59 protein-coding genes, 1 other RNA gene and 1 pseudogene (1 of these 61 cut by a window edge) are annotated in these 53,371 nt (G+C 65.0%); 25 read left to right on the top strand and 36 right to left on the bottom strand.

The features are described 5' to 3' along the window. The 5 genes from KTQ37_RS10960 to KTQ37_RS10940 form a co-directional block, all read right to left on the bottom strand. Positions 1–658, bottom strand: the 5' portion of a protein-coding gene (locus KTQ37_RS10960; protein WP_218630640.1) for a cytochrome c1. It extends 134 nt beyond the left edge of the window; the window shows 658 of its 792 coding nt (coding positions 1–658); its start codon is at positions 656–658; the stop codon falls past the left edge of the window. A gap of 15 nt (positions 659–673) precedes the next feature. After that, on the bottom strand, positions 674–1,987 hold the full coding sequence (gene petB / locus KTQ37_RS10955) for a cytochrome b (RefSeq protein WP_218630557.1): 1,314 nt from the start codon (positions 1,985–1,987) through the stop codon (positions 674–676). A gap of 12 nt (positions 1,988–1,999) precedes the next feature. Next, positions 2,000–2,557: a ubiquinol-cytochrome c reductase iron-sulfur subunit gene (petA, locus tag KTQ37_RS10950; RefSeq protein ID WP_218630556.1), complete on the bottom strand. Its 558-nt coding sequence runs from the start codon at positions 2,555–2,557 to the stop codon at positions 2,000–2,002. Positions 2,558–2,817: 260 nt separating this feature from the next. Next, positions 2,818–3,537, bottom strand: a complete 720-nt coding sequence (locus tag KTQ37_RS10945; protein WP_218630555.1) for a response regulator — start codon at positions 3,535–3,537, stop codon at positions 2,818–2,820. Then, the gene (locus KTQ37_RS10940) at positions 3,537–4,037 is read right to left on the bottom strand and encodes a MarR family winged helix-turn-helix transcriptional regulator (protein ID WP_218630554.1); all 501 of its coding nucleotides are present in this window, start codon (positions 4,035–4,037) and stop codon (positions 3,537–3,539) included. Before KTQ37_RS10940 ends, KTQ37_RS10945 begins: the two co-directional genes overlap by 1 nt. A 153-nt stretch (positions 4,038–4,190) precedes the next feature. Here KTQ37_RS10940 and KTQ37_RS10935 point away from each other — a divergent pair, with 153 nt between their 5' ends. Continuing rightward, positions 4,191–5,060, top strand: coding sequence for a branched-chain amino acid aminotransferase (locus KTQ37_RS10935; RefSeq protein WP_218630553.1), 870 nt, complete (start codon positions 4,191–4,193; stop codon positions 5,058–5,060). A gap of 77 nt (positions 5,061–5,137) precedes the next feature. Here KTQ37_RS10935 and KTQ37_RS10930 read toward each other — a convergent pair whose 3' ends face one another. The 12 genes from KTQ37_RS10930 to KTQ37_RS10875 all read right to left on the bottom strand — a co-directional run bounded on the left by KTQ37_RS10930 (position 5,138) and on the right by KTQ37_RS10875 (position 14,123). Beyond that, positions 5,138–5,329 (bottom strand): hypothetical protein, encoded by a 192-nt coding sequence (locus KTQ37_RS10930; RefSeq protein WP_218630552.1) that lies wholly within the window; start codon positions 5,327–5,329, stop codon positions 5,138–5,140. A gap of 82 nt (positions 5,330–5,411) precedes the next feature. Continuing rightward, entirely contained in the window at positions 5,412–6,371 is a 960-nt protein-coding gene (locus KTQ37_RS10925) for a DMT family transporter (RefSeq protein WP_218630551.1), read from the bottom strand. 72 nt (positions 6,372–6,443) lie between these two features. Then, positions 6,444–7,484, bottom strand: a complete 1,041-nt coding sequence (queG, locus tag KTQ37_RS10920) for a tRNA epoxyqueuosine(34) reductase QueG (RefSeq protein ID WP_218630550.1) — start codon at positions 7,482–7,484, stop codon at positions 6,444–6,446. A 64-nt stretch (positions 7,485–7,548) separates the two neighbouring features. Then, on the bottom strand, positions 7,549–8,214 hold the full coding sequence (gene fzlA, locus KTQ37_RS10915; RefSeq protein ID WP_218630549.1) for an FtsZ-binding protein FzlA: 666 nt from the start codon (positions 8,212–8,214) through the stop codon (positions 7,549–7,551). Between the two features lie 55 nt (positions 8,215–8,269). Further along, entirely contained in the window at positions 8,270–8,629 is a 360-nt protein-coding gene (locus KTQ37_RS10910; RefSeq protein ID WP_218630548.1) for a TfoX/Sxy family protein, read from the bottom strand. Further along, the gene (recR, locus tag KTQ37_RS10905) at positions 8,629–9,228 is read right to left on the bottom strand and encodes a recombination mediator RecR (protein WP_218630547.1); all 600 of its coding nucleotides are present in this window, start codon (positions 9,226–9,228) and stop codon (positions 8,629–8,631) included. The genes KTQ37_RS10910 and recR overlap by 1 nt, the downstream gene beginning before the upstream one ends. A 1-nt stretch (position 9,229) precedes the next feature. Next, positions 9,230–9,574 (bottom strand): YbaB/EbfC family nucleoid-associated protein, encoded by a 345-nt coding sequence (locus KTQ37_RS10900; RefSeq protein WP_218630546.1) that lies wholly within the window; start codon positions 9,572–9,574, stop codon positions 9,230–9,232. A gap of 10 nt (positions 9,575–9,584) precedes the next feature. Beyond that, entirely contained in the window at positions 9,585–11,354 is a 1,770-nt protein-coding gene (locus tag KTQ37_RS10895) for a DNA polymerase III subunit gamma/tau (protein WP_218630545.1), read from the bottom strand. 67 nt (positions 11,355–11,421) lie between these two features. Further along, an RNA gene (gene ffs / locus KTQ37_RS10890) (signal recognition particle sRNA small type) lies at positions 11,422–11,520 on the bottom strand. 202 nt (positions 11,521–11,722) lie between these two features. Beyond that, entirely contained in the window at positions 11,723–12,370 is a 648-nt protein-coding gene (locus KTQ37_RS10885) for an HAD family hydrolase (protein WP_218630544.1), read from the bottom strand. Further along, positions 12,367–12,930, bottom strand: coding sequence for a 16S rRNA (guanine(966)-N(2))-methyltransferase RsmD (gene rsmD, locus KTQ37_RS10880; RefSeq protein ID WP_218630543.1), 564 nt, complete (start codon positions 12,928–12,930; stop codon positions 12,367–12,369). Before rsmD ends, KTQ37_RS10885 begins: the two co-directional genes overlap by 4 nt. Then, on the bottom strand, positions 12,927–14,123 hold the full coding sequence (locus KTQ37_RS10875) for an NAD(P)/FAD-dependent oxidoreductase (protein WP_218630542.1): 1,197 nt from the start codon (positions 14,121–14,123) through the stop codon (positions 12,927–12,929). The genes rsmD and KTQ37_RS10875 overlap by 4 nt, the downstream gene beginning before the upstream one ends. A 76-nt stretch (positions 14,124–14,199) precedes the next feature. Here KTQ37_RS10875 and KTQ37_RS10870 point away from each other — a divergent pair, with 76 nt between their 5' ends. After that, on the top strand, positions 14,200–14,688 hold the full coding sequence (locus tag KTQ37_RS10870; RefSeq protein ID WP_218630541.1) for a peroxiredoxin: 489 nt from the start codon (positions 14,200–14,202) through the stop codon (positions 14,686–14,688). Positions 14,689–14,760: 72 nt separating this feature from the next. Here the strand turns inward: KTQ37_RS10870 and KTQ37_RS10865 are convergent, their stop codons facing one another. From KTQ37_RS10865 to smc, 6 genes are all read right to left on the bottom strand, one after another. Next, entirely contained in the window at positions 14,761–15,120 is a 360-nt protein-coding gene (locus KTQ37_RS10865) for a 4a-hydroxytetrahydrobiopterin dehydratase (RefSeq protein WP_218630540.1), read from the bottom strand. A gap of 54 nt (positions 15,121–15,174) precedes the next feature. Beyond that, complete coding sequence (locus tag KTQ37_RS10860) at positions 15,175–16,335, bottom strand: GNAT family N-acetyltransferase (RefSeq protein ID WP_218630539.1); 1,161 nt, start codon at positions 16,333–16,335, stop codon at positions 15,175–15,177. A 41-nt stretch (positions 16,336–16,376) separates the two neighbouring features. Next, positions 16,377–17,138: a glycerophosphodiester phosphodiesterase family protein gene (locus KTQ37_RS10855; RefSeq protein WP_218630538.1), complete on the bottom strand. Its 762-nt coding sequence runs from the start codon at positions 17,136–17,138 to the stop codon at positions 16,377–16,379. Next, positions 17,135–17,593, bottom strand: coding sequence for a RidA family protein (locus KTQ37_RS10850; RefSeq protein WP_218630537.1), 459 nt, complete (start codon positions 17,591–17,593; stop codon positions 17,135–17,137). Before KTQ37_RS10850 ends, KTQ37_RS10855 begins: the two co-directional genes overlap by 4 nt. A 53-nt stretch (positions 17,594–17,646) precedes the next feature. Beyond that, positions 17,647–18,159 carry a hypothetical protein gene (locus tag KTQ37_RS10845; protein WP_218630536.1) on the bottom strand — a complete coding sequence of 171 codons (513 nt, stop codon included), beginning with the start codon at positions 18,157–18,159 and terminating at the stop codon, positions 17,647–17,649. Positions 18,160–18,246: 87 nt separating this feature from the next. Beyond that, positions 18,247–21,705: a chromosome segregation protein SMC gene (gene smc, locus KTQ37_RS10840; protein WP_218630535.1), complete on the bottom strand. Its 3,459-nt coding sequence runs from the start codon at positions 21,703–21,705 to the stop codon at positions 18,247–18,249. Positions 21,706–21,886: 181 nt separating this feature from the next. On the opposite strand from smc, the gene KTQ37_RS10835 reads away from it, so the two are divergent. Then, positions 21,887–22,243 carry a CidA/LrgA family protein gene (locus tag KTQ37_RS10835; protein ID WP_218630534.1) on the top strand — a complete coding sequence of 119 codons (357 nt, stop codon included), beginning with the start codon at positions 21,887–21,889 and terminating at the stop codon, positions 22,241–22,243. Continuing rightward, positions 22,236–22,952, top strand: coding sequence for an LrgB family protein (locus KTQ37_RS10830; protein ID WP_218630533.1), 717 nt, complete (start codon positions 22,236–22,238; stop codon positions 22,950–22,952). The genes KTQ37_RS10835 and KTQ37_RS10830 overlap by 8 nt, the downstream gene beginning before the upstream one ends. Here the strand turns inward: KTQ37_RS10830 and KTQ37_RS10825 are convergent. From KTQ37_RS10825 to KTQ37_RS10800, 6 genes are read right to left on the bottom strand one after another with little or no spacing between them, the layout of a single operon-like run. Then, complete coding sequence (locus KTQ37_RS10825) at positions 22,949–23,596, bottom strand: trimeric intracellular cation channel family protein (protein ID WP_218630532.1); 648 nt, start codon at positions 23,594–23,596, stop codon at positions 22,949–22,951. The genes KTQ37_RS10830 and KTQ37_RS10825 overlap by 4 nt on opposite strands. Continuing rightward, positions 23,593–24,051 (bottom strand): ribonuclease HI, encoded by a 459-nt coding sequence (rnhA, locus tag KTQ37_RS10820; RefSeq protein ID WP_218630531.1) that lies wholly within the window; start codon positions 24,049–24,051, stop codon positions 23,593–23,595. The genes KTQ37_RS10825 and rnhA overlap by 4 nt, the downstream gene beginning before the upstream one ends. 3 nt (positions 24,052–24,054) lie before the next feature. Continuing rightward, on the bottom strand, positions 24,055–24,657 hold the full coding sequence (locus tag KTQ37_RS10815) for a LysE family translocator (protein WP_218630530.1): 603 nt from the start codon (positions 24,655–24,657) through the stop codon (positions 24,055–24,057). After that, entirely contained in the window at positions 24,654–25,607 is a 954-nt protein-coding gene (ispH, locus tag KTQ37_RS10810) for a 4-hydroxy-3-methylbut-2-enyl diphosphate reductase (protein WP_218630529.1), read from the bottom strand. Before ispH ends, KTQ37_RS10815 begins: the two co-directional genes overlap by 4 nt. A gap of 54 nt (positions 25,608–25,661) precedes the next feature. Continuing rightward, positions 25,662–26,105: a YqaA family protein gene (locus KTQ37_RS10805; protein ID WP_218630528.1), complete on the bottom strand. Its 444-nt coding sequence runs from the start codon at positions 26,103–26,105 to the stop codon at positions 25,662–25,664. Positions 26,106–26,156: 51 nt separating this feature from the next. Then, complete coding sequence (locus tag KTQ37_RS10800) at positions 26,157–26,720, bottom strand: LabA-like NYN domain-containing protein (protein WP_218630527.1); 564 nt, start codon at positions 26,718–26,720, stop codon at positions 26,157–26,159. Positions 26,721–26,815: 95 nt separating this feature from the next. Here KTQ37_RS10800 and folK point away from each other — a divergent pair, with 95 nt between their 5' ends. From folK to recO, 11 genes are all read left to right on the top strand, one after another. Next, a complete protein-coding gene (gene folK, locus KTQ37_RS10795) occupies positions 26,816–27,475 on the top strand; it encodes a 2-amino-4-hydroxy-6-hydroxymethyldihydropteridine diphosphokinase (RefSeq protein WP_328799725.1) in 660 nt (219 codons plus the stop codon). Positions 27,476–27,515: 40 nt separating this feature from the next. Continuing rightward, entirely contained in the window at positions 27,516–27,869 is a 354-nt protein-coding gene (rpoZ, locus tag KTQ37_RS10790; protein WP_218630526.1) for a DNA-directed RNA polymerase subunit omega, read from the top strand. 39 nt (positions 27,870–27,908) lie between these two features. Continuing rightward, on the top strand, positions 27,909–30,026 hold the full coding sequence (locus KTQ37_RS10785) for a RelA/SpoT family protein (RefSeq protein ID WP_218630525.1): 2,118 nt from the start codon (positions 27,909–27,911) through the stop codon (positions 30,024–30,026). Between the two features lie 29 nt (positions 30,027–30,055). Next, on the top strand, positions 30,056–30,739 hold the full coding sequence (locus tag KTQ37_RS10780) for a DUF2062 domain-containing protein (RefSeq protein ID WP_218630524.1): 684 nt from the start codon (positions 30,056–30,058) through the stop codon (positions 30,737–30,739). 92 nt (positions 30,740–30,831) lie between these two features. After that, entirely contained in the window at positions 30,832–31,578 is a 747-nt protein-coding gene (locus KTQ37_RS10775) for a pyridoxine 5'-phosphate synthase (RefSeq protein WP_218630523.1), read from the top strand. A gap of 4 nt (positions 31,579–31,582) precedes the next feature. After that, complete coding sequence (gene acpS / locus KTQ37_RS10770; RefSeq protein WP_218630522.1) at positions 31,583–31,984, top strand: holo-ACP synthase; 402 nt, start codon at positions 31,583–31,585, stop codon at positions 31,982–31,984. A 57-nt stretch (positions 31,985–32,041) separates the two neighbouring features. After that, a complete protein-coding gene (gene lepB, locus KTQ37_RS10765) occupies positions 32,042–32,824 on the top strand; it encodes a signal peptidase I (protein ID WP_218630521.1) in 783 nt (260 codons plus the stop codon). After that, complete coding sequence (rnc, locus tag KTQ37_RS10760; protein ID WP_218630520.1) at positions 32,821–33,510, top strand: ribonuclease III; 690 nt, start codon at positions 32,821–32,823, stop codon at positions 33,508–33,510. Before lepB ends, rnc begins: the two co-directional genes overlap by 4 nt. Before the next feature lie 148 nt (positions 33,511–33,658). Beyond that, positions 33,659–34,564, top strand: a complete 906-nt coding sequence (gene era, locus KTQ37_RS10755; RefSeq protein WP_218630519.1) for a GTPase Era — start codon at positions 33,659–33,661, stop codon at positions 34,562–34,564. Between the two features lies 1 nt (position 34,565). Continuing rightward, entirely contained in the window at positions 34,566–34,901 is a 336-nt protein-coding gene (locus tag KTQ37_RS10750) for a DUF1491 family protein (RefSeq protein WP_218630518.1), read from the top strand. Positions 34,902–34,982: 81 nt separating this feature from the next. Continuing rightward, positions 34,983–35,705, top strand: coding sequence for a DNA repair protein RecO (recO, locus tag KTQ37_RS10745; protein WP_218630517.1), 723 nt, complete (start codon positions 34,983–34,985; stop codon positions 35,703–35,705). On the opposite strand, the gene KTQ37_RS10740 is transcribed toward recO, so the two are convergent. The 3 genes from KTQ37_RS10740 to KTQ37_RS10730 form a co-directional block, all read right to left on the bottom strand. Beyond that, positions 35,696–36,199, bottom strand: a complete 504-nt coding sequence (locus KTQ37_RS10740) for a GNAT family N-acetyltransferase (protein ID WP_218630516.1) — start codon at positions 36,197–36,199, stop codon at positions 35,696–35,698. The genes recO and KTQ37_RS10740 overlap by 10 nt on opposite strands. 95 nt (positions 36,200–36,294) lie before the next feature. After that, positions 36,295–37,956 (bottom strand): acyl-CoA dehydrogenase family protein, encoded by a 1,662-nt coding sequence (locus KTQ37_RS10735; RefSeq protein WP_218630515.1) that lies wholly within the window; start codon positions 37,954–37,956, stop codon positions 36,295–36,297. A gap of 114 nt (positions 37,957–38,070) precedes the next feature. Next, positions 38,071–39,063, bottom strand: coding sequence for a Hint domain-containing protein (locus KTQ37_RS10730; protein WP_218630514.1), 993 nt, complete (start codon positions 39,061–39,063; stop codon positions 38,071–38,073). Between the two features lie 311 nt (positions 39,064–39,374). Between KTQ37_RS10730 and dapE the strand changes: the two genes are divergently transcribed. The 3 genes from dapE (at position 39,375) to rnr (ending at position 43,276) form a co-directional block, all read left to right on the top strand. Next, positions 39,375–40,514: a succinyl-diaminopimelate desuccinylase gene (gene dapE / locus KTQ37_RS10725; protein ID WP_218630513.1), complete on the top strand. Its 1,140-nt coding sequence runs from the start codon at positions 39,375–39,377 to the stop codon at positions 40,512–40,514. Beyond that, the gene (locus KTQ37_RS10720) at positions 40,511–40,924 is read left to right on the top strand and encodes a GNAT family N-acetyltransferase (RefSeq protein WP_218630512.1); all 414 of its coding nucleotides are present in this window, start codon (positions 40,511–40,513) and stop codon (positions 40,922–40,924) included. Before dapE ends, KTQ37_RS10720 begins: the two co-directional genes overlap by 4 nt. A gap of 87 nt (positions 40,925–41,011) precedes the next feature. Next, positions 41,012–43,276 (top strand): ribonuclease R, encoded by a 2,265-nt coding sequence (gene rnr / locus KTQ37_RS10715; RefSeq protein WP_218630511.1) that lies wholly within the window; start codon positions 41,012–41,014, stop codon positions 43,274–43,276. Here rnr and KTQ37_RS10710 read toward each other — a convergent pair. Next, positions 43,273–44,802 (bottom strand): phospholipase D-like domain-containing protein, encoded by a 1,530-nt coding sequence (locus KTQ37_RS10710; RefSeq protein WP_218630510.1) that lies wholly within the window; start codon positions 44,800–44,802, stop codon positions 43,273–43,275. The genes rnr and KTQ37_RS10710 overlap by 4 nt on opposite strands. Positions 44,803–44,889: 87 nt before the next feature. Then, on the bottom strand, positions 44,890–46,488 hold the full coding sequence (locus KTQ37_RS10705) for a phosphoenolpyruvate carboxykinase (RefSeq protein WP_218630509.1): 1,599 nt from the start codon (positions 46,486–46,488) through the stop codon (positions 44,890–44,892). A gap of 337 nt (positions 46,489–46,825) precedes the next feature. Between KTQ37_RS10705 and KTQ37_RS10700 the strand changes: the two genes are divergently transcribed. From KTQ37_RS10700 to KTQ37_RS10675, 6 genes are read left to right on the top strand one after another with little or no spacing between them, the layout of a single operon-like run. Continuing rightward, positions 46,826–47,527, top strand: coding sequence for a response regulator transcription factor (locus tag KTQ37_RS10700; RefSeq protein WP_218630638.1), 702 nt, complete (start codon positions 46,826–46,828; stop codon positions 47,525–47,527). Further along, a complete protein-coding gene (locus KTQ37_RS10695; protein WP_218630508.1) occupies positions 47,524–49,251 on the top strand; it encodes a sensor N-terminal transmembrane domain-containing protein in 1,728 nt (575 codons plus the stop codon). The genes KTQ37_RS10700 and KTQ37_RS10695 overlap by 4 nt, the downstream gene beginning before the upstream one ends. Positions 49,252–49,265: 14 nt before the next feature. Then, positions 49,266–49,697, top strand: coding sequence for an HPr kinase/phosphorylase (locus KTQ37_RS10690; protein ID WP_218630507.1), 432 nt, complete (start codon positions 49,266–49,268; stop codon positions 49,695–49,697). Beyond that, on the top strand, positions 49,694–50,614 hold the full coding sequence (rapZ, locus tag KTQ37_RS10685; protein WP_328799718.1) for an RNase adapter RapZ: 921 nt from the start codon (positions 49,694–49,696) through the stop codon (positions 50,612–50,614). The genes KTQ37_RS10690 and rapZ overlap by 4 nt, the downstream gene beginning before the upstream one ends. Continuing rightward, on the top strand, positions 50,611–51,012 hold the full coding sequence (locus KTQ37_RS10680; protein ID WP_218630505.1) for a PTS sugar transporter subunit IIA: 402 nt from the start codon (positions 50,611–50,613) through the stop codon (positions 51,010–51,012). Before rapZ ends, KTQ37_RS10680 begins: the two co-directional genes overlap by 4 nt. Continuing rightward, positions 51,012–51,281, top strand: coding sequence for an HPr family phosphocarrier protein (locus KTQ37_RS10675; protein WP_218630504.1), 270 nt, complete (start codon positions 51,012–51,014; stop codon positions 51,279–51,281). The genes KTQ37_RS10680 and KTQ37_RS10675 overlap by 1 nt, the downstream gene beginning before the upstream one ends. 66 nt (positions 51,282–51,347) lie before the next feature. Here KTQ37_RS10675 and KTQ37_RS10670 read toward each other — a convergent pair whose 3' ends face one another. Further along, positions 51,348–52,223 carry a 3-hydroxybutyryl-CoA dehydrogenase gene (locus tag KTQ37_RS10670; RefSeq protein ID WP_218630503.1) on the bottom strand — a complete coding sequence of 292 codons (876 nt, stop codon included), beginning with the start codon at positions 52,221–52,223 and terminating at the stop codon, positions 51,348–51,350. Positions 52,224–52,387: 164 nt separating this feature from the next. On the opposite strand from KTQ37_RS10670, the gene KTQ37_RS10665 reads away from it, so the two are divergent. Then, the gene (locus tag KTQ37_RS10665; protein ID WP_218630502.1) at positions 52,388–53,209 is read left to right on the top strand and encodes a DUF6473 family protein; all 822 of its coding nucleotides are present in this window, start codon (positions 52,388–52,390) and stop codon (positions 53,207–53,209) included. Positions 53,210–53,261: 52 nt separating this feature from the next. On the opposite strand, the pseudogene KTQ37_RS10660 reads toward KTQ37_RS10665, so the two are convergent. Beyond that, positions 53,262–53,371: pseudogene (locus KTQ37_RS10660) on the bottom strand (electron transfer flavoprotein subunit alpha/FixB family protein); the annotation flags it as partial.

Below are 53,371 nucleotides of genomic sequence, written 5' to 3'. Positions count from 1 at the left end.
ACATCAGGAAGGCCGAAACGTCCTCGGCCATCTGCTCGACAGTCGCCGGGGTGCCGTCTTCATACTCGACCAGATCTTCCGAGAGCGGCGGGCTCATCGCGATCCAGCCACCCGGGAATGCGTGGTTCTCATAGAAGAACGAACCCGCTTCCTCTTTTTCCTCGCCGCTGAAGCCGGTGAGGATGGCGCTGATATACTCGGGGCCACCGATGCCGCGGACAAGCTGGTTGATGCCGGTGCCGTAGGGGCCGTGGAAGCCCGCACGAGCCTTCGCCATGAGCGACAGGTCCGGTCCCATGCCCTCGCCCTGGCGGGTCGGGAACATGTCGGTTTCCTTGCGCGGACGCGGCTCGCCGGTGTCCTTGTCGATGGCCTCGTCGAGTTCGGCCGCGAAGGCACGCACCCAGTCGGGGTTCATCTGCGGGCCGCCCTCATCCGCAAGCGAGCGGATCGGGACGAACTTGAGCCCGTGACAGCCGGCGCAGACCTCACGGTAGACCTGGAAGCCACGGCGCAGCTGCTGCTGGTCGTAGCGTCCGAAGGGCCCTTCGAACGAGAAGGCGATATCTTCGATATGCCCCTCGCTGCCCGCGGCAAAGGCCGAACCGGCGCCAAGCACGAGCGCGGAAACGGCAGAGATCAGAAGTTTTTTCATGATTTCAGGTCCTGTTTCTTACTCGGCCGGGTTGCCGTAGTGGTTGTTGAAGTCTTCTTCGACCGTGGCCGGCATCGGCAGCGGCTTTTCGATGATGCCCAGAAGCGGCAGGATCACGAAGAAGTAGGCGAACCAGTAGGTCGCGCCGATCAGCGAGATGTAGGGGTAGATCCCGTCGGTCGGCATCGCGCCAACCCACATCAGCACGACGAAGTCGATCGCCAGCAGCCAGAACCACCACTTGAACATCGGACGGAACTGACCCGAGCGGACTTTCGAGGTGTCCAGCCACGGAGCCAGGGCCATCGCGATGATCGCGCCGAACATCGCGATAACGCCGAAGAACTTCGCGTCAACGATGCCGAAGGTGATCTTGTTGACCAGGATCACCGCCCAGACGTCGGCCGTGAAGGCCCGCAGGATCGCGTAGAACGGCAGGAAGTACCATTCGGGCACGATATGCGCCGGGGTCGAGAGCGGGTTCGCCTCGATGTAGTTGTCCGGGTGGCCGAGGTAGTTCGGCATGAAGCCGACGACCGCGAAGAAGATGGTCACGACGAGCGCGAGCGCGACGAGATCCTTCACCACGAAGTAGGGCCAGAAGGGCAGGGTGTCTTTCTGGGCTTCGGCTTTCGAGCCGCGACGCACCTCGACACCGGCCGGGTTGTTGTTGCCCGTGGTGTGGAAGGCCCAGATGTGAACGGCGACGAGGGCCGCGATCACGAAGGGCAGCAGGTAGTGCAGCGAGAAGAAGCGGTTGAGCGTGGCGTTGTCCACGGCCGGTCCGCCAAGCAGCCAGTCCTGGATCGCGGGGCCAACGCCCGGAATCGCGCCGAAAAGACCGGTGATAACGGTGGCGCCCCAGAACGACATCTGGCCCCACGGCAGCACGTAGCCCATGAAGGCGGTGCCCATCATCATCAGATAGATCACCATGCCGACGATCCAGGTCACTTCGCGCGGGGCCTTGTACGAACCGTAGTAGAGGCCGCGGAAGATGTGGATGTAGACGGCAAGGAAGAACAGCGAGGCGCCGTTGGCGTGCATGTAACGGATGGCGTAGCCGCCGTTCACGTCACGCATGATATGTTCGACCGAGGCGAAGGCCAGGTCGACATGGGGGGTGTAGTGCATCACCAGGACGATGCCGGTGACGATCTGAAGCCCGAGGCAGAAGGCCAGGACGATGCCCCAGATCCACCACCAGTTCAGGTTCTTCGGCGTCGGGATCATGATGGTGTCGTAAATCAGCGACACGATCGGCAGACGCGAATGCAGCCACTTCTCGATGCCCGTCTTGGGCTCGTAATGGTCGTGCGGAATTCCAGCCATTTAGCTTCTCCCTCAGCCCAGCAGGATCGTGGATTCATCGGTGAACTGGGCCACCGGAATATCGAGGTTGCGCGGCGCGGGGCCCTTGCGGATGCGGCCGGCGGTATCGTAGTGCGAGCCGTGGCAGGGGCAGAACCAGCCGCCGAATTCGCCAGCGTCGCCAAGCGGGACGCAGCCCAGGTGGGTGCAAACGCCCATCATCACCAGCCATTCGCCAGCGTCGTCGAGGGTGCGGTTCTCATCCGAGGCGTCAGCGCCCGGCTTGTTCGCATTCTCGGCCGACTGGTCGATGAGGGTGGTGACATCGACGGCGCGTCCGGCGTCGATTTCATCCGAGGTGCGGCGGCGGATGAACACCGGCTTGCCGCGCCATTTGACGGTCAGCTGGGTGCCGGGCTCGATGCCCGAGATATCGACGTAAATCGAGGCGAGCGCCTTGACGTCAGCCGATGCGTTCATCTGGTTCACAAGCGGCCAGACGGCCGCGCCCGCAACCACGGCGCCGGTGCCGGCGGTCGCGTAGTAGAGGAAATCCCTCCGGGTGCCTGCGTGATCTTCTGCGTGGGACACGTATCTTCTCCCTTCCCGGGCCTGAAAATCAGGCCGATACGACTTGCCGGGCCGCACTAAGTGCCGCCGAACATGGGGGGTTCTTTAGCAATCACAAACCTGTCAGTCCAGCAGACATTCACGTGCAGACGTGGCCAATTGCCGCGATGCAACAGTAGCTTGGGTGTTTTGCCGCAAATGGCGCGTATGTTTTGCGCAAACATTGCGAAAGCCCATGGCGCAAGGCGCTGAGGCCGCCAGTTCCCAGTTGCCGGTGCGACTCAGTCCGGGGCGAGCATGTATCCCAGCCCGCGAACCGTCTGCAGATAGCGCGGCTCGCGCGGGTCCGGCTCGATCTTGCGGCGCAGGCGGGTGATCTGGACGTCGACGGCGCGGTCGCCTGCGCCCTCGTCCGAACTGCCAGCCCGATCGCGGCCCAACTCGTCGATCAGTTCGGCGCGGCTGACGACCTCGCCGGAATGCGCGGCGAAGATGCGCATCAGCGCGACCTCGGTTGCCGTCAGGCGTACCGGCGCTTCGCCCTGCCACAATTCGCCCCGGTCCTGATCGTAGCGCAGCGGCCCGAGGCTGATGTATTTCGGTCCGGTCTGAATCTCGGTCGGGACGCGCCGCAGGATCGCGTTGATGCGCAGCAGCAGTTCTTTCGGCTCGAAGGGTTTTGCAAGATAGTCGTCGGCCCCGGCCTCAAGCCCCTCGATCCGCTCACGGGTCTCGCCGCGTGCGGTCAGCAGCAGAACCGGCGTGGCCACCTTGCGGGCGCGCAGGTCGCGCGTCAGGCTTAGCCCGTCCTCGCCCGGCATCATCACATCAAGCACGATCAGGTTGAATTCCAGCCCCGCCAGCAGCCGCCGGGCATGGGCGGCATCGCGCGCGGCGGTGACCAGAAAGCCGTTGCGAGCAAGGAATTTGTGCAAGAGCCCCCGGATGCGTTCGTCATCATCCACGATCAGCAGATGCGGAGAATTTGCCGTTCCGCCCATCAAGTGCCGTCCTTCATCATCTGGTAGTGTCGGCGCATCTCGAAATCCATCATCGCCTCAAGCACCTGGCGGAAGCCCGCGACGGCCTGCGGCCCGGCGGCGCGATAGGCCGCACGCATCCGCTCGCGCTGCGCGCCCGAGAGTTCGCGCTCCAGCGCCTCTCCCTTTTCGGTCAGGAACAGATGCCGCTCGCGCTTGTCCTTGCGGCCCACGCGGCTTTCGACCAGCCCATCCTCGATCAGCGTGCGCAGCACCCGGTTGAGCGACTGCTTGGTCACGCCCAGAACCGACAGGAGGGTCGTCACCGTCAGGCCGGGCTGACGGTTGATGAAGTGAATGGCACGGTGATGGGCGCGCCCATAGGCGTATTTCTCGAGGATTCGGTCCGGGTCGGCGGTGAAGCCGCGATAGGCGAAGAACATCGCCTCGATCCCCTTGCGCAACTGCTCGTCCGTCAGGAACAGCAGGGTCTCGCCTCCCTGCGTGCCGCTGTCTGCCATTGATCACCCTCTCTTTTCGGTGACTTTATGTCAGCGATGTTGACTTTCCAAGAATCAATTGCTACCGAAGCCCACAATTTGCGCAATATTATGTCCGAAGCGGACATTTTCTGCGCAATATTCGAAAAACCGGGTGATCCGAAGGAGGATAAAATGGCCGGGGCTTATGATGATCGCGATGGCTGGATCTGGATGGACGGTCAGATGGTGGAGTGGCGTAACGCCAAGGTCCACGTCCTGACCCACGCGCTGCACTATGCCTCATCCGTTTTCGAGGGCGAGCGCTGCTACAACGGCAAGATCTTCAAGAGCGTGGAACATTCCGAGCGTCTGCACCGCTCGGCCAACCTGCTCGATATGGAGATCCCCTACTCGGTCGAGGAAATCGAGAAGGCCAAGTACGACATGCTGGCCGCCAATGGCTGGAAAGACGCCTATGTGCGCGCGGTTGCCTGGCGCGGCGCGGGCGACGACATGGGTGTCTCGGCCAAGCGCAACCCGGTCCGTCTGGCTGTGGCCGGCTGGGAGTGGGGCAACTATTACGGCGACGCCAAGATGAAGGGCGCCAAGCTCGACATCTCGAAATGGCGCCGTCCCGACCCCAAGACGATCCCGTCCGAGGCCAAGGCCGCCGGTCTTTACATGATCTGCACCATGTCCAAGCACGCCGCCGAGGCCAAGGGCTGCTCGGACGCGCTGATGATGGATTATCGCGGCTATGTGGCCGAGGCGACCGGCGCGAACGTCTTCTTCGTGAAGAATGGCGAGGTGCATACGCCCAAGCCCGATTGCTTCCTCAATGGCCTCACCCGTCAGACCGTGATCCAGATGCTCAAGGAAAAGGGCGTCACCGTGCACGAGCGTCACATCGAGCCGGTGGAACTGGCCGGGTTCGAGCAGTGCTGGCTGACCGGCACCGCCGCCGAGGTCACTCCGGTGGGCCAGATCGGCGACTTCCACTTCGAAGTGGGTGCGCTGACCCGCGATATCTCGGAAAGCTATGAGCGTCTCGTGCGCGCCTGATGCACGAGAGCAGAAATGGAAAGGCGCGCCCCGGGGCGCGCCTTTTGCATTTCGGTCTCGCGAAGCTCGGAACGGGCTCAGACTGCGTCCTTCTGCTCGCGGTCGATGCGCAGGAACTCCTGAACCTTGCGCGGGCTGCGATCTGCCGCCCGCTGGTTCAGCTCTGCCACCGCGGGATGGATACCTTTCTTGCGTTCGATATCCACGAATTGCTCGGTCCGGGTGCCTTCGGCCTTCGGGGCAGCGTGGTCGGTAATATGACGGGTCATCTTGGCCTCCTCAGCTTGCTCAGTGAGGAACCCTAGCACAACTCAGCCGATTCTGCGACCGGACCGGCTGCCGCATCCGGACCTAGCCCTGTGGGGTCATTACCTTGCGCTGCGCCGCGCGCTTCAGGCCCAGTTGCCGCTCGCGCCAGATGATCATCACGCCCGCCAGGATGATCAGCGTGGCACCTGCCAACATCACCAGAGTCGGCACCTCGTCGAAGACGAAATAGCCGATCAGCAGTGCGAAGATCATCGAGGCATAGTCGAAGGGCGCCACGATCGAGGCATCCGCGTAGCGGTAGCTGGAGGTGAGCAGAATCTGCCCCACGCCACCCAGCAGACCCGTTGCGACCAGCAGCGCGGCCTCGGTGGGCGTCGGCATGACCCAGCCGAAGGGAATGGTGATCAGCGACAGCAGGGTCGAGGTGATCGAGAACCAGAAGACGATGGCCGAGGTCCGCTCGGTCGCGACAAGCTTGCGGATGAAGACCTGCGCCAGCGCGGCACATAATGCCCCCATCAGCACCAGCATCGCGCCAAGCGCCTCGCGGTGGCCAGACTCGCCCACCGCGCCAAGCCGGGGCGAGAGCACCATCAGCACGCCCGCCAGCCCAAGCGCAACGGCGGACAGGCGGAAGGCGCGCACCTCCTCTCCCAGGAACATCGCGGCGAAGATCACGACAAGCAGAGGGCTCGCATAGCCGATCGCGGTGACCTCGGGCAGCGGCAGCAGCACCAGACCGGCAAAGCCGAAGCCCATCGCCGAGGTGCCGACAACCCCGCGCCAGACATGACCCATCGGATTGGTGACACGCAGCCCCTGACCCAGTTCCCGCCGCCAGGCCAGCCAGCCTAGGATCACCGGAATCGCGAAGGCCGAACGGAAGAACACCGTTTCACCCGCCGGGATGGCGCCCCCGGTGGCCTTGATCAGCGCCGACATGACGATGAACACCAGCACCGAGACCAGCTTGAACAGGATGCCGGTCAGGGGCGAGTTCTGCAGGCTTGAAGCCGCCGGTATCGGGGTGCTCGGTTTCATGCAGCGACGGTAGCCCGGTTGTTTGCGAAGAAAAGCGGAAAGGCTGTATCCCTTACAATTCTGCGCGCCGGATCAGGGTGCCAGCCTCTCGGCTGCCCAACGAGCAGCATCCGCCACCGCCTCATCGGGGTCGTCCCGTAGCGCCAGTGCCAAGGGCCGCAGCGCTTCGTTCGCCGAGTTGCCGATCGCATAAAGCACGTTGCGCACCATCCGGTCGCGCCCGATCCGCTTGATGGGCGAGCCTGCGAATCGCGCACGGAAGGCGGCATCGTCCAGCACGACCAGTTCGGCGAGTGTCGGGGCGCCGATCCGGTTCTCATAGCCGATCTCGCGCGCTTGGGCGGCAAACTTGTTCCAGGGGCAGGCGGCCAGACAATCGTCGCAACCGTAGATCCGGTTGCCCAGATGCGGACGCAAGTCGGGATCGACGGGTCCCTTGTGCTCGATCGTCAGGTAGGAAATGCAGCGCCGTGCATCCAGGCGGTAGGGCGCCGGAAAGGCCCCAGTCGGGCAGGCGTCGAGACAGGCACGGCAATTCCCGCAATGGCTGACCTCGGGTTCATCGGGCGCCAGCTCCAGCGTCGTGAAAATCGCCCCCAGAAAGAACCAACTGCCCAGATCGCGCGCCAGCAGGTTCGTGTGCTTGCCCTGCCACCCAAGCCCCGAGGCCTGCCCAAGCGGCTTTTCCATCACCGGCGCGGTATCGACGAAAACCTTGATCTCGCCCTGAATTCCACGCCGCGTCGCTTCCTCAAGCAGCCAGCGCCCGACGCGCTTCAGCCGCTTCTTGACCAGATCGTGGTAATCCTTGCCCCGTGCATAAACGCTGATCGCCCCATGGTCCCGGTGCGCCACCGCCGCCATCGGATCCTCGTCGGGCGTATAGACCTCGGCCAGCATCACGACGGAACGCGCCTCGGGCCAAAGCGCCGCCGGGTCGCCGCGCCAGCCCATGCGCTCGGCCATCCAGCCCATCTGCCCGTGCATCCCGGCGTCAACGAAAGCCTCCAGCCGCCCCGCGATTTCGGGAACCGCATCGGGACGAGTCACGCGCAGCTTCGAAAACCCTTCCTCAAGGGCTTTCCTACTCAGCGCGGCTTTCAGATCCGTCACGGGGCCTTCCCTTCAATGTGGCGAAAATATCCCGGGGGTCCGGGGGCAGCGCCCCCGGTCGCGCTCAGAAATCCAGCTCGGCATATTGCGGCGAGGGCGGCATTCCCGGCAATTGATCGGCCAGCAAGGACCGGAAGGCCGGGCGCGACTTGATCTTGGCATACCAGTCCTTGACGGTCTCCGAGCGGTTCCAGTCCACGTCCGAGATATAGTCCAGACAGCTCAGATGCGCGGCCGCCGCGAAATCCGCCAGCGTCATGTTGTCCCCCGCCAGCCAGCGCCGCTGATCCAAGAGCCACCCCATGTAATCGAGGTGATACTTGATCGCGCCAAGCCCTTCCTTGACGGTCTTGCTGTCGGGATAACCCTTCTTCATGATCTTTTTCCAGACCCGCTCGCCCATCACCTTGCGGGTGACTTCCTCGTTGAACTTGTCGTCGAACCAGGCGCAGAGGCGGCGCACTTCATAGCGCGCCTCGGCGTCGCGCGGCATCAGGGGCGGCTGCGGAACGGTCTCTTCCAGGTATTCGCAAATCGCCTGGCTTTCGCTCATCACTCGGCTGTCGATACGCAAGACCGGAACTTTGCCCGCCGGATTGCGGCGCAGGAAATCGGGATGCTGTTCCCAGTAGCGCTCCTCGACCAGCTCGACCTCGATCTTCTTCTCGGCCAGCGTCAGCCGGACCTTGCGGCAAAAGGGCGAGAGCGCGACGTGATAAAGTCGGTTCATGAGGATACTCGGGTGAAACGGGTTTCTACCCTGATAGCGGGCGGGCGCGGGGCGTTCAATCCTTGCCGCCCGCTCCGCGCGCCTCTTGTCCGGATTTCCGCCGTTTCTTCTGCGCAGGCTCGGGCAGTGCTGCCTCCATGACCGCGATCAGGCCCTTCAGCCAGTTGGCGTCCTCCCACTGGTCCGCCTCAACCCGCCACCAGGGCTTTGCGCCGGGATAGGGAAAACCCGCGACCGGATCGCCAAGATAGGCGCTGGCCTCGGGGATCTGCCGCACGAAAAGCGCATCGTCACAGAGCAGCGCGACTGTCTTGCCGCCCGCATAGACGGCATATTCGCCGAACATGCGCCGCAGCCGGACCCGATCCCCCAACTGCTCCAACAGGAACTCGGCGGTTTCCGGGGATGTCGCCATCAGAAACTGCGCCGGGCGCGAAGCGCGGCCTGAATCGTGCCGTCGTCAAGGTAATCAAGCTCGCCCCCGATCGGCACGCCCTGCGCGAGGCTCGTGATCCGCAGATCGCGGCCCTCGAGCGCCTCGGCGATGTAATGCGCGGTGGTCTGCCCCTCGACCGTGGCATTGAGCGCCAGGATCACCTCGCGCACGCCCTCGGTGCCGACGCGCTCGATCAGCTTCGGGATGCCGAGTTCCTCGGGGCCGACCGCATCCAGCGCGCTCAGCGTGCCGCCAAGCACATGGTAGCGCCCCTTGAAGGCGCCGCCACGCTCCATCGCCCAGAGATCGGCGACATCCTCGACCACGCAGATCTCGCCGGTGGCGCGGGCCGGGTTCTCGCAGATGTCGCAGATAGCCCCGACCGAGATATTGCCGCAACGCGCGCATTCGCGGGCGGTCTCGGCCACATGGGCCATCATCTGCGCAAGCGGCGCCATCAACCCGGCGCGCTTGCGGATCAGATGCAGCACCGCGCGCCGGGCCGAGCGGGGCCCAAGCCCCGGCAGTCGCGCCATCAGCGCGATCAGCTCCTCGATCTCGTCGCGCGCGCCGCTCATCTCAGGTTGGCAGCGGCATGTCGGCAGGCAGGCCGAGTTCCTGAAGCAGCTTCTTCTGCTCTTCGATCTCGCGCAGTTTGGCCTTGTGCTGCGCTTCCTTGATCGCGGCCAGGATCAGATCCTCGACCACTTCCTTTTCCGAAGCCACGAGGATCGAGGGGTCAATCGACAGCCCGGTCAGCTCTCCCTTGGCCGTGGCGCTTGCTTGCACCAGCCCCGCACCGGATTCGCCCACGACGACGATCGTGCTCAGCTCTTCCTGAAGCGCCGCCATGCGCTCCTGCATATCCTTGGCGGCCTTCATCATCTTGGCCATGTCGCCCAGTTGGCCCAAGCCCTTGAACATCGTGTTCTCCTTAATTGTCCTCGAAAGGATCCCATTCGTCTTCGACCTCGGGCAGGGCTTCGGCCTGCTGCTCAAGAGCGATCTGTGCGGCGGTGGTGATATCGTCGAAGGCAGCCTTCGGGAAGGCCTCGAAAATCGCCGCAATCACCGGGTTCGAGCGCGCCTCGGCCTCGGCGGCACGGCGGTCGGCGTTGCGGATCTCGGCGATGGTTTCCGCGCCGCCCTCGGAGACGATCGAAACACCCCACCGCGCCCCGGTCCAGCCCGCAAGCCGCTGCGAGAGCGTTGCCGCCAGATCGCGCGGCGCGTCCTCGGTCGGCTGGAACTCGATCCGGCCGGGTGCGTAACGCACAAGGCGCACGCATTTCTCGACATCGAGCAGCAGCTTGACGTCGCGCATCCGGCTGATCAGTTCGACCACGTCTTCGAAGCGGGCAAAGCGCGCTAGTGCGGTTTCGGTCTGCGCGGCCCGCGCCACGGCCGCGTTGCCCGCCCGCGCAACAGGCGTGCCATAGATCCCGCGCATGGTTGCCCCGGCCATCGGCTCTGCCTGTGCGGTCGGCCCATTCCCCGGCCCGCCGCCCGGCGCCGATCCGCGCCCGGCCGAGCCGCCCGGCCCGGACTGGATCTTGCGCATCAGCGTCTCAGGGTCCGGCAGGTCGGCGACATGGGTCAGGCGGATGATCGCCATCTCGGCGGCCATCATCGCATTGGGCGCATTGGCGACCTCCTCGATGGCCTTGAGCAGCATCTGCCAGAAGCGGCTCAGCACCCGCATCGGGATCGCGGCGGCCAGCGCCTGACCGCGCGTGCGCTCCTCGGGCGGAACGGTCGGATCGTCAGCCGCCTCGGGCGTGATCTTGATGACCGAGACCCAATGCGTGATCTCGGCCAGATCGCGCAGCACCGCCATCGGGTCGGCCCCGTCGGAATACTGTGAGCCGATCTCGGTCAGCGCGCCCGCGGCATCGCCCTTGAGGATCATGTCGAAGAGATCGAGCACCCGCGCCCGGTCCGCGAGCCCCAACATGGCGCGCACCTGTTCAGCCGTGGTCTCGCCCGCGCCATGGGCAATCGCCTGATCCATCAGCGACATCGCATCGCGCACCGAGCCTTCGGCGGCGCGGGTGATCAGCGCCATCGCGTCGGGCGCAAGCCGCGCGCCTTCCTTCTCGGCTACGCGGGCCAGATGGGCCATCATCACCTCGGGCTCGATCCGCTTGAGATCAAAACGCTGGCAGCGGGAAAGCACCGTGACGGGAACCTTGCGGATCTCGGTCGTGGCGAAGATGAATTTGACGTGGGCGGGCGGTTCCTCAAGCGTCTTGAGCAGCGCGTTAAATGCGCTGGTCGAGAGCATGTGCACCTCGTCGATGATATAGACCTTGTAGCGCGCCGAGGCCGCCCGGTAATGCACGCTCTCGATGATCTCGCGGATGTCGCCCACGCCGGTGCGCGAGGCCGCGTCCATTTCCATCACATCGACATGGCGCCCTTCGGCGATGGCCTTGCAATGCTCACATTGCAGGCATGGCTCGGTCGTGGCGCCGCCCTTGCCATCGAGGCCAACGCAGTTGAGGCCCTTTGCGATGATCCGCGCCGTGGTGGTCTTGCCCACCCCGCGAACGCCGGTCATCACGAAAGCATGGGCGATCCGGTCTGCGGCGAAGGCGTTCTTGAGCGTACGCACCATCGCCTCTTGCCCGATCAGGTCGGAAAAGGTCGCCGGTCGATACTTGCGGGCCAGAACCTGATAGCCGGTCTCGGGCGTGTCGGACATGCGCGTCTCCTCTCGTCGCGCCGCAGTCTATCCGCGGGGCGGGCCAAGTCAAACCGATGTGGAGAGAGGGTGAGAGGCTGGACATCGACCCAAGCGGGGCTCGTTGCGGCTGCTTCCTTCCGGACCTGACCGGGTTGGCGAGGCGCTCGCCCGCGCCAACCTCTCGCGGCTGGATATAGGGGCATGCGACCGGATTCGCAAGCCTTCCGCCGTCGCGCGGGACATTCTTGTCCGGTCGGGTGAGGGGGCGCTGCCCCCTCGGCGCTTCGCGCCTCACCCCCGAGGTATTTCAACAAGGAGAAATGAGTGTTCTTCTTCGCGAAAATACCTCGCGGGGGTCCGGGGGTGCGAAACCCCCGGCTGCAAGGTCAGATCCCAAGAAGCGAAGGGACTTTACGCATGGCTGTGAAAATCTCCGCCCCTTCGGCAGCCAGTCTTGGATTGGGGCCATGGGGCGCAAAACCAAGGCAGCGCATTCCCGCGGCGCGCGCCGCGCGGGCGCCGGTTGGGCTGTCCTCGATAACGACGCAACGCGAGGGATCGGCGCCAAGGCTGCGTGCCGCAATCAGGTAGAGGTCGGGCGCGGGCTTCGGACAACCCAGATCCTGTCCCGAGAATAGCCGCCCCTCGAGCCGCGCCCTGATATCGGGGTGTTGCCCGAGGGTCGCCTCCATCTTGGCCATCCGGCCGTTTGAGCCGACTGCGTAGGGAATGCCCTTCGCGTCGAGCGTATCGAGGAGATCCCGTATCCCCGGCATAAGCTCTGTCCCCGAGCGCAGGCGCGCGTAGAGCCTCTCATAATAGCTTTCCACCCAATCGGTGGGCAGATGGGCGCCCAGAGCGCGGCCCTGACGGGCGACCCCTTCGATGGTGCCGCCGATGAACATCTGCTCCAGTTCCGCGATACTGAGCTTGAGGCCGTAGGTGGCGAAATCCTCCTGGATCAGCGCGAAGGTCGCGGGTTCGCTGTCGACAAGGACGCCGTCGCAATCGAACAGAACGGCGGAGGGTTTCATGCGGGCATCCGGGCTAGGGTAACGAGCGTGTCGCCATACTTGCGCTGGTCGATCTGTTCGAGCGGCGCAGGCACCGCGGGGGGCAGGCTTTCCTCCCAGACGATCATCGCGCCCGGCGCGATCCAGCCGTTCTCGAGGCAGGAAGCCAGGGCTTTCTCCCCCAACCCCTTGCCATAGGGCGGGTCGAGGAAGATCAGATCGTAGCCCGCGCCCCGGCAGGGACCCATGTTCGTGGCATCGCGTCGCCACACATCGGTCACGCCCATGGCCCGCATCAGCTCGATATTGCGGCGCAAGAGCGCGCGCGATGCCGCGCCGTCATCGACGAAAGCCACCCGCGCCGCGCCGCGCGAGAGTGCTTCGAGCCCGAGTGCGCCGGTGCCGGCGAACAGATCCAGCACGCGCGCACCGGGCACCGGGTTGCCGTGGGTGCCGTTGATGAGCAGGTTGAAGATCGACTCGCGCACGCGATCCGTCGTCGGACGCAGATGTGCACGCGCGTCGCCTTCGCCGACCTCGGCCAGTTTCAGGCCGCGTTTCTCGCCTCCGATGATCCTCATTTCATCAACGCCTTCAGGTCGGTCGTAGAGGCAACCTCGTCCGGTGAGACCTGCTTGCCCCCCTCGATCAGACGTTTGCCGATCATGTAGGCGCGGGCGTCGTTCAGCGCGTCGACCGCGATCAACTGGCCTGTGCGGAAGTACCAGAAGCTTTGACCGTCCCCGCCTCTGGTCACGACCTGATCGTACCCCGCGTTGAGGCCAGCGATTTGCAGCTTGGCGTCGAATTGGTCCGACCAGAACCACGCTTTCGGAGCATAGGCGCGGCTCGCCCCCAGCATGTTCTCGGCCACGGTCTCGGCCATGTCGATGGCATTACCCACCGATTCCAACCGGATGCGTCCATCGCCGGAGGGGAACGAGGCGCAATCGCCCGCCGCCCAGATCGCCGGGTCCGAGGTGCGGCAGTTGGCATCCACCTTGATCCCGTTCTCGACCTCCAGACCTGCCGCCTCGGCGAGGGCGCTGGCCGGGGTGACGCCAATCCCGACGATGACGAAATCGGCCTCGATCACCCGGCCATCGGCCAGCTCTGCACCGGTCACGCGGTCGGTTCCAGTCAGGCGCGTGAGGCCGGTGCCCTCGATAACCTCAACCCCACGCGCGTTGTGCAGCGCGCGGATCGCGTCGGCTGTCTCAGCGCAGGCCACGCGCCCAAGGATGCGCGGAGCGGCCTCGATCACGGTGACGGTCAGCCCAAGCTTGCGGGCGACGGCGGCGGCCTCAAGCCCGATATAGCCCCCGCCAATCACCACGAGGCGCCGCCCCGCGACGAACTCGGGCGCCATAGCATCGACATCGGCCAAGGTGCGCACGACATGAACGCCGGGAAGGCGGCCGCCGATGCCCTCCGGCAGCCAGCGCGGCGTGGCGCCGGTGCAGAGCGCAAGCTGGTCATAGCCAAGCACCTCGCTGCCCATCCGCACCTGCCGCGCGGCGCGGTCGATCGCGGTCACGCGCGTGCCGGTCATCAGGCGGATGTTGTTGGCAGCCCACCAGTCGTCAGCGCGCAGGGTCAGGCGCTCCAGCGGCATATCGCCGAGCAGATAGGCCTTCGAGAGCGGCGGGCGCTGGTAGGGGGGCACCGGTTCGTCGCCGATGATCGTCACTTCCCACGCATAGCCAAGCGTGCGTAGCTTTGCCGCCATCGAGGCCGCCGCCTGCCCGCCCCCCACAATCACGATGCCTGCCATACCATCACCTCTGGTCACTTTCCGCGCCGACCCTATATCCTCCGGGCAAACCTGTGCAACGCGAAGGGAGAAACACATGGGTATTACGGTAGGGGACAAGCTTCCCGGCGCCACGCTGCTGAAAATGGGAGAGAACGGGCCGGAAGCCGTCGATCTGGGCGCCAAGCTGGCGGGCCGCCGCGTGGTGCTGTTTGGTCTGCCGGGGGCCTACACCGGGCCTTGCACGACCGCCCATGTCCCCTCGTTCATCCGCACCAAGGACAAGCTGATGGCCAAGGGTGTGGATGAGATCATCTGCCTCGCGGTCAACGATCCCTTCGTGCTCAAGGCCTGGGGTGAGTTCACCGGCGCGACGGCGGCGGGCATCACCATGCTGGGCGATTCGGAATGTGCCTTCACCAAGGCGATCGGGATGGATTTCACCGCCCCGCCGATCGGCCTGATCAACCGCTCGTCGCGCTACGCGATGCTGGTCGAGGACGGTGTCGTCAAGGTACTCAACAAGGAGGAGAACGGCGGCGTGTGCGAAACCTCTTCGGGCGAGACGATGCTCGAGTCGTTCTGACAAGGGCAGGCGGGGGGGGGGGGCGCCCGCCCCCCCCCCCCCCCCCCCGGGCGCCTGCGCAGGCAGGCGCAATCAGGCCTGACCGCAAAGACAGGCGATGGGCTGCGAATGGTCCTGCTCGATCACCGCCTCGGACGGCAGCGCATCCAGCGCGCGGGCCAGTTCCACATCGAGAATGCTCATCCCGCCGCAGCTATGCGTGCTGAGCGTGACATCCACGACATTGAACACGTTACGCCAGTCCGGGTGGTGGTTCATCTTCTCGGAGATCAGCGCCGCGCGGGACATGAACCCCCAAGCCTGTGAGAAATTGCGGAATTTCCAGACCTTGCGGATCGCGTCCGCCTCCGGGTCGGCGCGCCAGCCGGTCTCTTCCAAAGGTGGCAGCAGAGCCTGCCGCTCATCGAGGGAAAGAAGTTCAACCTTCGCCATGGTATCCTCCTTTTTTATCCACATAGCGCGCCGCAGCGGGCGGCCAAGCATTTCTTAGCCGCCGCGAAACGGACCAAGATCGGTGAGTGCGGCGATATCTTCCTCAACGGCCGCGCGCTCGGCCTCAAGATAATCCGCGACGGCGTGGCGCAAGCCCGGGTGCCCGATCCAGTGCAGCGAATGGGTCGGCACGGGAAGGTATCCGCGCGCCAGTTTGTGTGCGCCCTGGGCCCCCGCCTCAACCCGCGCCAACCCCTGCGCGATGGCCCAGTCCACCGCCTGATGGTAACAAAGTTCGAAGTGCAGAAAGGCATGGTCTTCGACGCAGCCCCAGTAACGGCCGAAAAGTGCCTCGCGCCCGATCAGGTTCAGCGCCCCGGCGACGGGCTGGCCATCGCGCTCGGCGATCACCAAAAGCACATCGTCGCGCATCTCGTGCAGCAGATCGAAGAACGCCCGCGTCAGGTAGGGGAGACCCCATTTGCGGCTGCCGGTGTCTTGATAGAATTCCCACATCGCCTGCCAGTGCGCGGGCTCGATCGCCTCGCCGGTCAGCGCGCGGATCGTGCCGCCGAAAGCCTGCGCCCGCGCGCGCTCCTTGCGGATGGCCTTGCGCTTGCGCGAGGACAGATCCTCCAGGAAATCGTCGAATGAACCATAGCCGCGGTTGAACCAGTGAAACTGCTGGCCAAGCCGATAGAGGTAGTCGGCGCCGCTGCCGAGGGCAGCCTCATCTGCGGTACAGAAGGTGACATGGGCCGAGGAGATCCCGGCATTCCCGGTGATCTGCGCCATTCCCGCCAGCAGCGCCGCGCGCCCCTCGACCTCATGCCCCGGTCGGGTCAGCAGCCGCCGCCCGGTGACCGGTGTGAAAGGCACCGCGCATAGCAGCTTGGGATAGTAGCGCCCGCCGGCCCGCTCGAAGGCATCGGCCCAGGAGTGGTCAAAGACATATTCGCCCTGGCTGTGCGACTTGAGGTAAAGCGGCGCCACGGCGATGATCTCACTGCCTTTCGAGGCGATCATCGGGCGCGGCTCCCACCCGGTTCCCGGCCCGACCGAGCCGGAGGCCTCAAGCGCGCTCAGGAAACGGTGGGTCGTGAACGGGTCGCGGGCGCGCCCATCCTCGGCCTCGGGACAGGCGCAAGCGTCCCAGACCGCCGCCGGGAGTTCGCGAACCCCGGATAAAAGCGTGATTTCAACTGCTTCGCTCATGCCTTTTCCTTTTGCCAAAGGTGGCATGACGTGGCGTCACGTCAAGGGAGCGACGCCGCATATCCCTCGAACGTGACATTCTGGGCGACCTTGCGCGCACGGGCCTCGGCATCGGTGGATCGGATCGTCCAGCACAGGATTGCCGCCCCCTGCGATCTCAGTTCGGCCACGCGCGCGGCGCCCAGATCGGCCGCCTCGTGCGAGATGAAGCAGGCCCCCACGGCGTCATAATCGGGGATGAGCGCCAGCCGCGCACGTACGGCGGCGGGCAGCAGCGGCCAGTCCTCGGCGCGGTAGGCCGAGGTGGTCAGGCCGACCGGAACTTCGGGCGCCGCCGCGTGGAAGGCCGCCACCGAATGTGGATTGAAGGACATCACCGCAACCGGTCCCTGATAGTCGCGAAGGGCCTCGGCGACGGCGCGCTCCATTGGGCCAACATCGGTCCCCATCGCGCCGTCCTGGTCCTTGAGTTCGATCAGCAGCGGCACGGCGCCGCCGACGATCTTGAGCACCTCGGCCAATGTAGGAATGCCATCCTCGGCATCAAGCAGGCGGATGGCACCAAGTTCGCGCGCGGTAAAGGCCCGCACGCGGCCCGGCACGCCGGTCAGGCGGCGCAGGTCGTAGTCGTGAAACACCATCGGCACCCCGTCGGCCGAGGGCTGGATGTCGATCTCGATCCCGTACCCCGCCGTAACCGCCGCGCGCACGGCAGCGCGGCTGTTCTCGGGGCGGCCCGCTGCACGGTCATGCAACGCGCGATGCGCGATCGGGGCGCGCAGAAACGCCGCGGGCAGCATCATTCGACCTCGAAGATCCCCTCGATCTCGATGGCGACGCCAAGCGGCAGAGAGGCCGCCGAGACCGCCGAGCGCGCATGGCGTCCTGCCTCGCCGAAGACCTCGACCATCAGGTCGGAGCAGCCGTTGATCACCTTGGGCTGGTCGATGAAGTCAGCGGTCGAGTTCACGAAACCCACCAGCTTGACCACGCGCTTGATCCGGTCGAGATCGCCAAGCGCCGCCTTGGCCTGCGCGATCAGCGCCAGCCCGCAGAACCGTGCGGCCAGCGCGCCCTCGCTCACATCCATATCGGCGCCAAGGCGGCCCTTGATCAGCCCCTCGGGGCCGTTCGAGATCTGGCCCGAGACGAAAAGCTGATTTCCGCTGCGCACGAAGGGCACGTAATTGGCCGCGGGCGCGGGCGCGCCGGGCAGGGTGATGCCGAGTTCGCTCAGGCGGGCGTCGATGCGGGACATGAAAAACCTCCGTGCTGGTGTTGCACGGAGGTTAGGCGCAGGCGCGTGGACGCTCAAGAGCCGTTATGCACCGCAATGGTTTGCGGGATCGCCGGCCCGGCCAGAACCTGCGAGAGTTTCGCGGAGGCGACGCGGAAGGCCTTGGTGATCGGGGTCAGCATGAGGGCAAGGAAGCTCATTTCCCAATAGATGGTCAGCGGGATGACGGCGAAGATCATCAGGCCCTGCGCTTCGGTCAGGGACTCGACCGGCAGCAGCAGGATGACGGCAGCCGATGCACCGATTTCGATCAACAGGGCTACGGTCAGCAGGATATGCGCCATCAGCGCCTGCTTGATGCCCACCGGATGATAGAGCCAGTCGGGTACCCGGTGCCGCAGCGCCAGCCCCATGCTCGGGATCAGCGAGCCAAACAGCACCGCCGCCAGCAAGAAGATGTTGTCGCCGCGCATGATGGCCATCGGCATCAGCACGAAACCCGCCGCGAAAACCCCGATCCCATGCAGACCCGTCAGGCGGGCGCTGGAGGCGTGCATCATTTCGGAGGTCTTGGACAGGAACTTCATGGCCGGAGTCCTTTCTATCGGGCTCCTTACACTTTGTTCACCAATCTGGGCGCGATCTGGGCGAGATTGGGGTAATTTCGGTTCCCGTCAGGCTACAAGCTGCTCGGCGCGCTTGAGATCGACCGAGACGAGCTGGCTGACGCCCTGTTCCTGCATGGTCACACCGAACAGGCGATCCATCCGGCTCATGGTCACTGCGTGGTGGGTGATGATCAGGAACCGCGTGTCGGTGCGGCGCGTCATTTCATCCAGCAGGTCGCAGAATCGGGTGACGTTGGCGTCGTCAAGCGGTGCGTCCACCTCGTCGAGCACGCAGATCGGCGCGGGGTTGGCCAAGAACACCGCGAAGATCAGCGCCATCGCGGTCAGCGTCTGCTCGCCCCCCGACAGCAGCGACAGCGTCGAAAGCTTCTTACCCGGCGGCTGGCACATGATCTCAAGCCCCGCTTCCAGCGGATCGTCGGATTCCACCAGTTGCAGGTTCGCGGTGCCGCCACCGAAAAGGTGGGTGAAGAGCGTGCGGAAGCTTTCGTTGACCTGCTCGAAGGCGGTCAGCAGGCGTTCACGCCCCTCGCGGTTAAGGCCCGCGATACCCGCGCGCAGCTTGCGGATGGCCTCTTCGAGATCGGACTTTTCCTTGACCAGCGTGTCGTACTCGGTCTGCACCTCGCGGGCGTCTTCCTCGGCGCGCAGGTTGACCGCGCCAAGCGCCTCTCGTTGGCGCTTGAGGCGGGCGACCTCGACCTCGAGCGTCTCGGAGTCGGGCATTTTGTCGGGGTCGGAGCCAAGCGTTTCAAGCAGCGCCTCGGGCGTCTGTTCCGTCTCTTCCATGATCCGCTCGGCGGCATAGGCGACGGTTTCACGCGCGGCATCCACACGGGCCTCGGCGCGGGCGCGGGCCTCGCGGGCCTCGCCGGCCAGACGCTCGGCCTCGCGCTCGGCAATCTGGGCCTCGCGCAGCGCGCCCTCGGCAGCGGAAAGCCGGTCAGTCGCCGCGGCCTTGCGCGCCTCGGCGGTGGCGATGGCCTCGTTCAGCTCCTCGCGCTTGGCGGCAAGTTCTTCGGGCATGGCGGCCGCGTCTTCCAACTCGGCCTCGGTCTCCTCGCGGCGCAACGCCAGTTCGGCCGAGCGTTTCTCGGCGGTCTCAAGGCGGTGCTTCCAGCCCGAGATTTCCTTGGTCACCTCCTGACGGCGGCGCAGGCGGGCCTCGCCCTCGCGGCGGATCTCGTCATGGGCCGAGCGGCGGGTGAGCATGGTCACGCGCGCGGCCTCGACCGTCATCTTGATCGCATCCACCTCGGAGCGCGCGGCATCGAGATCGGGCAGGGCGGCCAGTTGTCCCTCGGCCTCGGCCAGCGCCATGCGCGCAGCGCTGGCGGCTTCCTCGTGGCGCTTCACGGCAAGGCGCGCGCTTTCCACCTTGCCCGCCGAGATCGAGCGTTCGGCCTCGGCCCGGCTCAGCGCGCGGCCCGCCTCGGCCAGGCGCTGGTCAGCGGCACGGCGGGCCTCGCGGGCGCGGGCATCGGCGGCCGAAGCATCGGCCAGTTGCCGGGTCAGCATCTCATGCGCCTGCCGCGCACCCTCGGCGCGGGCCGCTACCTCTTCGAGGTCGCGCTTGAGTTCGACAAGACGGTTGAGCTGTTGCAGACGCAGGGCGGCGGCTGTCGGCGCATCTTCGGCCCCGGCGCGGAAGCCGTCCCACCGCCACAGATCGCCCGCCATCGACACCAGCCGCTGGCCGGGTTTCAACTGCGCCTGTAGCCGCGTGCCCTCGTCGCGGTCGGCCACAAGCCCGATCTGCGAGATGCGGCGGCCCAGAACCGCGGGCACATCGACATGGGCCGAAAGCGGCTCGACCCCAACCGGCAGGCCCTGCGCGGCGTCATATTCGGGCAGCAGGCCCCAGCCGGATTTCGCGCCCGCATCCACCTCTGGGGCGCGCAGATCGTCGGCCAAGGCCGCACCAAGCGCGGCCTCATAGCCCTTGTCCACGCGCACGCGGTCGAGCAGCTGCTTGCCGGTCGCGGCCTCGCGTTCGACCAGGCGGGCAAGGGCGGCCACCTCGGCGCGCAACGCGCCAGCCTCGCCCTCGGCCTCTGAGCGCATGGCGCGGGCGACGCTTTCGCGCGATTGCACCTCGGCGCGGGCCTCTTCGGCAGCGGCCAGCGCCTCTTCGGCGATCTCGGCGGCCTCGACGGCCTCTTCCTGCGCGGATTGCGCCGCCTCGAAAGCCTCGCCCGCATGATCGAGCGCCTCTTGCGCGGCTTCGGCGGCCTCACTGGCACGCGCGGCTTCGGTTTCCGACTTCTCGGCAGTGGTGCGGCTGTCGGCGACAAGGCGCTGCGCCGACTGGTGGCGCGCGGCCAGGCGGGCGACATCCTCGGTCAACTCGCTCAGCGTGGCCTCGCGGTCTTGCAGGACCGAGGACGCTTCCGACGCGGCATCGGCGGCGGCCGACAGCTTGTCCTCATGCCCCTCGGCAGCCTTGATCAGCTGCCCCATCTCCCAGTCGAGCCGTTCGATCGTCTCGCCCGCATCGCGGTTCAGACCCGCCTCGCGCTCCATATCGCGGTCAAGTTGCAAGATGCGCGATTTCAGCGTCTCGATGCGCTGCGCGGCCTGCGTTTCCTGATCCGTCAGCTGGTCGCGCTGCACGACTAGGCGCTGGAGGATCGCACCCGCAATTGCCTCTTCCTCGCGCAGGGGGGGCAGGGCGTCTTCACGGGTGGCGCGGTCCTTGGCACTGGCACGGGCGGCGAGTTCGGCCTGCGCCGCGCCCTGCATCCGTTCGCGCCAGAGGCCCTCGGCCTCACCCCGTGCGGCCTCGGCCTCGCGCCAGCGGCGATAGAGCAGCGCGCCCTCGGCCTTGCGCAGATCGTCGCCGATCTCGCGGTAGCGCGCGGCCTGACGCGCCTGACGGGCAAGCTGCGCCAGTTGCTGGCCCAATTGCTCGATCACGTCATCGACGCGCAGCAGGTTCTGCTCGGCCCCGTTCAGCTTCAGCTCGGCCTCGTGGCGGCGCTGGTAGAGGCCCGAGATCCCGGCGGCTTCCTCAAGGATGCGGCGGCGCGCCTTGGGCTTGGCGTTGATCAGCTCGGCAATCTGGCCCTGGCGCACCAGCGCGGGCGAATGCGCGCCGGTCGAGGCGTCGGCGAACAGCATCTGCACGTCGCGCGCGCGCACATCCTTGGTGTTGACCTTATAGGCCGAGCCCGCGTCGCGCGTGATCCGGCGCACGATTTCCAGCGTGTCGGCCTCGTTGAAGCCCGACGGGGCGAGGCGCTCGGTATTGTCGATCTGTAGCGAGACCTCGGCGAAGTGCCGTGCGCCACGGGTGGCGGCACCGGCGAAGATCACGTCTTCCATCCCGCCGCCGCGCATGGCCGAGGGGCGGTTTTCGCCCATCACCCACCGCAGCGCCTCAAGCAGGTTCGACTTGCCGCAGCCGTTCGGCCCGACGACCCCGGTCAGCCCGTCATGGATCACCAGATCCGTGGGATCCACGAAGCTTTTGAAGCCATTCAGTCTGAGGCGGGTGAAACGCAAGCCGGGGCCTTTCCGAATCCTGAAACAGTGCCGAGTGTCGGGCGCACGGCCCTCTGAGTCAACGCCGTGCCCCATGATCTGGCGGTTTCGCGCGGCTTATCCACAAGATATGCGCGGATTTCGGCTTTCGGGCCTGCGCAATCGGGCTTAGCCTAGGAACGGGAAACCAAAGGGGGCGCGCATGGTCGGGGCACTTGCCATCATTCTTTTGTTCCAGCTTGCGGGCGAGGTGATTTCGCGCGCGGGGCATTTGCCGCTGCCCGGCCCGGTGCTTGGAATGGTTGGGCTGGTGGTCGCGCTGTCCGTGTCAACGCGGCTGCGCGAGTTGATCCGGCCCACGGCGCAGGGGGTGCTGCAGAACCTGTCGCTGTTGTTCGTGCCTGCGGGCGTGGGGGTGGTGGCGCATATGCCCACGCTCGCCTCTTACGGGGTGGCGTTGGGGGTGGCGCTGGTGGTCTCGACGCTTCTGGCCATCGTGGTGGGGGCGGTGACCTTCACCTGGGTCGCGCGCCTTGTCGGGAGCCGCGCCGATGACTGACGCCGCGCTGATCTGGTCCTACCTCGCCTCGAAGCCGCTCCTGTGGCTTTGCGCGACGCTCTTTGCCTATTGGGCGGGGGATGCGATCTTTCGCCGCTCGGGGCGCAAGCCCTGGGCCAATCCGGTGATGATCGCTGTCATCCTGCTTGCGGTGCTGCTGGGGCTGACCGGCACCGAATACCAAAGCTATTTCGAGGGCGCGCAGTTCGTCCATTTCATGCTCGGCCCGGCGACGGTCTGCCTTGCCGTGCCCTTGCAGGCCAACCTGGGTGCGGTACGGCGGGCGCTGGTGCCGATCGTAGTGGCGCTGCTGGCGGGGTCGTTCACGGCGGTCTTCTCGGCGCTGGCGATTGCCTGGGCATTCGGGGCGGATACCGCGCTTCTAGCGGCGCTCGCACCGAAGTCGGCCACGGCGCCGGTGGCCATCGGGATATCGGAATCACTTGGCGGGGCGCCGACGCTGACCGCCGTGCTGGTGTTGCTGACCGGCATGATCGGAGCGATTTTCGTCACTCCCATGCTCAACGCGCTTGGGCTGAAGGACTGGCGCGCGCGGGGCTTTGCCACGGGGGTCGCGGCGCATGGCATCGGCACGGCGCGCGCCTTTCAGGTGCATGATACGGCGGGGGCCTTTGCCTCAATCGGCATGGGGCTGAACGCGGTGCTGACCGCCTTCCTTGCGCCGCTGGTGCTCCGGCTGTTCCTTTAGCCGCGCGTGCGGGGCGGGCGGGCCTTGTAGACCGGCAGGCTCCAGCCGAACCGCAACGAGCCCGCACGCAGTGCAAACGTTACCAGCCCGCAGCCGATCAGCGCAGGCAACCCGGCAAAGCCAAGCGCCGTCAGGATCAGCGCGGCGGCGGCACCGGCAAAGGCGCAGCTTAGATACAGCTCACCCTGTTTCAGAGTCAGTGGAACCTCGTTGCAGACCACATCGCGCATCAAGCCGCCAAAGCTGCCGGTAATGACGCCCATGATCAGCACGATCACCGGGCCATGGCCAAGCGCCATCGTCACGGCAACACCCGCGGGCACCGCCACCGCCAGCGCGCAGGCATCGAGCCAGAGTAGCGCGCGATAGCGGCTTTCCAGCAGATGCGCGGTGAAGAATACCAGAACAGCGGCGGCCGCGATCAGCAGGATGAAGCCCGGTCGCCCGACCCAGAAAACCGGGTCGCGCCCCAGCAGCAGATCGCGCAGCGTGCCCCCGCCGACCGCCGTCAGCGCGGCGATGAAGATGAAACCCACGACATCAAGCTGCTGGCGCGAGGCCACCAGCGCCCCGGTCAGCGCGAAGATCAGCACCGATGCATAGTCGAGCATCGCCCCGACCGGCAGGCCCGCCAGCCCGCTCATGCCTTGACCTTGAAGGGCGCCATGCCGGCGCGGGCAAGCTCATCCGCGCGCTCGTTCTCGGCGTGGCCGGCGTGGCCCTTGATCCATTTCCAGGTGACCCGGTGGCGGGCCTGCGCCTCGTCCAGGCGCTGCCACAGATCGACGTTCTTGACCGGCTTCTTGTCGGCGGTTTTCCAGCCGTTGCGCTTCCAGCCGTGGATCCAGCTGGTCACGCCGTTCTTCACATAGGCCGAGTCGGTGGTGATCGTTATGGCGACATCGCGGCTGAGGCGCTCAAGCGCGTTGATCGCGGCCAGCAGTTCCATCCGGTTGTTGGTGGTGTCGGCCTCGCCGCCCGAAAGCTCACGCTCCTTGACGATGCGCTCGCCATCCATTGCGCGCAGAAGCACCCCCCAGCCACCGGGGCCGGGGTTGCCCGAACAGGCGCCATCGGTCCATGCGTAAAGATCGGGCATGGGTCAGGCGCGCTCCATCGCAAGTCGCAGGCCAAGGGCCGCGAAAGAGGCAGCAAAGGCGCGGCGCAGCCAGGCCATGACAGCGGGGCGCGACAACACGGCCTGCCGCCCCGAGGCCGCAAGCGTCGCGTAGCCCACGAAGACCGCGAAGGTCATAACGGCAAAGCCTCCGCCAAGCGCCGCCATCACCTCGATCCCGTAGGTGGGCGCCATGAATTGCGGCAGGAAAGCCATGAAGAACATCGGAATCTTGGGGTTGAGCAGGTTCAGTGTCACGCCACGCCGCACGATTCGGGCGACGTTTTCGGGTTCTGCCGCGCGCAGCTCAAGCCCGCCCCGGCCCTTCAGCGTGCCCCAGGCCATCCACATCAGGTAGCCCACGCCCGCGAATTTCACCGCCTGAAACAGCACGGCCGAGCTGTGCAGCACCGCCGCCAGCCCCGCCATCGCCACGCCCAGATGCACCAGCGTCGCCAGCGTGCAGCCGACCGAGGCCCAGATGCCCGCGCGCAGCCCCTGCCCAAGCGCGACCGAGAGCGTGTAGACCACGCCAATCCCCGGAGCGAGGCAGACGATCAGGACGGTCAGGAAATACTCGATGCTCATGAAGCTTCCCTCAGAACGCGCGGAACCTTGAATTCGATATCTTCGCGCGCGGTCTCAACCAGTTCAACCGTCAGATCGAAACGGTCGCGGAAAGCGTCGATGACCTCGTTGATCAGCACCTCGGGTGCAGAGGCCCCGGCGGTCACGCCGACCGTGCGCACGCTGCCCAGTGCACGCCAGTCGATGTCGGTCGCGCGCTGCACAAGCTGTGAGTAGCCGCAGCCCGCGGCGCTGCCCACCTCGACCAGGCGGCGCGAGTTCGAGGAGTTCGGCGCGCCAATCACCAGGAGCGCCTCGATCCGCGGGGCGATGGTCTTGACCGCAGCCTGACGGTTGGTGGTGGCGTAGCAGATGTCTTCCTTGGCGGGGCCGACGATGCTTGGGAAGCGCGCCTGTAAGGCGGCCACGATGCCCGCCGTGTCATCGACCGAAAGCGTGGTCTGGGTGATGAAGGCCAGACGATCCGGGTCGCGCGGCGTCAGCGTGGCGACATCGGCGACGGTCTCGACCAGCAGCACCTCGCCCTCGGGCAGCTGGCCCATGGTGCCCAGAACCTCGGGGTGGCCAGCATGGCCGATCATGACCATTTGCAGGCCCTCGGCGTGGTGGCGCTCGGCCTCGATATGAACCTTGGACACAAGCGGGCAGGTGGCGTCCACAAAGACCATGTGGCGGCGCCGCGCCTCGGCGGGCACCGATTTCGGCACGCCATGCGCCGAGAAAATCACCGGGCGGTCATCTGGGCATTCGTCCAATTCCTCGACGAACACCGCGCCCTTGTCGCGCAGGCTGTCCACGACGAATTTGTTATGCACGATCTCGTGGCGGACATAGACCGGCGCGCCCCATTTCTCGAGCGCCATCTCGACGATCTTGATGGCGCGATCCACGCCCGCGCAAAAGCCGCGCGGGGCGGCGAGATAAAGGGTCAGTGCTGGCTTCATCGGCATCTCCTGTTGTCCCACAGGTATGCGGCGGGCGGCCCCAGGTCCAGAGGGGATGTGTCAGCCCGCACCCATGGCCTGTGCCGTCACCCATGCGACGGCGGCATAGCGCCCGGTCTTGGCCAGCGCGACCATCGGAATGAAGATCCACAGGTTCATGCGCAACACGCCCGCGACAAGGCAGGCCAGATCGCCCCCCGGTGCCCAACTGAGCAGCAAAACCCAGATGCCCCAGCGTTCGAACCAGCGATGCGCGCGCTCCATCTGCTGCGGCGTAGCCGGAAACCAGCGCCGGTCCGACCAGTGGTTCGCTCCGCGCCCAAACCCGTAGGTGATCAGCGCGCCAAGCGTATTGCCGACACCGGCAACCAGCAGCATCTGCCACACGGGTGCCAGCCCCGCCGTCTGCATCGCGACGAAGACAATTTCCGACTGCATCGGGATCGGCGAGGCTGCCAGCATCGCCGAGAAAAACAGTCCCAACAGTGAGGCGGTCTCTTCCATCGTCTTCCTCAGGGCGCGGCAGGCACCCGGCGCGGCAGATATAGAAAGAGATCAGGCGTTGGTCGAGGTCTCGGTTTCGCGCGGCTCGCGCGGCGGGCGTCCGATCACGTCGCGCAGCGCATCCAGCTCGATGAAATTATCGGCCTGACGGCGCAGCTCGTCCGCGATCATCGGCGGTTGCGAGCGAATCGTCGAAACGACCGAGACGCGCACACCCTGGCGCTGAAGCGCCTCGACGAGCGGGCGGAAATCGCCGTCGCCCGAGAACAGAACCGCATGATCGAGACGGGGCGCAAGCTCCATCGCGTTCACGGCAAGCTCGATGTCCATGTTGCCCTTGACCTTCCGGCGCCCCATCGAGTCGGTGTATTCCTTGGCCGGTTTCGTCACCATCGCGTAGCCGTTGTAATGCAGCCAGTCGACCAGCGGACGGATCGGTGAATACTCTTCGTTCTCGAGCAGGGCAGTATAATAGAAGGCCCGAACCAGCTTGCCGCGGCGCTCGAACTCCTGTCGGAGCAGTTTGTAGTCGATGTCGAACCCGAGCGACTTAGCCGCTGCGTAAAGGTTCGAACCATCGATGAACAGCGCAAGCCGTTCGTCTTTGTAAAACATCAAAATGTCCTTTACATCAGGCCTGCCGATGACGCCGTTGAGTGGTTGGCGCGGAAAATAAAATTGACCAATTACGCCGACAGGGCACGATTAGCATGTTAGGACATAGCAACAGCCGCGGCGCGAGGGTATCTACCTTTATGTATAGTAACACGTTTTTGGTTGCCCTAGGGTCAAATCTGCCTTCGGAAACAGGCTCCTCGGCGGAAACTGTCCGATCCGCGCTGGCAAACTTACCAGCCGAAGGGCTTCATCTTATGGCGGTGAGTCGCTTCTACCGCTCGCCTGCTTTTCCCGCCGGATCGGGGCCGGATTTCGTGAACGCCTGCGCCGTCGTGCGGGGGAATATGGGCGCGCCCGAAGCCTTGGCGGCGCTGCATCGGGTAGAAGAGGCGCTTGGACGCTCGCGCACCCATCGTTGGGAGGCCCGCAAGATCGACCTTGATCTGTTGGCGATGGGCGATGCGGTGTTGCCCGATCCCGAGACCTTAACCCGGTGGACGAACCTGCCGCTTGAGGCGCAGAAGTGCGAGACGCCCGATCAACTGATCGTGCCGCACCCGCGCATGGCGGATCGGGCTTTCGTGCTGATTCCCCTTGCCGAGATTGCGCCGCTCTGGCGCCACCCGGTTAGCGGAAAGACGGTTGCAGAGATGGTCTCGGCTCTGCCCGAGGCGGAAAAAGCGGGGCTGCAAGCGTTTGACCCGGCGAAGTCTGTGGATGAAACGCTTGTCAATACCTTTTGGAGCGCCTAAATAGGCCCCTCACACCTCCCAAGTCTGATTGGAGTTGCAGATGGCCCGCGTGACGGTTGAAGATTGCGTTGACAAGGTTCCGAACCGGTTCGAGCTGGTGATGCTCGCTGCCCACCGTGCGCGCGAAGTCGCCGCGGGTGCCGCGCTGACCGTGGATCGCGACAACGACAAGAACCCCGTCGTGGCGCTGCGCGAGATCGCGGAAGAGACCCAGGCCGCAGACGATCTGCGCGAGCGTCTGATCGAGTCGAACCAGACCCAGATCGAGGTCGACGAGCCGGAAGACGACGCCATGTCGCTGCTCATGGGCGGTGAGATGGATCGTCCGAAGGAAGACGACATGAGCGAAGAGCGCATGCTGCGCGCGCTGATGGACGCGCAGGGTCGCGGCTGATCGCCAGGAAACAGGCGCGAGGGGGGATCGCAGCGCGAAATGATCGACGTCGAAGACCTGATCGCGCTCGTTCGCAACTATAACCCGCGCACAAATTCCGAACTTATCCGCAAGGCCTATGCCTACGGTCTGAAAATGCATGAAGGGCAGTTCCGGCATTCGGGCGAGCCCTATTTCACCCATCCCGTCGCCGTTGCCGCCATCCTGACCGAGCAGCGGCTGGACGATGCCACGATCATCACCGCGCTTCTGCACGATACGATCGAGGACACGCGCTCGACCTATACCGAGGTCTCCGAGTTGTTCGGCATCGAGGTTGCGGAACTGGTCGATGGCGTGACCAAGCTGACCAACCTGCAACTGTCTTCGAACGCCTCGAAACAGGCGGAGAACTTCCGTAAGCTGTTCATGGCCATGTCCAAGGATCTGCGGGTGATCCTGGTGAAACTCGCCGACCGTCTGCACAACATGCGCACGATCAAGTCGATGCGCGTGGACAAGCAGGCGCAGAAGGCGCGCGAGACGATGGAGATCTTCGCGCCGCTGGCCGGGCGCATGGGTATGCAATGGATGCGCGAGGAACTGGAGGATCTGTCCTTCAAGGTCCTCAACCCCGAGGCGCGCACCTCGATCATCCGTCGCTTCGTCAGCCTGCAAAAGGAATCGGGCGACGTGATCCCCAAGATCACGCATGACATCCGCCACCTGCTGGAAGAGGCGCAGATCGACGCGGATGTCTTTGGCCGCGCCAAGCGCCCCTATTCGATCTGGCGCAAGATGGAGGAAAAGCAGCTTGCCTTCTCGCGGCTCTCCGACATCTACGGTTTTCGCGTCATCACCGCCTCCGAGATGGATTGCTACCGGGTTCTGGGGCTGATCCACCGCCGCTGGCGCGCGGTGCCGGGGCGGTTCAAGGATTACATCAGCCAGCCCAAGACGAACGGCTACCGCTCGATCCATACCACTGTGTCGGGCCGCGATGGCAAGCGTGTCGAGGTGCAGATCCGCACCCGGCAGATGCACGAGGTCGCCGAGGCGGGCGTGGCGGCGCACTGGTCCTACCGGGACGGGCAGCGCGCCGAGAACCCCTTTGCGGTCGATCCGGCGAAATGGCTCAACTCGCTGACCGAACGTTTTGCCGAGGGCGATCACGACGAGTTCCTCGAGAACGTGAAGCTCGAGATGTATTCCGATCAGGTGTTCTGCTTCACGCCCAAGGGCGACGTGATCAAGCTGCCCAAGGGCGCGACACCGATCGACTTCGCCTATGCGATCCACACCAGGATCGGCAATTCCTGCGTCGGCGCCAAGGTCGATGGCATTCGCGTGCCACTCTGGACCCGCCTCAAGAACGGTCAGTCGGTCGAGGTCATCACCGCCGCCGGGCAGCGCCCGCAGCCGACCTGGCTTGATATCGTGGCGACCGGCCGCGCCAAGGGCGCGATCCGCAAGAGCCTGCGCGAAGAGGATCGCTCGCGCTTCGTCAAGCTCGGGGCCGAGCTTGCCCGCGTGGCTTTCGAGCATGTCGGGCGCAAGGTCACCGACAAGGCGCTGCGCACCGCGGCCAAGGCGCTCGGGCTACCCGACGACATCGAACTGCTGGCCCGCCTCGGTTCGGCCGAATTGACCGCGCGCGAGGTGCTGGAGGCGCTGTACCCCGAACTTATCGCTCGCGGCGCCGAAACGATCGAGCCGACGCGTGCGGTGATCGGCCTTGGCGCGGATCAGAGCTTCCGCCGGGCCTGCTGCTGTCAGCCGCTTCCGGGCGAGCGGATCGTTGGCATCACCTATCGCGGTCAAGGCGTGGTCATCCACGCGATCGACTGCCCCGCGCTTGAGGAATTCGAAGAGCAGCCGGGTCGCTGGGTGGATCTGCACTGGCAGCCCGGACAGCACCCGCCGGTTTACTCGGCCACGCTCAAGCTGACGATTTCGAACGATGCCGGGGTGCTGGGACATATCTGCACCTTGATCGGGCAGCAGAAGGCAAATATCTCGGATCTGCAATTCATGGACCGCAAGCCGGATTTCTACTCGCTGATGGTTGAAGTCGAGATGCGGGATGTGGAACATTTGCATACGCTGCTCACGGCGCTCGAGGCCGAGACAGATGTGGCGCAGGTCCAGCGCTGGCGAGATCTGGCGCGCAAGCCCTGAGGCAGCCCTGGCGGGCGGAAGGAAGAACGGTGGTTTTCAAACGGCGCGAAAAACGCCCCTTCCTGAGCACCCTGCGCGAGTCAGTCTGGCCCCGCAGCGGCTGGACCCGCGCTTTTCACTACGTCAAACACCGCGTCAATCGCCTTCCTGATCAGCCGCATCGCATCGCGCGCGGGGTCTTCGCAGGCGTCTTCATCTCGTTCACGCCGTTTTTCGGGTTTCATTTTCTGACTGCGGCGGCAGTCGCGCTCATGGTGCGCGGCAATATCATCGCCTCGCTTCTTGCCACGTTCTTCGGCAATCCGATCACCTTTCCCATCATCGCCGTCAGCTCGGTCAAGCTGGGGCAGTGGATGCTCGGGCGCACGGTGGATGGCCATCAGGTCGATACACTGGGTGAGACCTTCCTCGCGGCCGGGCACGATCTGAAGCACAATATCGTCGCTGCCTTCACGCCCGCCCAGACCGAATGGGGCGGTCTGGCGCAGTTCTTCAACGATATCTGGCTGCCCTATCTGGTCGGCGGCTTCATTCCCGGCATCGTCTCGGGGCTGATCTGCTACTATGTCTCTTTGCCGATCATCGACGCCTACCAGAAGCGCCGGCGCACGCGGCTCAAGGAGCGGCTTGAGAAGATCCGCGCCAAACTTGCGCACAAGCGCGAAGAGCGCAAAGAGAACAACCGCCAGGAACCGCCGGCCGAAGACGTCTGAACGCCACCAGAATTCTTGGCAAAGCGTTCGGGATGCCCTTCAAACCGCCCCGGCTCTCGCGCATACTCCGCGCGCAATCTTCGGAGGACATCATGCTCCATTCGCTTCGTCTTGGCGTTAACATCGACCACGTCGCCACCATTCGCAACGCGCGCGGCTCGGCCTATCCGGACCCGCTGCGCGCCGCCAGGCTGGCGGAGGCCGCAGGCGCCGACGGGATCACCGCGCATCTGCGCGAGGATCGCCGCCATATTCGCGATGAGGACATGGCCGTTCTGAAAGCAGGGATCGGCATTCCGCTGAATTTCGAAATGGCGGCTACGCCGGAGATGCAGCGTATCGCGCTCGCGACGCGGCCCCATGCCGTATGCCTTGTGCCCGAAAAACGCGAGGAGCGCACGACCGAGGGCGGGCTCGATGTGGCGGGTGACGACAATCGTCTTGGCGATTTTATAGCGCCGTTGCGCGAAGCGGGGGCGCGGGTCTCCATGTTCATCGGCCACGACCCGCGGCAGATCGAGGCATCGGCCCGCATTGGCGCGGCGGTGGTCGAGCTGCACACCGGTCATTACTGCGATCTGCATTATGCCGGCCAATTCGCCGAACGCGATGCCGAGCTGGAGGCCCTGCGCGCCGGTGCCGCCTATGCCCATAGTCTCGGGCTAGAGGTTCACGCGGGCCACGGCCTGACCTTCGAGACCGTCGGCCCGATCGCCGAGATCAAGCAGGTGCGCGAACTGAACATCGGCCATTTCCTGATCGCGGAATCGGTCTTCATCGGGCTTGAAAACGCGATCAAGCAGATGCGCCACCTGATGGACGCCGCACGGGGCGAGTGAGCGGATGATCCTCGGCATCGGCACCGACCTCGCCAATATCGACCGGATCGCCGCGACGCTCGAACGCTTCGGCGACCGCTTCCGCCACCGTGTCTTCACCGAGACCGAGATTGCCAAGTCCGAGCGCCGCGCCGATACCGCCGGCACCTATGCGAAACGGTGGGCGGCGAAAGAGGCGTGCTCGAAAGCGCTTGGCACCGGGCTGCGCATGGGGATCGCCTGGAAGGACATGGGCGTGACGAATCTGCGCTCGGGCCAGCCGGTGATGGAGCTGACCGGATGGGCGGCCGAACGCCTGCGCGAGATGACGCCGCCGGGTCACTCCGCCATCGTTCACGTGACCTTGACCGACGATCACCCCTGGGCGCAGGCCTTCGTGGTGATCGAGGCGCGGCCGCTTCCTTGACTTGCGCGGCGCGGCGGGCCAAGGAAGGCGGAACTTTCAGACCAGGGCGGGAAAAGCATGGCGACGAAAACTGATGGCGGAGTTGTCGAGACGATCAAGACGGTCTTCTGGGCACTGCTGATCGCGGGCGTGTTCCGCACCCTGTTCTTCCAGCCGTTCTGGATCCCCTCGGGCTCGATGAAGGACACGCTGCTGATCGGCGATTTCCTTTTCGTCAACAAGATGGCATATGGCTATTCGGCGCATAGCTGCCCGTTCTCGGCCTGCCCGATCGAGGGCCGCCTATTTGGCTCCGAGCCCGAGCGCGGTGATGTCGTGGTCTTCCGCCACCCGACCCGCGGCGTCGATTTCATCAAGCGGGTCGTCGGTTTGCCGGGCGACCGCGTGCAGGTGATCGACGGCGTGCTGCAAATCAACGGCTCGCCCGTGCAGGTGCAAGATGGCGGCCAGTTCACCGAAGTGAAGGACCTGCAGGGCCCGCAGGGGTTGATGCCGCGCTGCTCCAACGATCCGGTCGGGCAGGGCGGAACCTGCATCAAGGAGCGCAAGATCGAGACGCTGCCCAATGGCGCGACCCATTCGATCCTGAACATCACCAACAACTGGGTGGCCGATAATACGCCCGTCTTCGCCGTCCCCGAGGGCCAGTATTTCTTCATGGGCGACAACCGCGACAACTCGGAAGACAGCCGTTTCCCGGCTGCCGCCGGTGGGCTTGGCTTCGTTCCCGCGGAGTATCTGATCGGTCGCGCTGACCGGGTGATGTTCTCCTCCGCGGGCCGCTCGCTCTTCTTCTTCTGGACCTGGCGTCCGGACCGCTTCTTCAAGGCGATCGAGTGAAGATCGGCGCAGATATCGAGGCCTTCATGGGGCGCCTCGGGCATCGTTTCGCGCGGCCCGAGGTGCTGGTGCGCGCGCTGACGCATTCCTCGATCGGCTCGGCCACGCGGCCCGACAACCAGCGGCTTGAGTTTCTGGGCGACCGCGTTCTGGGCCTGACCATGGCCGAAGCGCTGTTTCGTGCTGACAAGTCCGCCTCCGAAGGGCAGTTGGCGCCGCGCTTCAATGCGCTGGTGCGCAAGGAAACCTGCGCCGATGTCGCGCGCCAGATCGATCTTGGCGCCGTGCTCAAGCTCGGCCGGTCCGAGATGATGTCAGGCGGGCGCCGCAAAGAGGCCCTCTTGGGTGACGCGATGGAGGCGGTGATCGCCGCTGTCTATATCGATGCGGGGTTCGAGGCTGCCCGCGATCTGGTGCTGCGGCTCTGGGGTGACCGGATCGACGCCGTCGAGGAAGATGCCCGCGACGCCAAGACTGCGCTTCAGGAATGGGCGCAGGCGCGCGGCCTGCCGCCGCCGAAATACGTCACCGTCTCGCGCGAGGGCCCGGACCACGCGCCCGTCTTCACCATCGAGGCGCAACTGGCCAATGGTGAGGTCGAACGCGCCGCCGCCAAGGCCAAACGTCAGGCCGAACAGGCCGCCGCCAAGGCCCTTCTGGCTCGGCTGGAGGCGCCGCAGGGCTGATTTCGCCACCCCGCCTTCGCCCTGCTGATGCGGCGGCCATCTGTATCCGGCTGCAATCCCTTCTGCCCCCGGCCGCCGCAAAGCCGAATAATCTGGCCAGCCGCGCGCATTTCCACTATGCCAGCCGCAAGAACCTCAAGGAGATCCTATGACGACTCGCGCGGGCTTTGTGGCCCTAATCGGTGAACCGAACGCTGGCAAATCGACCCTGCTCAACCGGATGGTTGGGGCGAAGGTCTCGATCGTGACCCACAAGGTGCAGACCACCCGCGCCCGCATTCGCGGCGTCTGCATGGCGGGCGACAGCCAGATCGTGTTCGTCGATACGCCCGGTATTTTCCGTCCGCGCCGCCGACTGGATCGCGCCATGGTCTCCGCCGCCTGGGGCGGGGCCTCCGACGCAGATATCGTCGTTTTGCTGATCGAGGCGCATCGCGGCCTGACCGAAGGCACCCGCGCCATCATCGCGGCCCTGAAAGAGCGCGAGGGCACCCAGCCGGTTGCACTCGCCATCAACAAGATCGACCGGGTCAAGGCAGAGAAACTCTTGGAACTCGCCGAGGCCGCGAATGCCGAGTTCCCCTTCGTCAAGACCTTCATGATCTCGGCCGAGCGCGGCTACGGCGTCGATGACCTGCGCGAATGGCTCGCCGGGGAACTCCCGCTCGGCCCCTGGTTCTACCCCGAGGACCAGATCGCCGACCTGCCGATGCGCCAGATCGCCGCCGAGGTCACGCGCGAAAAGCTGACCCTGCGCCTGCATGAGGAAATCCCCTACCAACTCACCGTCGAGACCGAGAAATGGGAGGACCGCAAGGACGGCTCCACCCGCATCGACCAGCTGATCTATGTCGCCCGCGAAGGCCACAAGGGCATCGTTCTGGGCAAGGGCGGCGAGACGATCAAGGCGATCTCCACCGCCGCCCGCGCGGATCTGAGCGAATTCCTCGGCCGCCCGGTCCACCTGTTCCTGCAGGTCAAGGTGCGCCCGAACTGGCTCGAAGAGGCAGAGCGTTATTCCGAGATGGGGCTCGACTTCAAGGACGGCGATTGAGATGCAGGCCCGCCTGACCTCGGAACTCTGGGTCCGGGCCTATCTCAAACGCCTCGAACTCGCCCATATCCCGGCCTATCTCGCGGCACGCGGCCAGCCCGACGCGGGCTCCGTCATGGTCAAATGCGCGACACTCGACGGTCAGGCCACGCTCTGGCAACGCAGCTTCGATCTTGCGACCGGCGCGCGCAAATGGGTGGCGCTGACCGAAGGGCCCGAGCCCGAAGTCGACGCCTCTATCCGCAAACAGCGCAGCTTCGACCCCGACCTGTGGGTGATCGAGATCGAAAGCCGCGACGGCACGACCCTGCTCGAGCAGGACGGGCTGAGCGACTGACTTTCCCTTTCTTCTTGGCTGAAATACCTTCGGGGGGACCGGGGGGCAGACAGCCCCCCGCCTCTCCCACCCGAGACCGGCATGGACTGGCACGACCGCGGCACCATTCTTTCCACCCGCCCGCATGGCGAGACCTCGGCGATCGTCGAGGTTTTCACGGCTGAGCATGGCCGCCACGCGGGCGTCGTGCGGGGAGGCGCGTCGCGCAAGATGGCGGCCACGCTGCAACCGGGCCACCATGTGTCGCTTGGCTGGCGCGCGCGGCTTGAAGATCATCTGGGCAGTTTCACGATCGAACCGCTTCGCTCCCGCGCGGGCGCGATGTCTGATCGGCTGGCGCTCATGGGGCTCAACGCGGTCTGTGCGATGCTTGGCTTCGCGCTGCCCGAACGCGAACCACATCCGCGCCTTTATGCTGCGACTGAACCGCTTTTCGACGTGATCGGCCTCGCGCATGAGGGCTGGCCCGTCGATTACCTGCAGTGGGAAATGGCGCTGCTCGAGGAACTCGGCTTCGGGCTCGACCTCAGCCGTTGCGCCCTTACCGGCGGGCGCGAGGATCTCGCCTATGTCAGCCCGCGCACGGGCCGCGCGGTCGCGCGTCAGGCCGCCGGAGACTGGGCGCCGCGCCTCCTCCCCCTGCCGCAATGCTTGCTCGGCCAAGGCCCCGCGACTGTTGCCGAAATCGTCCAGGGGCTAAAGCTGACCGGCCATTTTCTCGATCTTTTCGCCGCCGAACACAGCCGCCGCGCACTGCCCGAGGCCCGCAATCGTCTGATCGATGCGCTTGCCCGTCAGGGCTGAGCGCGCCTGTCCAGCACCAGTTGCAGCAGCGCGAGATCCAGCCAGCGCCCGAATTTCTGCCCGACCTGCGGCATCGTCCCGACATGCGTAAAGCCGAGCTTGCTGTGCAATGCCATCGAACCTGCATTTCCCGCCTCGATCGCGCCGACCATGACGTGATACCCATCGGCGCGGGCATGTTCGATCAGCCCCTCCAGCAGCGCGCGCCCGCGCCCGCCGCCACGCAGATCCGTGCGGATATAGACCGAATGCTCGACCGTACCGCGAAAACCGTCGAAAGCGCGAAACGGGCCGTAGCTGGCATAGCCGATGACCTCGCCCGCCTCTTCTAGCACGAGCACGGGCAGCCCCGCCGCCTGACGCGCCTGCATCCAATCGACCCGGTTCGCCGCATCGACCTCGACCTCGTTCCAGATCGCGGTCGTGTTGCACACGGCATCATTGTAGATCGCGGCGATGGCGGGGGCGTCGGCGGGCGTGGCGTTGCGGATCATGGCGGGCTCCTTTGCCGCTACAGTGCTCAAATGTGTGACAGGCGCAATGCAAAACGGGGCCCGAAGGCCCCGTCGACTGCTCGATTATTGCAGGCTCAGCCCAGGAGACGGCGGGCGATGACCTGCGCCTGAATTTCAGCCGCGCCCTCGAAGATGTTGAGGATGCGCGCGTCGCACAGGATGCGCGAGATCGCGTATTCCAGCGCGAAACCGTTGCCGCCGTGGATTTGCAGCGCGTTGTCGGCTGCCGCCCATGCCACGCGGGCGCCAAGCAGCTTGGCCATGCCGGCCTCAAGGTCGCAGCGGTGACCGTGATCCTTTTCCCAGGCCGAGAAATAGGTCAGCTGGCGGGCGATCATGATCTCGACAGCCATCATGGCAAGCTTGCCCCCGACGCGCGGGAACTCGATCAGCGACTTGCCGAACTGCTTGCGGTCGATGGCGTATTGCATGCCGATCTCGCAGGCCGATTGCGCAACGCCCACGGCGCGCGCGGCGGTCTGGATGCGGGCGCTCTCGAAGGTCTCCATCAGCTGCTTGAAGCCTTTGCCTTCCTCGCCGCCCAGAAGGTTCTCACCCTTCACGCGGAAGCCGTCGAAGCCAAGCTCGTATTCCTTCATGCCGCGATAGCCCAGAACCTCGATCTCGCCGCCGGTCATGCCGGGGGTCGGGAAGGGGTTGTCGTCGGTGCCCGGGGTCTTCTCGGCCAGGAACATCGACAGGCCGCGATAGTCGGTGGTGTTCGGGTCGGTGCGGGCCAGCAGCGTCATCACATGGGTGCGCTGCGCATGGGTGATCCAGGTCTTGTTGCCGGTCACGACCCAGTCATCGCCGTCCTTCACCGCGCGGGTGCGCAGCGAGCCCAGATCCGAGCCGGTGTTCGGTTCGGTGAAGACGGCGGTAGAGAGGATCTCGCCCGAGGCAAGGCCCGGCAGCCATTTCGCCTTCTGCTCCTCGGTGCCGCCGCACAGGATCAGTTCCGCCGCGATTTCCGAGCGCGTGCCAAGCGAGCCTACGCCGATATAGCCGCGCGAAAGCTCTTCGGTCACCACGACCATCGAGGCCTTGGACAGGCCAAGCCCGCCGTATTCCTCGGGGATGGTCAGGCCGAACACGCCCAGTTCGGCAAGTTCGTTGATGGTGTCCATCGGGATCAGCTCATCCTTCAGGTGCCACTCGTGCGCGAAGGGGATCACGCGCTCCTCGGCATAGCGGTGGAATTGATCGCGGATCATTTCGAGGTCTTCGTCGAGGCCCGAGGTGCCAAAGAGCGCACGGCCCTGATTGTCGCGCATCATGGCGACCAGCGTCTGGCGTGCGGCGGGGCTGTTGCCCTCGGCGATCAGCTTGGCGGCCTCGGGGCCCGGGGTCCAGCTGACGCCCAGATCGGCAAGGCGCGCAACCTCGCCCTGGCTCATCGGAATGCCGCCCGAGATCTGCGCGAGATATTCGCCAAAGCCGATTTGCAGGATCAGGCTTTCCATGGCGCCGAACTCACCGTCCTCGGCGATGCGACCGGCCCAACCGCGCAGCTGGATCAGCGACTGGTTGTAGGTGGCCAGCCACGACAGGGCGTGTGCGGCAAACTGGTTTTCTTCAAGCGCGGCGCCCGAGACCTTGCCGTCGCGGGTCACGAGGGCGCGCAGCGCGTCGGTCGCATCGGCGGTGATCTTGGCGATTTCGGGCAGCGTGGCCTCGGTCAGCGCCAGCAGGTCGGTCATATGGATATTGGTCATGTCAGCCCCATCATGCGCCATGAATCGGTTCCTTTCTGCGGTTGCACAGTGCTTAGGGGTTTTGCAGTTGCAGCGCAATAAAAATTCGTATCAGCGGCGAAATGTGACCGAATGTGTCGCGCGCAAAGTGTGCCGTCAGGCAGCTTTCCGAGCGCCAAGCGCCTGCAAAGCCTGCCCGCGCGTCAGCATCGGCCGCTCAGCGCCCGCGTGCTCGGGCAATGCCGTGTCGGCCAGCGTGCTCAGGGCAGCCAATGCAGGCTGGCGGCGCAAACGCCCGATGTCGAGGCTTTGGACAAGGCAGCCCTCGGCGATCAGCAGCGCGGGCTGGTCCAGCAAGATCCCGTGCCAGTTCAGCACATTCGGGCGGTCGGGCTGGATGGCGTGAAGGCCATCGACCAGATCGCGTGCCTCGGTCAGCGCGCCACCCGCGCCGGGCAGGGCGATGCGCTGGTGCGGCGCGACCCAAAGATCGTTGGCGGAGCCGAAATGTGGCGCACAGAGCCGCACGGGGCGTAGGTGGCCAAGCGCGGGCAGGGGCACCCGACCCGACCACAGCACCGGCTGGGCACCGTGATCAGCGGTCTCGACCAGATCGCCCGGGCGCAGTGCGCCAACCGCGCGCCAGCCCTGCGGCGTGGCGATCTGCGTCAGCGGTGCCAGTGCACCCGCGGGCCCAAGCGGGTGCCGATGATCGCCAAAGGCCAGCCATTCGACCCGAGGCCCGACCCGCGCTGTGCCGGTTCCGGCGGCCAGCGCCAGAAGATCCTCGCGCGGCATGGCTAGCGGCAGGCCGCCGACGCGGTGGCGCAGGGAGCTATCCGTCAGCGACTCAAGCGCCAGAACGCTTTCGCCCGCCGCCACGTCCCAACGCCAGATCAGGCGCATCGGCCCGCCACAGGCCAATGCGTCGCTAGCATCCAGAGAGAGCGCGTGAAACGCCATGCCCTGCCGCTGCATCACCGAGACCTGTTCATCCGCCGTGAAACCGAGCGAGAAGAACCGCGCCTGCGCCCCGCGTCCGGTGACATGGGCCAGAGGCAGGATCTCGGCCTCGCCGGGGATCAGCGCGAACTCGACCATCAAGCTGCCGCGCACAACCGAAACCGGCAGGGGGTGCTGGTCAAACATGATCCGCCCGAGTCCCGGGAGATGCGCCGCAATCCAACCCGCATGTGCCTGCATGACTGCCTCGTGCCTCTTGCGCACCGATGGCAGAAAACACGCGCGCCGCCGACCCTTGCGGGGTGGCGGTCTGGTCTAGGGGAGGGACGTTGCCCTGCTCGTGTCGCCCTGCCTCGGGGCTAGTTTTTATATGCCTCCAGTATGCCGCAGTTCGGCGCGAATGAAAGCCCGATCTGTGCGCGCTTATCGGATTGCTGGGCGTTGTGCTTGTCCGCGCCCGCAGCTAAGCCTTGGACAACTCGAACAAGGAGCCCGCCATGTCGCTCGATCCCGTCAAACTTACTGCGGATCTGATCCGCTGCCCCTCGGTCACCCCGTTCGAGGGCGGCGCGCTGCAACTGCTTGAGGGCGTTCTTGGCGCGGCGGGATTCGCCTGCAGCCGTGTCGATCGCAACGGGATCCCCAACCTCTTTGCCCGTTGGGGCGAGAAGGGCGCGAAGACCTTCGGCTTCAATGGCCACACCGATGTGGTGCCGGTGGGCGATGCCGCAGCCTGGACGCACGATCCCTTCGGCGGTGAGATCCACGACGGCGTGCTCTGGGGGCGCGGCGCGACCGACATGAAATCGGGCGTCGCGGCTTTCGTCGCCGCCGCCATCGATTTCGTGCTGCTGACCCCGCCCGAAGGCGCCATCGTGCTGACCATCACCGGCGACGAAGAGGGTGTCGGCCATGACGGCACCCGCGCCCTTCTGGACTGGATGGCCAACGAGGGAGAGGCCATGTCGGTCTGCCTTGTCGGCGAACCGACCTGCCCGAACACGATGGGCGAGATGATGAAGATCGGCCGCCGCGGCTCGATGACCTTCTATATCGAGGCCGAGGGTGTGCAGGGCCACTCCGCCTATCCGCATCGCGCCAAGAACCCGTTGCACGCGCTGGTGGACCTGCTGCACCGCATGACGGCGAACCCGCTTGACAGCGGCACCGAGCATTTCGATGCGTCGACGCTCCAGATCACCACCATCGACTGTGGCAATCCGGCCAATAACGTGATCCCCGCCAAGGCCCGCGCAACGGTCAACATCCGCTTCAACGACTCCCACTCCGGCGCTTCGCTGACCCAATGGGGCGAGGGGCTCGCGCGCCTTGTCGAGGCCGAAACCGGCGTGCGTCTGAGCATTCGTACAGAGATTTCAGGCGAAAGCTTCCTCACCCCGCCGGGCCCCTTCGTCGAACTGGTCGCCCGCGCCGTCGAGGCCGAGACCGGCCTCAAGCCCGAGCTTTCGACCTCGGGCGGCACCTCGGATGCGCGCTTCGTCAAGGATCACTGCCCGGTGCTCGAATTCGGCCTCGTCGGCCAGACTATGCACCAGGTCGATGAACGCATCGAGATCGCGCAGATCACCCAGCTCAAGGCGATCTATATGCGCTGCCTGCGGGACTATTTCGCATGAAGATCGTCGTGACCGAAGACCTCGCGGCCTGCCACGCACTGCGCCGCACAGTCTTCATCGAGGAGCAGGGCGTCCCGGAGGAACTCGAGATCGACGATCTCGATGACATCGCGATTCACCTTCTGGCCTTCGTGGAGGATCGCCCGGTCGGCACCGCGCGGCTTTTCATCAAGGACGAGACGGGCAAGATCGGCCGGGTCTGCGTCTTGCCCGAAGCGCGCGGAACGGGTCTTGGTGCGGCGCTCATCCGGGCAGCCTGCCAGCACCTGAAAGACCGCGGCTGCACCGCGGCGCAGCTTGGCTCGCAAACCCATGCGCTGCCCTTCTACGAAAAGCTTGGATTTGCGGCCTTCGGTCCCATCTATGACGATGCGGGCATCCCGCACCGGGACATGTTGAGACGCCTCTGATCTTCAATGTGGCGGAAATATCCCGGGGTGCGGGGCAGCGCCCCGCTTCGCGCGTGACGCCCGCACAGGCCCATGATAGGCAAAGCCATGAACCAGTTGCCCACCAAAGAACAGATCCTCGCATGGCTTGCCGACCACCCCGGCGCCGGTGCGAAACGTGACATCGCCAAGGCCTTCGGGATCAAGGGCGCTGCCAAGATCGAACTCAAACGCATCCTGCGCGAGATGACCGACGAGGGGCTGCTCGAACGCCGCCGCAAGTCCTACCACGACAGCGCCAAGCTGCCGCCCGTTTCTGTGCTCGAAATCCTCCCGGCCGACAGTTCCGGCGATCTCTGGGCGCGCGCCATCGAATGGGAGGGCGAAGGCCCCGAGCCGGTCATCCTCTTCATCGCCAAATCGGGTGACCCGGCACTGGCGGCGGGCGAGCGTATTCTCGCCCGCATCGCCGAGGTCTCGGGGCAAGGTTATGACTATGAGGCCCGCCTGATCCGCAAGGTCGGCGAGGCGCAGCACCGCGTCGTCGGCATCTTCCGCAAGGGCGCCGAGGGTGGGCGCATCGTGCCCATCGACAAGGGTGAGCAAAAGGAATGGGTCGTGGGGGCCGGCGCCACGCAGGACGCCCGCGACGGCGAGCTGGTCGAGGCCGAGCAGATCGGCCCGCGCGGCCGCATGGGCCTGCCGCGCGCCCGTGTGATTGAACGTCTGGGTGACCCGACCGCGCCGCGCGCCGTTTCACTGATCGCGATTCACCAGCATGGCATCCCCGACGACTTCCCCGATGCCGTGATCGCCGAGGTCGATGCCGCGCGCCCCGCCGACCTGGAGGGCCGCGAGGATCTGAGCGAGCTGCCCTTCGTCACCATCGACCCGGCCGATGCGCGCGACCGCGATGACGCCTGTCTTGCGATGCCCGACGATGACCCCAATAACGAGGGGGGCCATATCCTCTGGGTCGCCATCGCGGATGTTGCGCATTACGTCCGCCCCGGCTCGGCGCTGGACCGCGAGGCGCGCAAGCGCGGCAATTCGACCTATTTCCCCGACCGCGTCGTGCCCATGCTGCCCGACCGGCTCTCGGGCGATCTTTGCTCGCTGCACGAACACGTGCCGCGCGCGGTTCTGGCCGTGCGCATGAAGATCGACAGCGCGGGCCACAAGCTCAGCCATCGCTTCACGCGCGGCATGATCCGTTCGGTCGGCTCGCTCGAGTACGCGCAGGTTCAAGCCGCGCGCGAAGGGCGCCCGGACGAAAAGACCGCCCCGCTTGTCGATGAGGTCATCGCACCGCTTTATGAATGCTACAACGCGTTGGTGCGCGCCCGCGCGGCGCGCCAGCCGCTTGATCTTGATCTGCCCGAACGCCAGATCGTTATCGACGAGGCCGGCAAGGTCGCCTCGGTGCGCTTCAAGGAGCGTCTCGACGCGCATAAGCTGATCGAAGAATTCATGGTGTTGGCCAATGTCGCCGCCGCAGAGGAGCTCGAACGGCTGCGCCGCCCGCTGCTCTACCGCGTGCACGAAGAACCCTCCCCCGAAAAGATCGAGGCGCTGCGCGAGGTTGCGCAGGCGTCGGGCTTCAACCTGGCCAAGGGGCAGGTGCTGAAGACTGCGCATCTCAACCGGCTTCTGGCGCAGGCCGAAGGCTCCGAGTTCGACGAGTTGGTGAACATCTCGACGTTGCGGGCCATGACGCAGGCCTATTATGCGCCGCAGAACCTTGGGCATTTCGGGCTGGCGCTGCGGTCCTACGCGCATTTCACCTCGCCGATCCGGCGCTATTCCGACCTGATCGTGCATCGCGCGCTGATCCTGGGCCATGGCTGGGGCAAGGACGGGCTGAGCGCGCAGGATATCGAGATCCTCGATGAGACCGCGCAGCAAATCTCGGAGACCGAGCGCCGCTCAATGGCGGCCGAGCGCGACACGACCGACCGTTATCTGGCGGCCTATCTGTCGGATCGCGTGGGCAGCGAGTTCACCGGGCGCATCTCGGGCGTGCAGAAGTTCGGCGCTTTCGTGAAACTCGACGAAACCGGCGCTGATGGCCTGATCCCGGTGCGTGAGATCGGGCGCGAGTTCTTCCACTATGACCGTGACGCGCAGCAATTGACCGGTGCCGACAGCGGCACGGTGATCGGCATCGGCCAGCGGGTGCTGGTGCGCCTGCGCGAGGCGATCCCGATGACCGGCGGGCTGGAGTTGGAGCTGTTGGAACTGGAGGGCGCCAGCCTTCCCGGCCCCGGCAAGGGTGGCAAGAAGCCCTTCCGGCGGGGCCGCAAGGTTGCCGCGATCAAGGCAAAGGAGCGCGGCATCGCCCGCAAGGTCAAGCGCACGCGCAAGAAACCCTAAAGCAGGCCCTTGATCGGCAGCCAGGCAAGAAGAACGATCAGCCCGCGCTGCCACAATTGCGCGCCGGGTTCGTGGCGGATGGTTTCCTCGCCGCCGTCCTCGGTCCGGCGGGTCCAGATCAGATGCCCGCGCCGCAGCCCCACACGCCAGGCAAGATCCGGCACGGTTCGATCGAAGGTGCGGTGCAGATCCTCGGCCCATGCGGGATCTTCCACGACCACTCCCATCTCGGTGTTGAGAAACAGCGAACGGGGGTCGAAGTTGAACGTGCCAATGAAGACACGCTTGCGATCGACCGAGAATAACTTGGCATGCAGCTTGTTGCGCGTGAACGGGGCGGTGCCGTGGCGGTTGCGCACGATCAGGCCGCGACGCAACTGCACCTTTCCGTCGCCGGAATATTCGTAGATGGCGACGCCAGCGCGGATCAGCGCATGGCGCTGCCAGGCGTAGCCGGTATGCACTATGGGCGTATCAGAGGCCGAAAGCGAATTGGTCAACACCCGCACCCGAATGCCGCGTTTCGCCATGGCGCGGATTTCCTTGGCGTCGCGTCGCCGGGGTACGAAATAGGGCGAGATCAGATCGTAGCTCTCCTGCGGGCGCCCGAGGGCCAAGCGCAGCGATGGGAACAGGTGATGTCGCTTGCGCGCGCGACCTAGGACCTTTTCGGGCGGGTCGGTGATCAGGCGGACAGGGGCCTCGTGCAAGCTCAGCGCCGAGGTTCCCAGATCGGCGGCCGAGAGGCTTTCGGCGAGCAGGGCCGAAAACCGTGTCCCCCGCGCGGCCTGAAGTGCCCTCTCCTGAGTGTTGCGGCCTTTCCGCACCCGACGGGGCGTCTGCCGGATAAGGCGTTCGGCTGGCCATGCGGGCTCCGAGGCCCAGTAGGTCTCAAAAGTCTCTTGCGCGGCGCGCACCGCATGACCCGCCACGAAGACATCCATATCCATGAACAGTCCGATCGAGGACAGGTCGTTGAAATACTCGTCCCCGATGTTGCGCCCGCCGAGAATCGCGGCGGCCCCGTCGGCGATCAGCATCTTGTTGTGCATCCGGCGATTGAGGCGCGGGAAATCGAACAGGTAGCCGAGCAGGCGCGGGAAGCGCAGGGGGAAGGGGTTGAAAAGGCGCAGCTCGATATTCGGATGGGCGTCGAGACAGGCCAGCCGCGCATCGAGCCCCGCGGTCGCATTGTCATCCAGCAGCAGTCGCACCCGCACGCCGCGATCTGCCGCGCGCAAGAGCGCCTCGAACAGGAGCGTGCCGGAATGATCGCCGCGCCACAGGTAATACTGCGCGCAGATCTCGGAACGGGCGGCATCGCAAAGCGCAAGGCGGGCCGCGAACGCCTCCAGCGCCTCGGGCAGCGGGGCGATGCCAGTGCTTTCCAGATCGGGCCAAAGCGCGGCCAGCCGCCCCGAGGGAAGCGGCGGCGCGCCGGGCGCGTCGGCCACCCGCGTCGGAAGGCGCGTCAGCCACCAGCCAAGCACAGCGGCGCAGAAAAGAGCGATGAAGATCGCGGACATCATAGGCGAACTATGGCACCTGCGGGCAGAAACGCGAAGGGGCCGGGAATGATCCCGGCCCCGTCAGTGTTCACTGTCCGTAGTTTATCAGCCGATGGCTGCGGCCTTCACGTCTTCGTCGATATAGGGGACGTATTGCGCGAAGTTGTCCGAGAACATCTTGACCAATTTCGAGGCCTGCGCGTCGAAGGCGGCCTTGTCGGCCCAGGTGTCGCGCGGGTTGAGCAGCGTGGCGTCGACGCCCGGCACCGAGACCGGAACCTCGAAGCCGAAGTTCGGATCCTTGCGGAACTCGACAGCGTTCAGCGAGCCGTCGAGCGCGGCGGTCAGCAGCGCGCGGGTCGCCTTGATCGGCATACGTTTGCCGGTGCCGAAGGCGCCACCGGTCCAACCGGTGTTCACCAGCCAGCAAGACGCGCCGAAGGTGTTGATCTTTTCCTGCAGCAGCTTGCCGTAAACCTCGGGGCGACGCGGCATGAAGGGCGCGCCGAAGCAGGTCGAGAAGGTCGGGGTCGGCTCGACCACGCCCACTTCGGTGCCCGGGGTCTTCGAGGTGAAGCCCGACAGGAAGTGATACATGGCCTGCGCCGGGGTCAGACGCGCGATCGGCGGCAGGACGCCGTAAGCGTCGCAGGTGAGCATGATCACGTTCTTCGGGTGACCGCCAAGCGCCGATTCCGACGCGTTCGAGATGTAGTGCAGCGGGTAAGCGCAGCGCATGTTGTCGGTGATCGAGTTGTCGAAGAAGTCCAGCTCAAGGGTTTCTTCGTCGAAGACCATGTTCTCGACCACGGTGCCGAACATCGAGCAGGTCGCGTAGATTTCCGGCTCGGCTTCTTTCGACAGGTTGATCGTTTTCGCGTAGCAGCCGCCTTCGAAGTTGAAGGTGCCCTTTTCCGACCAGCCGTGCTCGTCGTCACCGATCAGCGTGCGCGACGGATCCGCCGAGAGCGTGGTCTTGCCGGTGCCCGACAGGCCGAAGAACACGGCGGTGTCGTCGGGGTTGCCGATCGCGTGGTTGGCCGAGCAGTGCATCGCCATCACGCCCTTGCCGGGCAGGATGTAGTTGAGCAGCGTGAAGACCGATTTCTTGTTCTCGCCAGCATAGGCGGTGTTCGCGATCAAGATGAGCTTCTTGTCGAAGTTCAGCGCGATCACCGTTTCCGAACGGCAGCCGTGGCGTTCCGGGTTGGCCTTGAACGACGGGCAGTTGATGATGGTGAACTCGGGCGCGAAAGTGTCGAGTTCGGCGCGCTCGGGGCGGCGCAGCATGGTGCGGATGAAGAGGCCGTGCCAGGCCAGTTCGGTCACGACGCGCACATCCAGACGGTGCTCGGCGTCGGCGCCGCCGAAGAGGTCCTGAACGTAGTAATCCTTGCCCTTCATATGCTCGAGCATGTCGGCATAGAGGGTGTCGAACTTGGCGGAATCCATCGGTTTGTTGTTTTCCCACCAGATCGTATCTTCGACGTCGGGGGTGCGGACAACGAACTTATCCTTGGGCGAACGGCCCGTGTGGGCGCCGGTCGTGCAGTAGAAAGCGCCACCCTTGCCAAGCGTGCCTTCGCCGCGCTTGAGCGCGCTTTCGATCAGCGCCGGCTCGAGCAGGTTGTAATAGACATTGCCCAGACCAGTGATGCCTTGATCTTCCAGGCGTTTCGCCGGGTTCACACGTCCAGTGATCATCTGTAGCTCCCGATGCCGTCGCGCGGCGTTCATTGGGTTCCTCCCGGCACCCCCGGCCAAAAGGGATACCGATCCGTCGCGAGTGGTCGCGTCGAATGCGGCCCCTATAACATGACGGTTCTGCGAAGGAACAGAACGGTTTGACGCAGTTAGCGCAACCATCGACGTTTTAGCGCAACCAAGAACCTGAGGTGCGGCAATTTAGTCAATCGTAGGAATTTTTCGTCACGAATGATTCGGCTTGGGTGTCCGATTCGCACAAGCCGGTTGATTCCGTGAAACGGAAAGCAGAGAATGTTTCCAAAGTATAATGAATAGGCAGATAGAGGGCATGAGCATGTCGAGGATCGCGCTCGTCGACGATGATCGCAACATTCTTACCTCGGTTTCGATGACGCTTGAGGCTGAAGGATACGAGGTCGAAACTTTCAACGATGGCCAGGCGGCGCTTGAGGCTTTTGGAAAGCGTCTGCCGGATATGGCGGTGCTGGATATCAAGATGCCGCGGATGGACGGGATGGAGCTGTTGCAGCGCATCCGGCAGAAGTCCTCCATGCCGGTGATCTTCCTGACCTCGAAGGACGATGAGATCGACGAGGTTCTGGGTCTGCGCATGGGCGCCGACGACTACGTCAAGAAGCCTTTCAGTCAACGCCTGTTGGTCGAACGCATCCGCGCGCTGCTGCGCCGGCAGGAGGCGATCAGCACCGGCGAGGTTGCCGTGACCGAGGATACGAAGGTCATCGTGCGGGGCCATCTGACCATGGATCCGCTGCGCCATTCGGTCAGCTGGAAGGGCAAGGAAGTCACGCTGACGGTGACCGAGTTCCTGCTGTTGCAGGCGCTGGCGCTGCGCCCGGGTTTCGTGAAATCGCGCGATCAGCTGATGGACGTCGCCTATGACGATCAGGTCTATGTGGATGACCGCACCATCGACAGCCACATCAAGCGCCTGCGCAAGAAGATGCGGGCGGCCGACGATGATTTCTCTGCTATCGAAACGCTCTACGGGATCGGTTATCGTTACAACGAAGAATGAGCATTTCGGGACGGATAGGGTTGGGCCAGGCCAGAGGCGGTGATACAGATGTCGTCCTCGGCGAGGATTGGACCGGTGCCGAAAGCACCGTCCATGATGACCTGTCCATGGGGCGGGCGCAGCGCGGCGTCGTCTCGCTGAACCGTTCGCCTCTGGCGCGCAAGATCATCACCTTCAACCTCATGGCCATGGTCATGATGGTTGCCGGGGTGCTCTATCTCAACCCGTTCCGCGACAGCCTCGTCTACCAGCGCGAAAGCGCGATCGTGAACGAGGCCGGGCTGATCGCCGACGTCTTCGAGGCGCGGATGCCGAAAGAGGCGCCCGTCAACCTTGCGGCCGGTGACGGGATCGACCTGGCCGACACATTGGCCGGGATCAAGCTGCCCGAGGGCACGCAGCTTTACCTGTTCGACACGCGCGGCAACCTGCTGATCTCTTCGGACTCGGCGCCGACGGCCAGCCGCGGAACGGTCGAGGGGCTTGAGCCGAACAAGCGTACCACGCTGATCACGGATCTGCTCAATCGCGGATGGGACTGGCTGACGGGGCTGATGCGCCCGACGCAAAGTGCCAATCAGTCGTTCGACATCGAGAAGATGCTCGGGGCGCTGGTGCCCAAGGTTGAGCCCGGCAAGACCCAGATCTCGACCAGTCGCGATCCTGCGGGATCGACGATTTTTTCTGTCGCGACAGGGCTTTATCAGAATGACCGGATGGTGGGCCTGCTGGCGATCACCTCGGCCGCCGGCGAGATCGACGAGCTGGTGCGGGTCGAGCGCGAGCAGGTGCTGCAAATGTTCGTCGTGGCGATCATCGTCTCGATCGGGCTGAGCCTCGTTCTGGCTTCGACGATTGCGAACCCGCTGGCCGATCTGGCTGCCGCGGCTGAGATCGGTAGCGACCGCGGCGCGCGCAAGATGAGCCCCGCTCGCGTGCGCATCCCCGACCTTACCGCGCGGCCCGACGAACTCGGACGTCTTTCGGCGGCCTTGCGCGGGATGGTGGCTGCGCTTTACGACCGGATCGATGCGAACGAACAGTTCGCCGCCGACGTCGCGCATGAGATCAAGAATCCGCTGGCCAGTCTGCGCTCGGCGGTGGCCTCGCTGCACATGGTCAAGCGCGACGATCAGCGCACCAAACTGCTTGACGTGATCGACCACGACGTGCGCCGCCTCGATCGTCTCGTCAGCGATATCTCCAATGCCTCGCGCCTCGATTCGGAACTGGTCAAGGAAGAGGAGCAGTCCTTCGACCTGATGAAAATGGTCGGCAGCGTCGGCAAGCACCTGGGCGAACAGGCGGCCGAGAAGGGGATCGACTTCATCATCGACCTGCCGCGCGATCCTATCGTGATCAGTGGCCTTGAAGGGCGCCTTGCGCAGGTTTTCGTCAACCTGATCGGCAATGCGATCTCGTTCTGTGAAGACGGCGATGCGGTGCGCATCTGGGCGCGGCGCCGCGACAATCGCGTGCTGGTGGTGGTTGAGGATACCGGCCCCGGCATCCCCGATGAGGCGCTGACCAAGGTCTTCAAGCGATTCTATTCGCAGCGGCCGGTTGGCCAGTTCGGCGATCATTCGGGCCTTGGGCTTGCGATCTCGAAGCAGATTGTCGAGGCGCATGGCGGCGTGATCTGGGCCGAGAATATTCGCCCGACCGAGGCCGATATCACTTCGGAGCCGCTCGGTGCGCGCTTCGTTGTCGGCTTGCCGCTCTGACCCCGGGGGTTCGGGTGGAGGACGCCGGGCAGTCCATTCTCCACGCCAGCTGTGTTGCACTGGATGCCCTGAACGGGGTGCTGATCCTTGGCCCCTCGGGCGCGGGGAAATCGACGCTTGCCCTGCAACTGATGGCCTATGGCGCGTATCTGGTGGCGGATGACCGCGTCGCGTTGCGTACGGACGGGCCCGATGTTGTCGCCAGCGCGCCCGAGTCGATCTCGGGCCTGATCGAGGCGCGGGGCGTTGGGATTCTGCGCGCGCAGCCCCTCCCATCCGCCCGAATTCGCCTTGTGGTTGATCTGTCGCGCGACGAGACCGAGAGACTGCCGCCGAAGCGCGAAACAAACCTTTTAGACAGGTTTCTGCCTCTTGTGCTGCGGGTGCAACATGGTCATCTTGATCTCGCTGTTCTGCAATGGCTGAAGGGTGGGAGACACGCGTGAGTGACGAGGGCAAGGCCACGAGGGAGGCTGCCAGCCGTGTCGTGCTGGTGACCGGTCCATCCGGGGCAGGCCGCTCGACCGCGATCGCGGCGCTTGAGGATCTTGGCTACGAAACCATCGACAACCTGCCGCTCAGCCTGGTGCCGCGCTTGCTGGACGGGGCGCTTTCGCAGCCCATGGCGCTTGGCATCGACGTGCGCAACCGCGAGTTCTCGGCCATCGCGCTGATCGAGCTGATCGACCGGTTGACTCGCACGCCGACCGTGCGGCTTGAGATCCTTTTCATGGATGCGCGGGCCGATGTGCTGCTGCGGCGCTATTCCGAAACCCGCCGCCGCCATCCGCTGTCGCCCGGGGATGCGCCCGAGGTCGGCATCGCGCAGGAAATCGACCTGCTGGCCCCCATTCGCGCGCGCGCCGATGTGCTGATCGACAGCTCCGACATGACGATCCACGATTGCCGCGCCGAGATCGCGCGCCTCTTCGATATGGGGCAGCGCGACCGGCTGGCGGTGACCGTCCATTCTTTCAGCTACAAGCGCGGCGTGCCGCGCGGGCTCGATATGATGTTTGATTGCCGGTTCCTCGCCAACCCGCATTGGGTGCCGGAACTGCGCCCGCTGAGCGGTCTTGATGCGACGGTAGCCGGGCATGTTGCGGCCGATCCGCGTTATGAGGAATTCGTGAGCCGGGTGCGGGAACTCTTGCTTTTCCTGCTTCCGGCCCATGTTGAAGAGGGCAAGAGCCACCTGTCTGTGGGCTTCGGGTGTACCGGCGGGCAACACAGATCGGTTGCCGTAACGGAAAGCATGGCCAAGATGCTTGCGGAAGCAGGGTGGCATGTGTCTAAACGACACAGGGAATTGGAGCGGCAGGCACAGGTTCTGCCCGGGGTGAAAGAGGCTAGCGGCGCGTGATCGGGATCGTGATCGTGGCACATGGTGGTCTAGCACGCGAGTATCTCGCGGCGGTCGAGCATGTCGTCGGCCCGCAAGAAGGTATTCGCGCCATCACCATCGAAGACGACCATGACCGGAGCGCCAAGCAGTCCGAGATCCGGGCGGCCGCGGATGCGGTTGATGCGGGCGACGGTGTTGTCGTGGTCACCGATATGTTCGGCGGCTCGCCTTCGAACCTCAGCCTTCTGGCCTGCGAGGCCTGCGAGCGGGAAATCATCTACGGTGCCAACCTGCCGCTGTTGATCAAGCTTGCGAAATCGCGCAGTCTCGGCGTCCACGCGGCGGTCGAGGCGGCTCTCGATGCCGGTCGCAAATATATCAACAGCTATACGGCATACGGGACAGACGCGAAGTAATGGTTTCCAAGGTCTTGAAGATCGTCAACGAAAAGGGGCTGCACGCCCGTGCCTCGGCGCGGTTCGTCGAGGTGGTGGAGTCCCACGACGCGCGTGCCGAGGTCGAGAAAGACGGAATGCGCGTGTCCGGCGATTCGATCATGGGGCTTTTGATGCTGGCGGCGTCCCGGGGGACCACCATCGCGGTCACCACCCACGGGCTTGAGGCAGAGCGACTGGCCGATGCGCTTGAGGCGCTGGTCGCCGATCGGTTCGGTGAAGAGAACTAAGCCCGCCAGAACGGAAAAGCAAAAGGCGCGCGAAATCGCGCGCCTTTGTCGTTTGTCGAGTATCGTTTAGCGCGTCGGAACGGGCTTTTCGCCACGATAATCGTAGAAGCCACGGCCCGATTTGCGGCCAAGCCAGCCAGCTTCGACATATTTCGTCAGCAGCGGGCAGGGGCGATACTTGGTGTCGGCAAGCCCGTCATGCAGCACGTTCATGATCGCAAGGCAGGTGTCGAGACCGATGAAATCGCCCAGCTCAAGCGGCCCCATCGGGTGGTTCGCGCCAAGCTTCATCGCCTGGTCGATCGACTCGACGTTCCCCACGCCCTCGTAAAGCGTGTAGACCGCCTCGTTGATCATCGGCACCAGGATGCGGTTCACGATGAAGGCCGGAAAGTCCTCGGCCGAGGCGGCGGTCTTCTTCAGCGAATGCACCACGGCGAGCATGGTGTTGTAGGTCTCGTCATCGGTCGCGATGCCGCGGATCAGTTCGACCAGTTTCATGACCGGAACGGGGTTCATGAAGTGCAGGCCGATGAAACGCTCGGGGCGGTCGGTGCGCGAGGCAAGACGCGTGATCGAGATCGACGACGTGTTCGTCGCCAGGATCGTTTCGGGTTTCAGATGCGGTAGGAGGGCGGCAAAGATCTGGTCCTTGACGGCTTCGCGCTCGGTCGCGGCCTCGATGACAAGATCGGTCTGGCCAAGGTCGGTCAGCGTCAGCGTGGTCTTGATGCGGCTGAGGGCGGCGATCTTGTCGGCCTCGGTGATCTTCTCGCGCGAGACCTGCCGGTCGAGGTTCTGGGTGATCGTCGCGATAGCCCGGTCGAGGCCTTCCTGTGCGATGTCGTTCAGCAGCACCTCATAGCCCGACTGGGCAAAGACATGCGCGATCCCGTTGCCCATCTGGCCTGCGCCGACGATTCCGACTGATTGAATACCCATTTTCGCCTCTCGTTTGCGGTTGCAGAATGATAGCTTTGCTGCGCCGCAGCGCAAGCGCAATCAGCCGGTTTTGCTGAGGAAAAGCGCGACATTTTCCCCTTAGCCCTTTGGCAAGGGTTGGCTGCGATCATGCCCTTGGGTGAGTCGAAACTTGGGTGGGGAAAATGGCTTTCGAATATCCGGGCGAAGGTGCCCTTGATTACTTTCCGTGCCGCTACGGCCCCTCGAAGCTGCTGTTTCGGGGCCCAAGGCGCGATCTGACCGAACCCTATCTGGCGGCCTTCGGCGGTGGCGAGACCTATGGCAAGTTCGTCGAGAACCCCTGGCCCAGTCTGGTCGAAGCCAAGCTGGGCCTGCCGGTCATCAACTTCGGCTATCTGAACGCCGGGATCGATGTGTTCTTCAACGAACCGGCCGTGCTGGGGGCCTCGCGCCGCGCCAAGCTGACAGTGGTCCAGCTGATGGGGGCGCATAACATGTCGAACCGTTTCTACTCGGTCCATCCGCGGCGGAACGATCGGTTCCTGAAGGCCTCGAACCAGCTGCGCAGCCTCTTCCCTGAGGTTGATTTCGCCGAGTTCAACTTTACCCGCCACCTGCTGAGCGTGTTGCATGAGCGCGCGCCGGAGCGTTTTGGCGCTATCACGGCTGAATTGCGCACAGCTTGGGTTGCGCGCATGTCATCGTTTCTGGAGCGGATGGGCGGCCGCAAGGTGCTGCTCTGGCTGGGAGAGTATCGCGATCCGTCGGTCCATGACCCGCTAGGGCCGGAGCCGCTGCTGCTCGACGAAGGGCTTGTCGCCCAGATCAGCGGTTTCGCCGATGTTCTGGTGAAGGTGCAGCCATCGGTTGCGGCGCGTACCACGGGGGTTGCGGGGATGATCTTCGGTCCGATGGAGGAGCTAGCGGCCAGCACCATGCCCGGCCCCGTCGTTCATCGCGAGATCGCCGAGGCGATCACGCCGGTTCTGGCTCGGATGCTCTGAGAAAAGAAAAAGCCCCGCCATTGGCGGGGCTTTGCGTTGGTATCGCCCGCGATCAGAGCTTCCCGGTGAGTTCCGGGATAGCCGTGAACAAATCGGCGACGAGTCCGAAGTCTGCGACCTGGAAGATCGGGGCTTCTTCGTCCTTGTTGATGGCGACGATGA

It is taken from the genome of Sedimentimonas flavescens, from assembly GCF_019264375.1.
Classification (GTDB): Bacteria; Pseudomonadota; Alphaproteobacteria; order Rhodobacterales; family Rhodobacteraceae; genus Rhodobacter; species Rhodobacter flavescens.
Note: the sequence above shows the minus strand (reverse complement) of the source record. Positions and strands in the feature narration are given on the sequence as shown.

What these genes read in the sequence shown, in the direction of transcription:
- petB (WP_218630557.1), bottom strand. Translation starts at nt 1,987, where the DNA reads ATGGCTGGAATTCCGCACGACCATTACGAGCCCAAGACGGGCATCGAG.
- KTQ37_RS10945 (WP_218630555.1), bottom strand. Translation starts at nt 3,537, where the DNA reads ATGGGCGGAACGGCAAATTCTCCGCATCTGCTGATCGTGGATGATGAC.
- KTQ37_RS10940 (WP_218630554.1), bottom strand. Translation starts at nt 4,037, where the DNA reads ATGGCAGACAGCGGCACGCAGGGAGGCGAGACCCTGCTGTTCCTGACG.
- KTQ37_RS10935 (WP_218630553.1), top strand. Translation starts at nt 4,191, where the DNA reads ATGGCCGGGGCTTATGATGATCGCGATGGCTGGATCTGGATGGACGGT.
- KTQ37_RS10930 (WP_218630552.1), bottom strand. Translation starts at nt 5,329, where the DNA reads ATGACCCGTCATATTACCGACCACGCTGCCCCGAAGGCCGAAGGCACC.
- KTQ37_RS10925 (WP_218630551.1), bottom strand. Translation starts at nt 6,371, where the DNA reads ATGAAACCGAGCACCCCGATACCGGCGGCTTCAAGCCTGCAGAACTCG.
- fzlA (WP_218630549.1), bottom strand. Translation starts at nt 8,214, where the DNA reads ATGAACCGACTTTATCACGTCGCGCTCTCGCCCTTTTGCCGCAAGGTC.
- KTQ37_RS10910 (WP_218630548.1), bottom strand. Translation starts at nt 8,629, where the DNA reads ATGGCGACATCCCCGGAAACCGCCGAGTTCCTGTTGGAGCAGTTGGGG.
- recR (WP_218630547.1), bottom strand. Translation starts at nt 9,228, where the DNA reads ATGAGCGGCGCGCGCGACGAGATCGAGGAGCTGATCGCGCTGATGGCG.
- KTQ37_RS10900 (WP_218630546.1), bottom strand. Translation starts at nt 9,574, where the DNA reads ATGTTCAAGGGCTTGGGCCAACTGGGCGACATGGCCAAGATGATGAAG.
- KTQ37_RS10895 (WP_218630545.1), bottom strand. Translation starts at nt 11,354, where the DNA reads ATGTCCGACACGCCCGAGACCGGCTATCAGGTTCTGGCCCGCAAGTAT.
- KTQ37_RS10885 (WP_218630544.1), bottom strand. Translation starts at nt 12,370, where the DNA reads ATGAAACCCTCCGCCGTTCTGTTCGATTGCGACGGCGTCCTTGTCGAC.
- rsmD (WP_218630543.1), bottom strand. Translation starts at nt 12,930, where the DNA reads ATGAGGATCATCGGAGGCGAGAAACGCGGCCTGAAACTGGCCGAGGTC.
- KTQ37_RS10875 (WP_218630542.1), bottom strand. Translation starts at nt 14,123, where the DNA reads ATGGCAGGCATCGTGATTGTGGGGGGCGGGCAGGCGGCGGCCTCGATG.
- KTQ37_RS10870 (WP_218630541.1), top strand. Translation starts at nt 14,200, where the DNA reads ATGGGTATTACGGTAGGGGACAAGCTTCCCGGCGCCACGCTGCTGAAA.
- KTQ37_RS10865 (WP_218630540.1), bottom strand. Translation starts at nt 15,120, where the DNA reads ATGGCGAAGGTTGAACTTCTTTCCCTCGATGAGCGGCAGGCTCTGCTG.
- KTQ37_RS10860 (WP_218630539.1), bottom strand. Translation starts at nt 16,335, where the DNA reads ATGAGCGAAGCAGTTGAAATCACGCTTTTATCCGGGGTTCGCGAACTC.
- KTQ37_RS10855 (WP_218630538.1), bottom strand. Translation starts at nt 17,138, where the DNA reads ATGATGCTGCCCGCGGCGTTTCTGCGCGCCCCGATCGCGCATCGCGCG.
- KTQ37_RS10850 (WP_218630537.1), bottom strand. Translation starts at nt 17,593, where the DNA reads ATGTCCCGCATCGACGCCCGCCTGAGCGAACTCGGCATCACCCTGCCC.
- KTQ37_RS10845 (WP_218630536.1), bottom strand. Translation starts at nt 18,159, where the DNA reads ATGAAGTTCCTGTCCAAGACCTCCGAAATGATGCACGCCTCCAGCGCC.
- KTQ37_RS10835 (WP_218630534.1), top strand. Translation starts at nt 21,887, where the DNA reads ATGGTCGGGGCACTTGCCATCATTCTTTTGTTCCAGCTTGCGGGCGAG.
- KTQ37_RS10830 (WP_218630533.1), top strand. Translation starts at nt 22,236, where the DNA reads ATGACTGACGCCGCGCTGATCTGGTCCTACCTCGCCTCGAAGCCGCTC.
- KTQ37_RS10825 (WP_218630532.1), bottom strand. Translation starts at nt 23,596, where the DNA reads ATGAGCGGGCTGGCGGGCCTGCCGGTCGGGGCGATGCTCGACTATGCA.
- rnhA (WP_218630531.1), bottom strand. Translation starts at nt 24,051, where the DNA reads ATGCCCGATCTTTACGCATGGACCGATGGCGCCTGTTCGGGCAACCCC.
- KTQ37_RS10815 (WP_218630530.1), bottom strand. Translation starts at nt 24,657, where the DNA reads ATGAGCATCGAGTATTTCCTGACCGTCCTGATCGTCTGCCTCGCTCCG.
- ispH (WP_218630529.1), bottom strand. Translation starts at nt 25,607, where the DNA reads ATGCCGATGAAGCCAGCACTGACCCTTTATCTCGCCGCCCCGCGCGGC.
- KTQ37_RS10805 (WP_218630528.1), bottom strand. Translation starts at nt 26,105, where the DNA reads ATGGAAGAGACCGCCTCACTGTTGGGACTGTTTTTCTCGGCGATGCTG.
- KTQ37_RS10800 (WP_218630527.1), bottom strand. Translation starts at nt 26,720, where the DNA reads ATGTTTTACAAAGACGAACGGCTTGCGCTGTTCATCGATGGTTCGAAC.
- folK (WP_328799725.1), top strand. Translation starts at nt 26,816, where the DNA reads ATGTTAGGACATAGCAACAGCCGCGGCGCGAGGGTATCTACCTTTATG.
- rpoZ (WP_218630526.1), top strand. Translation starts at nt 27,516, where the DNA reads ATGGCCCGCGTGACGGTTGAAGATTGCGTTGACAAGGTTCCGAACCGG.
- KTQ37_RS10785 (WP_218630525.1), top strand. Translation starts at nt 27,909, where the DNA reads ATGATCGACGTCGAAGACCTGATCGCGCTCGTTCGCAACTATAACCCG.
- KTQ37_RS10775 (WP_218630523.1), top strand. Translation starts at nt 30,832, where the DNA reads ATGCTCCATTCGCTTCGTCTTGGCGTTAACATCGACCACGTCGCCACC.
- acpS (WP_218630522.1), top strand. Translation starts at nt 31,583, where the DNA reads ATGATCCTCGGCATCGGCACCGACCTCGCCAATATCGACCGGATCGCC.
- lepB (WP_218630521.1), top strand. Translation starts at nt 32,042, where the DNA reads ATGGCGACGAAAACTGATGGCGGAGTTGTCGAGACGATCAAGACGGTC.
- era (WP_218630519.1), top strand. Translation starts at nt 33,659, where the DNA reads ATGACGACTCGCGCGGGCTTTGTGGCCCTAATCGGTGAACCGAACGCT.
- KTQ37_RS10750 (WP_218630518.1), top strand. Translation starts at nt 34,566, where the DNA reads ATGCAGGCCCGCCTGACCTCGGAACTCTGGGTCCGGGCCTATCTCAAA.
- recO (WP_218630517.1), top strand. Translation starts at nt 34,983, where the DNA reads ATGGACTGGCACGACCGCGGCACCATTCTTTCCACCCGCCCGCATGGC.
- KTQ37_RS10740 (WP_218630516.1), bottom strand. Translation starts at nt 36,199, where the DNA reads ATGATCCGCAACGCCACGCCCGCCGACGCCCCCGCCATCGCCGCGATC.
- KTQ37_RS10735 (WP_218630515.1), bottom strand. Translation starts at nt 37,956, where the DNA reads ATGGCGCATGATGGGGCTGACATGACCAATATCCATATGACCGACCTG.
- KTQ37_RS10730 (WP_218630514.1), bottom strand. Translation starts at nt 39,063, where the DNA reads ATGTTTGACCAGCACCCCCTGCCGGTTTCGGTTGTGCGCGGCAGCTTG.
- dapE (WP_218630513.1), top strand. Translation starts at nt 39,375, where the DNA reads ATGTCGCTCGATCCCGTCAAACTTACTGCGGATCTGATCCGCTGCCCC.
- KTQ37_RS10720 (WP_218630512.1), top strand. Translation starts at nt 40,511, where the DNA reads ATGAAGATCGTCGTGACCGAAGACCTCGCGGCCTGCCACGCACTGCGC.
- rnr (WP_218630511.1), top strand. Translation starts at nt 41,012, where the DNA reads ATGAACCAGTTGCCCACCAAAGAACAGATCCTCGCATGGCTTGCCGAC.
- KTQ37_RS10710 (WP_218630510.1), bottom strand. Translation starts at nt 44,802, where the DNA reads ATGTCCGCGATCTTCATCGCTCTTTTCTGCGCCGCTGTGCTTGGCTGG.
- KTQ37_RS10705 (WP_218630509.1), bottom strand. Translation starts at nt 46,488, where the DNA reads ATGATCACTGGACGTGTGAACCCGGCGAAACGCCTGGAAGATCAAGGC.
- KTQ37_RS10700 (WP_218630638.1), top strand. Translation starts at nt 46,826, where the DNA reads ATGTCGAGGATCGCGCTCGTCGACGATGATCGCAACATTCTTACCTCG.
- KTQ37_RS10695 (WP_218630508.1), top strand. Translation starts at nt 47,524, where the DNA reads ATGAGCATTTCGGGACGGATAGGGTTGGGCCAGGCCAGAGGCGGTGAT.
- KTQ37_RS10675 (WP_218630504.1), top strand. Translation starts at nt 51,012, where the DNA reads ATGGTTTCCAAGGTCTTGAAGATCGTCAACGAAAAGGGGCTGCACGCC.
- KTQ37_RS10670 (WP_218630503.1), bottom strand. Translation starts at nt 52,223, where the DNA reads ATGGGTATTCAATCAGTCGGAATCGTCGGCGCAGGCCAGATGGGCAAC.
- KTQ37_RS10665 (WP_218630502.1), top strand. Translation starts at nt 52,388, where the DNA reads ATGGCTTTCGAATATCCGGGCGAAGGTGCCCTTGATTACTTTCCGTGC.